Here is a 57,671-nt window from a genome sequence, read left to right on the forward strand (position 1 = left end):
ATGTTAAATACGAAAAATACTTTTGATACATTTGTTATTGGTTCTGGGAATCGATTTGCCCATGCTGCTTCACTCGCAGTAGCAGAAGCACCTGCTAAGGCCTATAATCCACTGTTTATTTATGGTGGTGTTGGTTTAGGGAAAACACATTTAATGCATGCAATTGGTCACTATGTATTGGATCATAATCCAAATGCGAAAGTTGTCTATTTATCTTCTGAGAAATTTACCAATGAATTTATTAACTCTATTAGAGATAATAAAACCATTGATTTCCGCAATAAATATAGAAAAGTAGACGTGCTATTAATAGATGATATTCAATTCCTTGCCGGAAAAGAATCAACCCAAGAGGAATTTTTCCATACGTTTAACACATTACATGAAGAATCAAAGCAGATTGTCATCTCGAGTGACCGACCTCCAAAAGAGATTCCGACACTTGAGGATCGCCTGCGTTCTCGTTTCGAATGGGGACTGATTACAGATATTACCCCACCAGATTTAGAAACAAGAATTGCGATTTTACGTAAAAAGGCAAAAGCTGAAGGGTTAGACATTCCTAATGAAGTCATGTTATATATTGCCAATCAAATTGATTCTAATATTCGTGAATTAGAAGGAGCACTTATTCGTGTTGTTGCCTATTCATCACTCATAAATAAAGATATTAATGCAGATTTAGCTGCAGAAGCATTAAAAGATATTATTCCGAGTTCAAAACCTAAAGTTATTACTATTCACGAGATTCAAAAGGTTGTCGGAGGCTATTATAACGTTAAATTAGAAGATTTTAGTGCGAAAAAACGGACAAAGTCTATTGCTTTTCCTAGGCAAATTGCTATGTACCTATCTAGAGAATTAACCGATTTCTCTCTACCGAAAATCGGTGAGGAATTCGGGGGCCGAGATCACACAACAGTGATTCATGCCCACGAAAAAATCTCTAAATTACTTCATGCAGACACACAATTTCAACAGCAATTAAAAGAAATTAATGAATTACTTAAAGTATAATTGTGAATAACTACCGAATGATTATGCACAGTCTGTCCACATGTGGATAGGCTGTGTTTCCATTCATTTTTCTAGTTATCCACATGTTAACAAGCCCTACTAATACTTCTATTATTTTAAAATAAAAAATATATGTATATACATTGGAGGTTAATCATGCGATTTACGATTCAGAGAGATCGCTTAGTTCAAAGCGTTCAAGATGTGATGAAGGCCGTTACTAGTAGAACAACAATTCCCATTTTAACTGGAATTAAAATTGTTGCATCTGACGAAGGTGTAGCTTTAACAGGTAGTGACTCTGATATTTCTATTGAGTCATTTATTCCTAAAACAGAAGAAGATGAGGTCATAGTTAACATTGAACAACCAGGTTCAATTGTGTTACAAGCAAAGTTCTTTAGTGAAATCGTAAAGAAATTGCCAACAGACCAAGTAGAAATTCATGTAGAAAATCATTTACAAACAGTTATTACTTCTGGTAAATCTCAATTCAATCTAAACGGTATTGATGCTGATGAATATCCTCATTTACCGCAAATTGAAGAAGATAATGTTTTTTCTATTCCGACTGACCTTCTAAAAGCAATGGTTAGGCAGACAGTTTTCGCAGTGTCCACCTCAGAAACACGCCCAATCTTGACAGGTGTAAACTGGCAGATTGAAGGAAGTGCTTTAACCTGTATTGCAACAGATAGCCACCGCTTAGCATTGAGAAAAGCAACGATCGAAACAGCATCAGAAGCATCTTATAATGTGGTTATTCCTGGGAAAAGTTTGAGTGAACTTAGCAAAATTCTCGACGATCACAACGATACAATTCAAATTGTTATTACAGAGAACCAAGTTTTATTTAAAGCGAAAAATTTATTATTCTTCTCTAGATTACTAGAAGGAAATTACCCAGATACATCACGATTGATTCCAAATGAAAGTAAGACGGATGTCGTTGTTACTACGAAAGCATTTTTACAAGCCATTGATCGTGCTTCTTTACTTGCACGAGAAGGTAAAAATAATGTCGTTAAACTTTCTACTGTTGATGATCAAGTCATTGAGATCTCATCTAATTCTCCAGAAATCGGTAAAGTTATCGAGGAGCTTCCGAGCATTTCGAAAGAAGGAGAAGACCTTAAAATTTCGTTTAGTGCGAAATTTATGATGGATGCTTTAAAAACATTAGAGGGTACAGAAATAAAAATAAGCTTTACGGGTGCGATGAGACCATTTATTATCACACCACTTAATGATGATTCAATCTTGCAATTGATTTTGCCAGTTAGAACATACTAAAGCTTTAGGTAAATAGAAATCCGAACAATCATTCAAGGAAGAGTGTGTTCGGATTTTTTTATTTAACTCATTCTGTTTTGAATTTGCTTCCAGAATTTTCGCAATAAATGACTTCAATACTTAATAAAAGATTTACTTTGTGTATCACACAATAATTTAGTAAAATAAACTATTAGATACTAAAAAATAGAGAAGTACGATGTCAAATAACTAGAAAGAGTGCAATGATGAACAAAATACAAATTGAAACGGAATATATTACTTTAGGGCAATTTCTCAAAGTAGCTGATTTAATTCAGTCAGGGGGAATGGCGAAATGGTTTTTAGGTGAATATGTTGTATTTGTTAATGGGGAACAAGATCAGCGTCGTGGGAGAAAGCTAAGAGCAGGCGATGTAATCGAAATACCTGATCATGGCACATTTACAATTTCGAACAATTAAGGATGTAACCGCCTATGTATATAGAGCAATTACAAATAAAGGATTATCGCAATTACAATGAACTGTCGGTACAGTTTGATAATAAGGTCAATGTCATATTAGGTGAGAATGCACAAGGTAAGACAAACGTGATGGAATCTATTTATGTTTTAGCCATGGCTAAGTCTCATCGCACCTCAAATGATAAAGATCTTATTCGTTGGGATCAGGAGTATGCTAAAATAGAAGGTAGAGTAGTAAATAAACATGGTTCTCTACCTATGCAGCTTGTGATATCTAAAAAGGGTAAAAAAGCAAAGTGTAACCATATTGAACAACAAAAGCTTAGCCAATATGTCGGTAATATGAATGTTGTGATGTTCGCGCCTGAAGATCTCCATTTAGTAAAAGGGAGCCCTCAAGTAAGGCGTCGTTTTATTGATATGGAAATTGGACAAGTATCCGCCGTTTATCTTCATGACATTAATCAGTTTCAGAAAATACTCCAACAACGAAATCATTATTTAAAGTTGCTACAGTCACGTAAACAGACTGATCAGGCTATGCTTGATATTTTAACTGAACAATTTATTGAGATGGCTGTTAAAATAATCGCTAAGAGATTCGAGTTCATCTATTTGCTAGAAAAGTGGGCAATGCCAATCCATGAAGGTATTTCTAGGGGACTTGAAACGTTAAAAATTCAGTATAAGCCTTCTGTTGATGTATCAGAAGAACAAGATTTGTCGAAAATGAAGAATATATACCTAGAAAAGTATGAAAAAACAAAAACAAGAGAAATTGAAAGAGGCGTTACATTGTTCGGCCCTCATAGAGATGATTTGTTATTTCAAGTGAATGGGCGAGATGTGCAAACTTTTGGTTCTCAAGGTCAACAAAGAACCACAGCATTATCAGTGAAACTTGCTGAGATCGAACTGATTCACGCTGAAATTGGAGAATACCCTATTCTTTTATTAGATGATGTACTATCGGAATTGGATGATTACCGGCAATCGCATTTGCTTAATACGATACAAGGAAAAGTACAAACATTTGTAACGACCACTAGTGTCGATGGAATAGATCATCAGACTTTAAAAGAAGCAGCTGCGTATGAAGTGAAGGCGGGCAGCCTTAAAAAAATTCAATGAGGTGAGGCCTTGTATATTCATATTGGCGAGGATGTATTAATACGTGCAAAAGATTTGGTAGCCATTATTGATAAAGAAAGTGTCGGCTCTTCTATAAATGCAGAAGAGTTTTTGCAGCGTGATGACGCTTCTTATACCAATTTGGCTAAAGGTGTGTACAAATCAGTTGTGATTACAACCGATCATATATATTACTCTCCTCTTGCTTCGTCTACTTTAAAAAAGAGGACGAGGAAATTGATTGTTTAATGTCGATGATGAGCTAATAGAGTGAAAAAGAATGATATGCAAAATGGAAAGTGTAGGTGATCGATGTGTCAATGGATCAGGAAGCAATGGGGCAACAATCCTATGATGAGAACCAGATACAAGTATTAGAAGGTCTTGAAGCAGTTAGAAAACGTCCAGGTATGTATATCGGATCAACGAGTGGAAAAGGATTACATCATTTAGTATGGGAAATTGTCGATAATAGTATTGACGAGGCACTTGCTGGATATTGTGATGAAATTAATATAAGTATTCTCGAGGATAATAGTATTAAGGTCGTTGATAATGGACGGGGGATTCCTGTTGGGATACAAGAAAAAATGGGAAGACCTGCTGTAGAAGTCATTATGACTGTTTTACATGCCGGAGGAAAATTTGGTGGCGGAGGCTACAAAGTTTCTGGTGGTCTTCATGGTGTTGGTGCATCTGTTGTTAATGCTCTTTCTACTCAGTTAGAAGTCTATGTTCATCGTGACGGGCAAATCTACTATCAGAAATATCAACGTGGTGTACCGAGCGCAGACTTAAAAGTAATCGGTGAATCAGAAGTAACTGGCACAACCACAATTTTTAAGCCGGATGGTGAGATTTTCACTGAAACATTAGAATATGATTTTGATACATTAGCAACGAGGGTCCGCGAATTAGCTTTTTTAAATAAAGGATTAAAGCTTACTCTTTCAGATGAACGTGAAGAGAATAAGACCAAAGAATTCCACTATGAAGGTGGTATTAGGTCTTATGTAGAGCATTTAAATAAAAATAAAGAAGTACTTCATGAAGAGCCGATTTATATTGAAGGCGAAAAAGATGGTATTTCTGTTGAAATATCAATGCAGTACAACGATAGCTATACAAGTAATATCTATTCTTTCGCCAATAATATTCATACGTATGAAGGTGGAACACATGAATCTGGATTTAAAACAGCGCTGACGAGGGTGATTAATGATTATGCTCGTAAGAATGGCGTGTTTAAAGATAATGATGCCAACCTTACAGGTGAAGACGTCAGGGAAGGTTTAACAGCGATTGTTTCAATTAAACATCCTGACCCTCAGTTTGAAGGACAAACGAAGACGAAATTAGGCAATTCAGAAGCAAGAGCGGCAACAGATACGGCTTTTTCGGAAGCCTTTGAAAAATTCTTATTGGAAAATCCATCTGTTGCAAGGAAAATCGTCGATAAAGGTATGATGGCTTCAAGAGCTCGAGCAGCAGCTAAAAAGGCGAGAGAGCTAACAAGAAGAAAGAGTGCTTTAGAAGTTTCTAGTCTTCCAGGTAAGCTTGCTGATTGTTCTTCAAAAGATGCGTCTATTTCGGAACTATATATCGTTGAGGGTGATTCAGCGGGTGGTTCAGCTAAGCAAGGACGAGACAGGCATTTCCAAGCAATTCTACCACTTCGAGGAAAAATCCTAAACGTAGAAAAAGCACGGTTAGATCGAATATTATCTAATAATGAAGTACGAGCAATGATTACTGCGTCTGGAACAGGAATCGGTGAAGACTTTGATATTACGAAAGCAAGATATCATAAAATCGTTATTATGACAGATGCCGATGTAGATGGGGCGCATATTCGAACACTATTACTCACATTCTTTTATCGTTATATGAGACAAATCTTAGATGCGGGCTATATATATATTGCGCAGCCACCTTTGTATAAAGTTCAACAAGGGAAGAAAATCTCATATGCTTATAACGATCGCCAATTAGACGAGATTATGAAAGAGCTTCCGGCTACGCCGAAACCAAATGTCCAACGTTACAAAGGTTTAGGTGAGATGAACCCAGATCAATTATGGGAAACGACAATGAATCCGGAAACGCGTACGCTCTTACAAGTAAGCTTAGAAGATGCGATTGAAGCAGATGAAACGTTTGAAATCCTTATGGGAGATAAAGTAGAACCACGCCGTAACTTTATCGAAGAAAATGCGCAGTATGTGAAGAATTTAGATATTTAATGAAAGTCAGGATAGAGTTGGTTCTATCCTGCTTTTACATAGATATTGTCAATAAAATGTAGCCTAAGCAATAAGCTTTGTGCGATAGGGAGGTACCTATAGATGGCTGATACGCCTAAGTCCCAAATTAAAGAAATTAATATAAGTGAGGAAATGAGAACGTCATTCTTGGATTATGCAATGAGTGTTATCGTTTCCCGAGCCCTACCTGATGTACGTGACGGGCTAAAGCCTGTGCACAGAAGAATACTTTATGCAATGCATGATCTTGGCATGCACTCAGATAAACCGTTTAAAAAGTCTGCCCGTATTGTTGGAGATGTTATCGGGAAATACCACCCACATGGTGATTCAGCAGTATATGAAACAATGGTAAGAATGGCACAAGACTTTAACTATAGATATATGCTTGTTGATGGACACGGTAACTTTGGATCAATTGATGGCGACTCTGCTGCTGCCATGCGTTATACAGAGGCCCGTATGTCAAAAATATCAATGGAATTGTTAAGAGATATTAATAAAGATACCATCGATTATCAAGACAACTATGATGGAGAGGAAAAGGAACCGGTCGTGCTTCCTGCTCGGTTCCCTAATCTGCTTGTAAATGGTACATCAGGTATTGCTGTAGGAATGGCTACCAATATCCCTCCTCATCAATTAGGCGAAGTCATTGATGGTGTACTTACATTAAGTAGAAATCCGGAAATTACGATTCCAGAGTTAATGGAAATCATTCCTGGACCAGATTTTCCGACTGCAGGACTTATTTTAGGCCGTAGTGGAATTCGGAAAGCTTATGAAACAGGAAGAGGCTCTATTACACTTAGAGCAAAGGTTGAAATCGAACAGAAATCAAATGGGAAAGAAGTTATCATTGTTAATGAAATCCCATACCAAGTGAATAAAGCAAGATTGATTGAAAAAATTGCTGACCTTGTACGTGATAAGAAGATTGATGGTATTACAGATTTACGTGACGAATCTGACAGAGATGGTTTACGAATTGTTATTGAAGTCCGTAAAGATGCCAATGCAAATGTGCTTTTAAATAATTTATATAAACATACGGCACTACAGACAAGCTTCGGTATTAATTTACTTGCTTTAGTGGATGGACAACCTAAAGTATTGAATTTAAAACAATGCTTAGAATATTATTTAGCCCATCAAGTTGTCGTTATAAGAAGAAGAACAGAATTCGAATTGCGGAAAGCGGAAGCAAGAGCGCATATTTTAGAAGGTTTACGAATTGCCTTAGATCATTTAGATGAAGTCATTAAATTAATCAGAGCGTCAAGAACTACAGATATTGCCAAAGAAGGTTTAATGACACAATTTGACCTTTCGGAGAAGCAAGCGCAAGCGATTTTGGATATGCGTCTACAGCGTTTAACTGGTTTAGAGCGTGAGAAAATCGAAGAAGAATATGCTAGTCTTATTCAATTAATTGCAGATTTAAAAGCAATCTTAGCAAGTGATGAAAAAGTATTAGACATTATTCGCGAAGAACTTACAGAACTAAAAGACCGTTTTAATGATGAACGCCGTACAGAAATTGTTTCCGGTGGTCTTGAGCATCTAGAAGATGAAGATTTGATTCCTCAAGAGAACATTGTTATTACACTTACACATAAAGGCTATATTAAGCGATTACCGGTATCTACTTATCGTGCCCAAAAACGAGGTGGAAAAGGGATACAAGGAATGGGAACAAATGAAGATGATTTTGTTGAACACCTATTGACTACCTCAACGCATGATCATCTCCTTTTCTTTACGAATAAAGGAAAAGTGTATCAAGCTAAAGGGTATGAAATTCCTGAATTTAGTAGAACAGCGAAGGGGATTCCTATCATTAACTTGTTAGGTATTGAAAAGGATGAATGGATTAATGCTGTTATTCCGATAGAGGATTTTGTGGATGATTGGTTCTTGTTCTTCACAACAAAACGAGGCATTTCTAAACGTTCACCGTTATCTTCATTTGCTCATATCCGTACAAACGGTTTAATTGCTTTAGGTTTAAAAGAAGAAGATGAATTAATCTCTGTACGTCTTACAAATGGAGATAAAGAAATTATCATCGGTACAAAAAATGGTCTCCTTATTCGTTTCCCTGAAGATGCGGTCCGTTCTATGGGACGTACAGCTACTGGTGTAAAAGGGATCACTCTGAGTGAAGAAGATGAAGTGGTTGGAATGGAAGTTCTAGAAGAAGGGGACAACATTCTAGTAGTTACGAAAAAAGGTTATGGTAAACAAACACCAGCTGATGATTATCGTATTCAGGGTCGTGGTGGTAAAGGAATTAAAACGGCCAATATTACTGAAAAAACTGGTGATCTCGTTACGATGAAAGCTGTACGTGGTGAGGAAGACATCATGTTGATTACTACTGGCGGTGTCATTATCCGTATGGGAGTAGAAGATATTTCAACTATGGGAAGAAACACGCAAGGTGTAAGACTTATTCGAATCGATGAAAGTGTGAATGAATTCGTCTCTACTGTAGCAAAGGTTGAAAAGGAAGAAGAAAAAGATGGAGAAGAGCGAGCAAAGCCACTTGAAACTGCAGAGGAATTGCCTGAAGGATCTATCGACAGTGAAGATGAAAGAGAATAAACAAATCGTTTAAATCAAATGAGTGCCGACACAATTCAAGTTTCAAAATTGAATTGTGTTCGGCTTTTTTATTAGGATGAGATAATTTTAATGACTACCTTTAGCACACTACTACAGACTATACTAATAGGGGTTTATAGATTCTTTTAGGAGTATCAATGGAAGTATTTTTTGGTGTTAACTATGAATGAAATGGTCAATAAATTATTTTATAAAAATAATTGATGAATAATGCTTGCAAATAGTGGTTACTGCTGATATACTTATTCAAGTCAGCAAGAGGAAGACATGAAAGATTGATTGACATCAAAAAAAGATGTTGACTCAGATGACACGATATGTTATATTAATAAAGTCGCTTCTGAAGCGAACGAGATTGTTCTTTGAAAACTGAACGAACATAAAACGTCAAGCGTAATTCTAAAAAAGCTGATTTATCAGCAACAAAGCACCATAGGTGCAAATGAGCTAATCAAACACTTTATTGGAGAGTTTGATCCTGGCTCAGGACGAACGCTGGCGGCGTGCCTAATACATGCAAGTCGAGCGAATCTGAGGGAGCTTGCTCCCAAAGATTAGCGGCGGACGGGTGAGTAACACGTGGGCAACCTGCCTGTAAGACTGGGATAACTCCGGGAAACCGGGGCTAATACCGGATAATATCTATTTATACATATAATTAGATTGAAAGATGGTTCTGCTATCACTTACAGATGGGCCCGCGGCGCATTAGCTAGTTGGTGAGGTAACGGCTCACCAAGGCGACGATGCGTAGCCGACCTGAGAGGGTGATCGGCCACACTGGGACTGAGACACGGCCCAGACTCCTACGGGAGGCAGCAGTAGGGAATCTTCCGCAATGGACGAAAGTCTGACGGAGCAACGCCGCGTGAGTGATGAAGGTTTTCGGATCGTAAAACTCTGTTGTTAGGGAAGAACAAGTATCGGAGTAACTGCCGGTACCTTGACGGTACCTAACCAGAAAGCCACGGCTAACTACGTGCCAGCAGCCGCGGTAATACGTAGGTGGCAAGCGTTGTCCGGAATTATTGGGCGTAAAGCGCGCGCAGGCGGTTCCTTAAGTCTGATGTGAAAGCCCACGGCTCAACCGTGGAGGGTCATTGGAAACTGGGGAACTTGAGTGCAGAAGAGGAAAGTGGAATTCCAAGTGTAGCGGTGAAATGCGTAGAGATTTGGAGGAACACCAGTGGCGAAGGCGACTTTCTGGTCTGTAACTGACGCTGAGGCGCGAAAGCGTGGGGAGCAAACAGGATTAGATACCCTGGTAGTCCACGCCGTAAACGATGAGTGCTAAGTGTTAGAGGGTTTCCGCCCTTTAGTGCTGCAGCAAACGCATTAAGCACTCCGCCTGGGGAGTACGACCGCAAGGTTGAAACTCAAAGGAATTGACGGGGGCCCGCACAAGCGGTGGAGCATGTGGTTTAATTCGAAGCAACGCGAAGAACCTTACCAGGTCTTGACATCCTCTGACAATCCTAGAGATAGGACTTTCCCCTTCGGGGGACAGAGTGACAGGTGGTGCATGGTTGTCGTCAGCTCGTGTCGTGAGATGTTGGGTTAAGTCCCGCAACGAGCGCAACCCTTGATCTTAGTTGCCAGCATTTAGTTGGGCACTCTAAGGTGACTGCCGGTGACAAACCGGAGGAAGGTGGGGATGACGTCAAATCATCATGCCCCTTATGACCTGGGCTACACACGTGCTACAATGGATGGTACAAAGGGCTGCAAGACCGCGAGGTTTAGCCAATCCCATAAAACCATTCTCAGTTCGGATTGTAGGCTGCAACTCGCCTACATGAAGCCGGAATCGCTAGTAATCGCGGATCAGCATGCCGCGGTGAATACGTTCCCGGGCCTTGTACACACCGCCCGTCACACCACGAGAGTTTGTAACACCCGAAGTCGGTGGGGTAACCTTTTGGAGCCAGCCGCCTAAGGTGGGACAGATGATTGGGGTGAAGTCGTAACAAGGTAGCCGTATCGGAAGGTGCGGCTGGATCACCTCCTTTCTAAGGAATATACGGAATTGACTTGATGTTAGACTGTTCGTTCAGTTTTGAGAGTGCAATCTCTTTGATATGATTAAATACTTTACCGTGAAGTTATGTGGGCCTATAGCTCAGCTGGTTAGAGCGCACGCCTGATAAGCGTGAGGTCGATGGTTCGAGTCCATTTAGGCCCACCATTTTAACTTTAATACGGGGCCTTAGCTCAGCTGGGAGAGCGCCTGCTTTGCACGCAGGAGGTCAGCGGTTCGATCCCGCTAGGCTCCACCAACAAATCGTTCTTTGAAAACTAGATAATGTAATGAAGAAGATTACCGAGTAATCGCCACCTTAGTTATTTTTTCTCTCTCTATATATTATAGATTGATTTAAGATACTAAACTTTTTTAATAAACACAACCGAGAGGGTTGTGAGAAGCAAGCAGTTCAAGGAAGCGAGCGAGGAAACACCGGAGTGTGCGTCTTGTGCACATGAGGATGTTGACGAGTGAGCTGACGCCGAAATGCGTAGCTTATCGCAAGCCGAACAATGGTTAAGTTAATAAGGGCGCACGGTGAATGCCTTGGCACTAGGAGCCGATGAAGGACGGGACTAACACCGATATGCTTCGGGGAGCTGTAAGTAAGCTTTGATCCGGAGATTTCCGAATGGGGAAACCCCCTATCCGTTATGGGATAGGATCCATACCTGAATACATAGGGTATGGAAGGCAGACCCGGGGAACTGAAACATCTAAGTACCCGGAGGAAGAGAAAGCAAACGCGATTCCCTGAGTAGCGGCGAGCGAAACGGGATTAGCCCAAACCAAGAGGCTTGCCTCTTGGGGTTGTAGGACATTCTATACGGAGTTACAAAGGAACGAGATAGACGAAGAGGTCTGGAAAGGCCCGCCATAGGAGGTAAAAGCCCTGTAGTTGAAACTTCGTTCCCTCCAGAGTGGATCCTGAGTACGGCGGGACACGAGAAATCCCGTCGGAAGCAGGGAGGACCATCTCCCAAGGCTAAATACTCCCTAGTGACCGATAGTGAACCAGTACCGTGAGGGAAAGGTGAAAAGCACCCCGGAAGGGGAGTGAAAGAGATCCTGAAACCGTGTGCCTACAAGTAGTTAGAGCCCGTTAATGGGTGATAGCGTGCCTTTTGTAGAATGAACCGGCGAGTTACGATTACATGCGAGGTTAAGTTGGACAGACGGAGCCGTAGCGAAAGCGAGTCTGAATAGGGCGAATGAGTATGTGGTCGTAGACCCGAAACCAGGTGATCTACCCATGTCCAGGGTGAAGTCCAGGTAACACTGGATGGAGGCCCGAACCCACGTACGTTGAAAAGTGCGGGGATGAGGTGTGGGTAGCGGAGAAATTCCAATCGAACTTGGAGATAGCTGGTTCTCTCCGAAATAGCTTTAGGGCTAGCCTCATGCGTAAGAATCTTGGAGGTAGAGCACTGTTTGGACTAGGGGCCCTCATCGGGTTACCGAATTCAGACAAACTCCGAATGCCAAAGATTTATCCATGGGAGTCAGACTGCGAGTGATAAGATCCGTAGTCAAGAGGGAAACAGCCCAGACCACCAGCTAAGGTCCCAAAGTATACGTTAAGTGGAAAAGGATGTGGAGTTGCTTAGACAACCAGGATGTTGGCTTAGAAGCAGCCACCATTTAAAGAGTGCGTAATAGCTCACTGGTCGAGTGACTCCGCGCCGAAAATGTACCGGGGCTAAACGTATCACCGAAGCTGTGGATTGAACATCGTTGATGTTCAGTGGTAGGAGAGCGTTCTAAGGGCGTTGAAGCTAGACCGTAAGGACTGGTGGAGCGCTTAGAAGTGAGAATGCCGGTATGAGTAGCGAAAGATGGGTGAGAATCCCATCCACCGAATGCCTAAGGTTTCCTGAGGAAGGCTCGTCCGCTCAGGGTTAGTCGGGACCTAAGCCGAGGCTGAAAAGCGTAGGCGATGGACAACAGGTTGATATTCCTGTACCACCGTATTCTGTTTGAGTGATGGGGGGACGCAGGAGGATAGGGTAAGCGCACTATTGGATGTGCGTCTAAGCAGTTAGAGGGACCATGAGGCAAATCCCATGGTCATATACCTTGAGCTGTGATAGCGAGGGAAATTTAGTACCGAAGTTCTTGATTCCACACTGCCAAGAAAAGCCTCTAGCGAGGAATAAGGTGCCCGTACCGCAAACCGACACAGGTAGGCGAGGAGAGAATCCTAAGGTGAGCGAGAGAACTCTCGTTAAGGAACTCGGCAAAATGACCCCGTAACTTCGGGAGAAGGGGTGCTCATTAGGGTGTTAAAGCCTTGATGAGCCGCAGTGAATAGGCCCAGGCGACTGTTTAGCAAAAACACAGGTCTCTGCGAAGCCGCAAGGCGAAGTATAGGGGCTGACGCCTGCCCGGTGCTGGAAGGTTAAGAGGAGAGGTTAGCTCACGCGAAGCTTTGAATCGAAGCCCCAGTAAACGGCGGCCGTAACTATAACGGTCCTAAGGTAGCGAAATTCCTTGTCGGGTAAGTTCCGACCCGCACGAAAGGCGTAACGATCTGGGCACTGTCTCAACGAGAGACTCGGTGAAATTATAGTACCTGTGAAGATGCAGGTTACCCGCGACAGGACGGAAAGACCCCGTGGAGCTTTACTGTAGCCTGATATTGAATTTTGGTACAGCTTGTACAGGATAGGTAGGAGCCTTAGAAGCCGGAGCGCTAGCTTCGGTGGAGGCGTCGGTGGGATACTACCCTGGCTGTATTGAAATTCTAACCCACATCCCTTATCGGGATGGGAGACAGTGTCAGGTGGGCAGTTTGACTGGGGCGGTCGCCTCCTAAAGAGTAACGGAGGCGCCCAAAGGTTCCCTCAGAATGGTTGGAAATCATTCGTAGAGTGTAAAGGCACAAGGGAGCTTGACTGCGAGACCTACAAGTCGAGCAGGGACGAAAGTCGGGCTTAGTGATCCGGTGGTTCCGCATGGAAGGGCCATCGCTCAACGGATAAAAGCTACCCCGGGGATAACAGGCTTATCTCCCCCAAGAGTCCACATCGACGGGGAGGTTTGGCACCTCGATGTCGGCTCATCGCATCCTGGGGCTGTAGTCGGTCCCAAGGGTTGGGCTGTTCGCCCATTAAAGCGGTACGCGAGCTGGGTTCAGAACGTCGTGAGACAGTTCGGTCCCTATCCGTCGTGGGCGCAGGAAATTTGAGAGGAGCTGTCCTTAGTACGAGAGGACCGGGATGGACGCACCGCTGGTGTACCAGTTGTCTTGCCAAAGGCATCGCTGGGTAGCTATGTGCGGAAGGGATAAGTGCTGAAAGCATCTAAGCATGAAGCCCCCCTCGAGATGAGATTTCCCATAGCGCAAGCTAGTAAGATCCCTGAAAGATGATCAGGTTGATAGGTTAGAGGTGGAAGTGTGGCGACACATGTAGCTGACTAATACTAATCGATCGAGGACTTAACCAATTCGAAATGCGGAGGCGCCTTGTTCAGGTGCGACAAGCATAAGACGGATTTGACAAGAGGTTGTTCTTTAACCTCATGACAAATTTGACTTATGACCTCGAGCACCTAGGCGCCGCAGCTGGACAGCACTACGTAAGTAGTATCCTACAGCACGCATTCAGGCGATTACTCAATAAATATCTTCTTCAACATTACCTAGTTTTGAGGGAACGATTCCCTTACAATTTCATAGTCCGGTGGCGATAGCGAGAAGGTCACACCCGTTCCCATACCGAACACGGAAGTTAAGCTTCTCAGCGCCGATGGTAGTTAGGGGCTGTCCCCTTGTGAGAGTAGGACGTTGCCGGGCAAGATAAAAGAGCACATTATTTGTATGTGCTCTTTTTTGTGATTTTTTATTTCCAATGTGAATCTTCTATCATCTCTTTTTATTTCCTTGGCAATGAAATTTTCTTGATTCAAGAAAATTATAAATGAGAAATGGGCTTTTTTGTTCCGTCAAATCGAGGAACTGGTGAATAAATGGATAATCATTATTTGTCATTAACTTAATGCATTCATTCCACCATTCTGTTTCATATCTTGCAATCATGCTTAAATTATAGAGTAATAAGTAATGGGAAAATAATTCTGGATAATCATTTAATGGACTTCTTTCGATAGGTAATGAATAATTTTTATTTACAGTATTATATTTGAAATATCGATTGATCTCTTTGTTTTGAGGAAATTTTATATGTTCCTTCGTATAGAGAATATCCTTTTTATCCACCTGTAGTTTTTCGGAAAGAAAAGTAGAAAATCTCGATTCAGTCATATGATAATGATTAAGAATGGTTATTGGGACAAAGAAGTTATCTTTTTCTTTTTTTATATCAATAAATGTTTGTTCTTTTTGGATAGACTGAAACATTATTTCCATCTCTGGGATTTGTCTCAATAAATCAACCATATAAAATTTATCACCTTCTAGATGTTTCATATGGAACATTTTTTCTGCCATATATGGAAATAAGCCACTCTTTTGTAGTTTCACTTCATCTTTTAAAAAGAGGTATTGCTGCTTTTTCTTTTTTCTTGTCGAAACACCATGAGCCAGTACGGAGGTCGTATCTGGATAAAGAGGGTCAATAGTTAAAATACAAGCTTTTATTAGATGAACTAGGCCGTAGAAATAAAGAATAGGTTTAATGATTAACGGGGCAGCGGCGGCTTGTTCATAGTAAACCTTACCGTGTTCAATGTAATATATAAACGGATAAGTATTTTCAAAACTCTTTTGTGATGCTTGTTCAATTCCTTCGTTTTGATAACTTTTTTCTAAAAATGCTTTGGTTGTTTCTGTTGAAAAAAAGGGTAAATATGATTGCCAATTGTTGTAAGAATGCTTCAAAATATACAACCTCCAAATAATCTGAAAAATCCAACTTATAGCAGTGTCCTTGACAGTATTTTGTCCAATTGATAACCTACTAATAATATTTTCATGTTCAGGAGGTCAAAAAAATGTGGGAAACTAAATTTGAAAAAGAAGGTTTAACTTTTGATGATGTACTACTTGTCCCTGCTAAATCTGAGGTATTGCCGAAAGATGTCGATTTGTCGGTGAGACTGTCTGAAAAGGTAAAATTGAATGTTCCAATTATCAGTGCTGGTATGGATACAGTAACTGAAGCTGAAATGGCTATTGCAATGGCACGCCAGGGTGGATTAGGTATTATTCACAAAAACATGTCCATTGAGCAACAGGCAGATTTAGTTGATAAAGTAAAACGCTCTGAGAGTGGCGTTATTTCTGATCCGTTTTTCCTTACTCCCGAACAACAAGTGTATGATGCTGAACATTTAATGGGCAAATATCGTATATCAGGTGTTCCAATTGTAAATAATCTTGACGAACAAAAACTTGTTGGTATTATTACAAACCGTGACCTTCGTTTCATTCAAGATTTCTCTATTAAGATCTCTGATGTAATGACGAAAGAAAACTTAGTAACTGCTTCAGTAGGTACAACGCTACAAGAAGCAGAAAAAATTCTGCAAAAGTATAAAATTGAGAAATTACCTCTTGTTGATGATAATGGTGTTTTAAAAGGACTTATTACTATTAAAGATATTGAAAAAGTCATTGAGTTCCCTAACTCAGCGAAAGATGCACAAGGTCGTTTACTTGCTGGTGCAGCAATCGGTATAACAAAAGATACAATGAAAAGATTAGAGTTACTTGTTAAAGCTCAAGTTGATGTAGTAGTAGTCGATACGGCTCACGGCCACTCAGCGGGCGTTATTAATACAGTAAAAGAAATTAAAGACAAATACCCTGACCTGACAGTTGTAGCAGGTAATGTAGCTACTGCTGAAGGTACACGTGCATTGTTTGAAGCTGGAGCTGATGTTGTAAAGGTAGGTATTGGACCTGGATCTATTTGTACAACTCGTGTGGTAGCAGGTGTTGGCGTGCCACAAATTACAGCGGTATATGATTGTGCAACAGAAGCACGTAAACATGGTAAAGCGATTATCGCTGATGGTGGGATTAAGTATTCAGGAGATATCGTGAAAGCATTAGCTTCTGGTGGACATGCAGTTATGCTAGGAAGTATGTTAGCTGGTGTCTCTGAAAGTCCAGGTGAAACTGAAATTTTCCAAGGACGTCAATTTAAAGTTTATCGTGGAATGGGATCCGTTACTTCTATGGAAAAAGGATCAAAGGATCGTTACTTCCAAGAAGATAATAAGAAATTCGTTCCAGAAGGCATTGAAGGACGTATTCCATTTAAAGGTTCATTAGCAGATACGATTTATCAGTTAGTTGGTGGCGTTCGCTCTGGTATGGGTTACTGCGGGGCAGCAAATTTAGAATTCTTAAGAGAAAATGCACAGTTTATCCGTATGACAGGTGCTGGTCTTAAAGAAAGTCACCCACATGATATCCAAATTACGAAAGAAGCACCAAATTATTCATTATAATTTTTTTTAAAAAGTAAGAGGGCTGGTCCTCTTACTTTTTTTTGCCTGGAAAGATATCAGACTTTCGTCATTGTTAGCAAAACGCACAATGTTTTCTCAGGCGGATTGACCTAAGGAATAGAGAAAGAAAAGGGATGTTCATGAAAACGCCAAGATTAGGAAAAGGTTGTTTGTATCCATGAAGGACATCTTATGATAAAATAACAAAAGCTGAAAAAAAAGTTGGAGGGCTTTGGAATTGAGAAGAAAAGGATATCGTAAAGTTGTTGCAAGTTTCTTGGTGTTGATTATGGTGTTAGGCATTCTTCCAAATGTACATAAAGCAAGTGCAAAAGAAGATATACTTAATATTAATGCAGATGCAGCTATTCTAGTAGATGCAGAAACAGGTAGAGTTTTATACGGGAAAAACATTGATAAGGTGCTTGGTATTGCAAGTATGTCAAAAATGATGACCGAGTATCTTTTATTAGAAGCTATTGATGAAGGTCGAGTATCATGGGATCAAGAGTATGCTGTAAGTGAGTACGTTTGGAAAGTGTCTCATGACACAGCGCTTTCGAATGTTCCTCTTAGAAGAGATGGGACATACAGCATTAAGGAATTATTTGAAGCAATGACTATTTATTCCGCAAATGGAGCAACAATTGCCATTGCTGAGACAATTGCTGGATCTGAAAAGAACTTTGTGCAAATGATGAATGAAAAAGCAGAGGAATTAGGGTTAGAAGATTATAAATTCGTCAATTCTTCTGGTTTAAATAACAAGGATTTAAAAGGTTACCATTCGACAGGTAATGAAGATGAAGAAAATGTGATGTCTGCTAGAGCAACAGCTAAACTAGCGACAACGCTCCTCACGGATTTTCCTCAAGTTTTAGAAACAGCAAGCATTCCTAGAAAAACATTTAGAGAAGGCACTGAAGATAAAATTGATATGGAAAATTGGAACTGGATGTTACCTGAACTGGTCTACGGCTATGAAGGTGTAGATGGGTTAAAGACAGGGACAACTGATTTTGCAGGTTCTTCTTTTACAGGAACAGCTGAACGTGATGGAAAAAGATATGTAACAGTTGTTATGAATGCTAAAGGTGGCGGCGATTCTGGTTATAATCAAGCTAGATTCGACGAAACAAAGAAAATGTTTGATTACGCGTTCTCTAATTTTGATAAAAAAGAGATCGTTCCTGCTGGCTATCAAGTGAAAGATAAAGAAAAACTTGCCGTTGAAAAAGGGAAAGAAAATGCAGTAGCGATTGAATCAAAAGAGGCCATTACATTAACTGTTAAAAATGGTGAAGAAGAGAATTATCAACCAAAGCTTGTGATTAATGAAGATTTATTAAATGATCAAGGTCAATTAACAGCTCCTGTAAAAAAAGGTGATGTTGTTGGTTATTTAACGGTTGAAGATAAAGATGGTAATGCGATTGAATTTTTAAATGCTAACCAAACAAGAGTTGATGTCATCGCTTCTGAATCGGTTGAAAAAGCGAACTGGTTCGTTTTATCTATGCGTGGTGTTGGTGGATTCTTTGGAGATGTTTGGGACAGTGTTGCATCTACTGTTAAAGGTTGGTTTTCTTGAATAATGTAGTTGCATTTGGCTTATAATTATAGTAAATTATGTATTACTAATAAGTTGAATAAAAGAAAGCATAAAGAAGGAAGTAGTATCAAGTACACTTTTGCCATAGAGAGCTGGTGGTTGGTGCAAACCAGACAAAAGCACTTGAGAATCCATCCTTTGCGTAGAGCTTGGAACACATTTTTTGTAAGTAAAAGCTCTCGGGTAAACCTCGTTAAAGATTTAAAGTGAAAAGTATGGACTATACTTTTAACTAGGGTGGCAACGCGGGTAACTCTCGTCCCTTTATAGGGGACGGGAGTTTTTTGTTTTCACAAATTGAATATGGAGGGAAAGGCTATGTTAGATATCAAATATTTAAGAGCTAATTTTGCTGAAGTAAAAGAAAAACTAGAAAAACACCGTGGGGAAGATATTTCTGATCTTGAGAAGTTTGAGGATTTGGATGTAAAACGCCGAGAATTACTTGTAAAAACGGAAGAGCTTAAAAGCAAAAGAAATGAAGTATCACAGCAAGTGGCTGTTTTAAAACGAGAGAAAAAAGATGCGGACCAATTAATTGCTGAAATGAGGCAAGTTGGCGACCAAATTAAGGATTTAGACCATGAGTTACGTGAAGTAGAAGCTGAATTAGAGCTTATCTTACTCAGTATTCCAAACATCCCACATGAAAGTGTACCCGTTGGGGAGACAGAGGATGACAATGTCTTAGCTTGGCAATGGGGAGAAGTAAAGGGATTTGATTTTGAATTTAAACCGCATTGGGATATAGCGACTGAGCTTGGAATATTAGATTTTGAACGAGCAGGAAAAGTAACTGGCAGTCGTTTTGTATTTTATAAAGGGTTAGGTGCTAGATTAGAGCGCGCATTGTATAACTTTATGTTGGACCTCCATACAGAAGAACATGGATACGAAGAAGTGCTACCACCATATATGGTTAATCGTGCAAGTATGACAGGTACAGGACAATTACCAAAATTTGAAGAGGATGCATTTTTAATTGAGAGTGAGGATTATTTCCTTATTCCAACGGCAGAGGTACCAATCACGAATATGCATCGCGATGAAATTTTAAGTGCTGATCAATTACCAATTAATTACGCCGCATTTAGTGCGTGCTTCCGTTCTGAAGCTGGATCAGCTGGCCGTGATACGAGAGGTCTTATTCGTCAGCATCAGTTTAATAAGGTTGAGCTTGTGAAGTTTGTTAAACCAGAAGACTCTTATAACGAGTTGGAGAAATTAACAAAAAATGCAGAGAAGGTATTACAACTGCTTGGTTTACCTTATCGCGTCATGAGTATGTGCACTGCTGATTTAGGATTCACAGCTGCGAAGAAGTACGATATTGAAGTATGGATGCCTAGCTACGATAATTATCGAGAAATTTCTTCTTGTAGTAACTTTGAAGCTTTCCAAGCGAGACGTGCAAATATCCGCTTCCGTCGTGATGCTAAAGGTAAGCCGGAGAATGTTCATACATTAAATGGCTCTGGGTTAGCAGTGGGACGTACAGTCGCTGCGATATTAGAAAATTATCAACAAGCTGATGGTAGTGTGGTTATTCCAGAAGTACTTCGCCCTTATATGGGGAATAAAGAAGTGATAAATCCAGCAAAATAAGTAAGATGATAGGGTCTGTTTCTTAGGACAGATCCTATTTTTAAAGTTCTAACATGCATGTTTGTGAATTTATGCAAAAAATCTATTGACTTCTATTTCAATAGATGATATATTATTTCTTGTCGAAACGGAGGAATACCCAAGTCCGGCTGAAGGGATCGGTCTTGAAAACCGACAGGGGTGTTAAAGCCCGCGGGGGTTCGAATCCCTCTTCCTCCGCCATTATAACTTTTAACATGCGCATAATTAATTGGAGATATGGAGTCGCTACTTTATAGTAGCGGCTTTTTTTATTTTTAAGCAAAAATCAGCCTGTACCATTTAAGTACAGGCAAATATTTTATATTGTTTGTTTTAATGTGTGGCCGACTTTTTCGAGTACTTGATCGATGTCTGATGGATTAGAGACAAGGTCATATTCATTAATATTTAATCGTAAAATAGGACATGCACTAAATTGATCAATCCAGGTTTCGTAGCGCTCGTGCATCTCTTTCCAATAATCAATGGAGGTTTGTTGTTCCATTGGACGCCCACGTTCTTTAATGCGCGCCAGTATATCTTCTAGGGAGCCCTCCAAATAAATTAAAATATCAGGGTGTGGGAAATAGGGTGTCATAACCATCGCCTCGAAAAGGCTTGTATAGGTTTCATAATCAACTGGTGACATTGTTCCTTTTTCATAATGCATTTTAGCAAAAATGCCGGTATCTTCATAAATAGATCGATCTTGAATGAATCCTCCACCATATTCGAACATCCGTTTTTGTTCTTTAAATCTTTCAGCAAGAAAATAAATCTGTAAATGAAAGCTCCATCTTTCAAAGTCGGCATAAAACTTGTCTAAATAAGGATTTGTGTCCACTTTTTCAAAAGAAGTGCGGAAGTTAAGTGCTTCTGCTAAATAATTGGTCATTGTTGATTTTCCGACACCAACCGTTCCTGCTACAGTGATGATTGCGTTATTTGGTATGCCGTAGTTATTTCTATTCATGCTTTTGTGCTCCTTGTTTGTATACTCGTTGTTACCATATCAATAATGTATTGCAGGTCATTCTTATTATGAACAAAGTCCAATTGATCACCATCAAGGTGAAGGATAGGGATATCTGGATGTTGTTTTTCAAATGCCTGCATTTTAAGATCGTAATCAATGGATAATTGTTCAAGATAGAGAGGACTTATATTTTTTTCTATTTCGCGTCCACGCTTTTCAATTCTTTTTAGTAAAGTATCTAAGCTTGCCCGCAAATAAATAATGATATTTGGTCTCGGCATATCATCCGTTAAAATATGATAGATTTGCTCATATTTTTCATATTCAGGTGCTTCAAGAGATTTACTAGCAAAAATCAAGTTTTTAAAAATATGATAATCAGCTACGACAGGCATATCATTCAAAATATAACGGTCTTTTATATCCTTCAGCTGTTTATATCGATTACATAAGAAAAACATTTCAGTTTGAAAACTCCACTCATCGATATTCTCATAAAACTTTCCGAGAAATGGATTTTCATCGACGATTTCCTTTAATAGATGGTAGTTAAAATGGGTGGAAAGGGCTGTAGCTAGCGTGGTCTTGCCTACGCCAATCGGCCCTTCCACTGTAATAAAAGGTACTTGATTCATCTATTTGTCTCCCCCTAAGCTAACATAACTTCCATTTTAACACAGGTCAGACCTCTATGAAGAATGAAAAAATAGACAGGAGATTAAAATAGATTTAACGTTTTACGACATTAAAATTTTCATCAATGAGGAGCCAGTTTTGTGGAAAGTCTAGACCGAGTTTCCAGTAGCTTACTCCTCTTAGCTTTAACTCTTTCAATAAATCAAATTTCGCTTGAATGGAACGGGCATCTTCAAACCAAACCTCATGTCTTTTTCCTTCGTTGTCTGTGTATAAAAAGAAGGGTGCTTGTGCTTCTTGGTCGTATTGAATGGCCACATTATTTTCTAGGGCAATCTGTATAGCTTGTTGTGGACTAATAGCACGTGCGATCGTTCCTTGAACAAAAGGAAGCGTCCAATCATAGCCGTATAAATTTTGCCCCATCATAATTTTTTCAGGCGGGATTTCTGTTATTGCATATTCAAGGACATCTCTCACGGGTCCAATAGGTGAAACGGCCATAGCAGGTCCTCCACTATATCCCCATTCATATGTCATGATGATGACAAAGTCGACAATTTCGCCATGTGCTTTATAATCGTGGCCTTCATACCATTTCCCTTTTTGATCTGCGCTAGTTTTAGGGGCAAGGGCAGTTGATATGAGCCAGCCTTCTTGGTGGAAGCGATCGCGTGCTTTTATTAGGAATTGGTTATAAGCTTCTTTATCTTCAGGTCGAATGAATTCAAAATCAAAATGGATATCTTTAAAGTTGTATTTTTTTGCTGTTGCAACAATATTGTCGAGGAATGTGTTTTGAATGTCTTGATCGTTGAGAAGTATGCTTGCTAGCTCATCACTAAATTGTGCGTTTTCTTGATTAGATATGACCATCATGAGGACATTTTGATTTTGTTCAGCGATAGCAGGTAATTCATTTAAAGGCGGCTCTTGCAATGAACCATCTCTAAGCGCTTGAAAGTTAAATGGTGCTAAATAAGTAAGATGGGGTGCTGCGCCTCTTGAAGCTTCTATTAAGTTTTCCGAGACGGTGTCCCCTCTAGGCTCAACATAGGCATTTATTTCGGCAGATGTTTTTGGACGCTCGGGAATGTATAAACGTAGACCAACCCTTAATGGGTTTGTTTGCGAGATTTGATTGATATTTACAAGCTCTTCCACCGTGAGGCCGTATCGTTGTGCAATTAAATAGAGTGTATCGCCAGGCTGTACCCAATAAAAGCTACCAATGATTGGAATAACAAGCGTTTGACCGACCACAAGTTGATTAGGATTCTGTAATTCATTCGCATCGATTAAATCTTGTATGGTTGTGCTATAGGCCATCGCTATACCACTTAACGAATCATTCTGTCTTACCACATGTATTTGCAAGTAAAACCCTCCCTAAATGTTTCAGTATAGATCAAATACAGGCATTCAAAATTTAATGATTTAATTACACTATAAATAACTTATGAAGGGAGTGGCCAATACATGATACATTCATGGCAAAGGGTCAATATTTGCTTTCAACACATCTTTCATCATAATCAAGGCGTTCTCGTTATCGTGGTCATCATTAGAAGCAATGCAGTTAGCGGGTATATGTAGTTTATACTCTCTCATATAAGCATCGTTTGCAGAGAAAAGCACACAAATGTTTCCTGCCAAACCAACCATTATTAATTTATCGATGGCTAATTGATTTAAGAGTGTATTAAGTGCAGTACCGTAGAATGCAGAATGTTTCGGTTTGATTAGAAAGTAATCGTCACTTGATGGTCTTATTGTTTGGATAATTGGTGAACTTATGGGATTGTTGCAGTAGGCCATTATCTTTTCAATATCAGCTTTCCAGAGCTGATAATGGTCATTGATATAAATTACCGGTAACTTGTGTTGGTGAAATTGGTTTCTAATAAGATTAATGCTTGTGGTCATTTTTAAAGCTTTTTTAGCCAGTACTTCGCCATGTTTAAATTGAAAATCATTAATCATGTCAATAATAATTAATGCCGTTTGCTTCTCGGTTATTAAATTCAATCAAAATCAACCCCTTTTAATTAGAAAAGATATAAGGATTTGAAACGTTACCTGTTGAGATAAAAGGTGAGCTTTTACGTTTTTTTATTGTTTGTAAAAGCAAAGAGAATTACACTGAAAGAAACGCTATGGTATTTAAAGGAATGAAGTAAATGAGTATAGATGAACAATTTATGTTAGAAGCGATAAAAGAGGCAGAAAAAGCAAGAGAGATTAATGAAGTTCCAATTGGTGCTGTCATTGTATTAGATGGACAAATAATTGCTCGTGGGTATAATTTACGGGAGACGGCACAAAAAGCGACTGCGCATGCAGAATTACTTGCGATAGAAGAAGCATGTGGGAAGCTCGGTACATGGCGATTAGAGGACACAACCCTTTATGTTACACTCGAGCCTTGTCCGATGTGCGCGGGTTCTATTGTTCTTTCACGAGTGAAACGGGTGGTTTACGGAGCGACTGATCCAAAAGGTGGATGTTGCGGGACATTAATGAATTTGTTAGATGACTCAAGGTTTAATCATCAATGTGAGGTGGTTGCTGGAGTAATGGGTGATGCATGTGGGGAACTGTTATCCACGTTTTTTTCACAATTACGAGCTAGAAAAAAGGCTGAAAAGAAGCTTTTAAAAGAACAAAAGAAGCAAGAGGAATGTTAGGCATTGCAATTTTAATTTAAAAACAGTATACTGAATATGCGTCGAAATGACGCAACTTAAATATTGGTATCAATTTTGCCGTGCTAGGTGGGAAGGTAGCGGTGTCCTGTACTCGCAATCCGCTCTAGCGAGACTGAATTCCTATTCTGAGGCTGATGTCCTGTAGGGTCTGCCTTTAGTAAGTGGTGTTGACGCTTGGGTCCTGCGCAATGGGAACCCATGAACCATGTCAGGTCCGGAAGGAAGCAGCATTAAGTGGACTCTCTCATGTGCCGCAGGGTTGCCTGAGCTGAGCTAACTGCTAAAGTAACGCTTATGGGCGTCAGTCGAAGATAGGTGCACGGCAGTTATATACATATAATTATAAAACTCATTCTTCATGAATGAGTTTTTTGTTTTTTTCCTATCCTTTTTTGTAAAATAGAAAATAGATACGTTATAATAAATACGACACTAAAAGAAGGGGGCGTGCCAATTGAGTTATCAAGCATTGTATCGTGTATGGCGCCCACAAACATTTCTTGATGTAGTAGGGCAAGAGCATGTAACAAAAACATTGCAAAACGCCCTGCTTCAGGAAAAAATTTCGCATGCTTATCTTTTTACTGGACCAAGAGGAACCGGTAAAACGAGTGCGGCGAAAATTTTAGCAAAGGCCGTAAACTGTGAAAGAGCACCAATTAATGAACCATGTAATGAATGTGATGCGTGCAAAGGGATTACTGATGGGTCCATACCTGATGTCATTGAGATTGATGCCGCATCTAATAATGGTGTAGAAGAGATTAGAGATATAAGAGATAAAGTGAAATATGCACCAAGTGCGGTTAAGTATAAAGTTTATATTGTTGATGAGGTGCATATGTTGTCAATGGGAGCATTCAATGCGCTCCTAAAAACATTAGAAGAACCACCCCAGCATGTTATTTTTATATTAGCAACAACAGAGCCGCATAAGATTCCACTGACAATCATTTCTAGATGTCAACGCTTTGATTTTAAAAGAATTACTGCGACTTCGATTGTGAATCGTATGCAAATGATTATAGATGAAAGTAGTGTTCATTGTGATACCCAAGCACTACAAATTATTGCCAGAGCTGCTGAAGGTGGTATGCGTGATGCCTTGAGTTTATTGGATCAAGCAATTTCATTTAGTGATGAGAGTGTAACAGTTGATGATGCTCTAGCTGTTACAGGTGCTGTTTCCCAAGGTTTCCTTAATCAGTTAGCAACAGCTATCGTTGATCATGATGCAGCTAACGGCTTAGAAATATTAGGCGAACTTCTTTTTCAAGGGAAAGATCCTACACGATTTGTAGAAGATTTTATTCTTTATTATAGAGATATGCTATTATATAAAGCAGCACCTAATCTTGAAGAATCGATGGAAAGAGTTCTTTTAGAAGAAACATTCATTGAGTTAGCAGAAAAGGTGTCACAAGAACAAATTTATCACTTGATCGAACAATTAAATAAAACACAGCAAGAGATGCGCTGGACGAATCATCCAAGAATTTTTTTAGAAGTAGCAATTGTGAAACTTTGTCAGCAAGAACAAATTAAAGGGCAAAGTGCTGAAGATGTTCAACCATTAATTACACGGATTGATCAATTAGAAAAAGAGTTATCACAAATAAAAGCGCAAGGTGTTAAAGTATCAGAAGAATCAGTAGCACCTCAAGCGAAAAAGCCACAGCGTGTATCTAAAAAAGGATATCAAGCGCCTGTAGGTCGAATAAATGAGGTGTTGAAGCAGGCAACAAAACAGGACTTAATGATGGTCAAAAGTCATTGGGGTGAAATGTTAGAACGCCTCGTACACAATCAAATGCGCTCACAAGCAGCATTACTAAACGAAGCAGAGCCTGTTGCTGCATCTGATCAAGTTTTTATTATAAAATTCAAATATGAAATTCATTGTCAAATGGCGATGGAGAATCATAAATTTATTGAAACCCTAACGCAATCTTTGTTTGAACTAAGCGGAAAGAGGTTTCAGGTCTTAGGTTTACCAGATGAACAATGGCAGTCCATTCGCCAATCATTTCTTCAGTATCAAAAGGCGAATGGAGATGATACAGCAGAGGATATGGGAAATGAGGAAGAAGATCCTGTTGTATCTGAGGCAATGAAATTATTTGGTGAAGATCTTATTGAAATTAAAGATTAAATAAATATTAGGAGGTAAGGAACTATGCGTGGTATGGGTAATATGCAAAATATGATGAAGCAAATGCAAAAAATGCAAAAGAAAATGGCGCAAGCGCAAGAAGAATTAGGAGAAGAAAGAATTGAAGGAACAGCTGGCGGTGGCATGGTAACTGTCATTGTTTCTGGTCATAAAGAAGTTTTAGAAGTAAATATTAAAGAGGAAGTTGTTGATCCTGAAGATATCGAAATGCTTCAAGATTTAGTGTTAGCAGCAACAAATGACGCGATTAAAAAATGTGATGAATTAACAAATAATACAATGGGGCAATTCACAAAAGGTATGAACTTGCCAGGGATGTTTTAATACGGATAAACGAAAAGAAGCGCCGCTGGTTTTCCTGAGCGGCGTTTTTTAAAGCATTCACTATCAGACTAGGAGTCAAAGAGAAGAGTTATATGAGAAAGAGTTTGTTGTTAAACGTCTCTCGGTCAAATGCTCTCGTCTTTGATGAAAGAGGGGGAGACAGATATGCATTATCCTGAACCGATATCAAAACTGATTGATAGTTTTATGAAGCTTCCAGGAATCGGACCGAAAACAGCCGCTCGGTTGGCCTTTTTTGTATTAAGTATGAAAGAAGACACTGTACTAGATTTTGCTAAGGCATTAGTGAATGCGAAGAGAAATCTATCTTATTGTTCTGTGTGTGGCCATATAACAGATCAGGATCCTTGTTATATATGTGAAGACCAAAGGAGAGATCGATCAGTCATATGTGTTGTGCAAGACCCTAAAGACGTTATCGCCATGGAAAAAATGAAGGAGTTTAATGGTTTGTACCATGTTTTGCATGGTGCTATTTCGCCAATGGATGGTATCGGCCCAGAAGATATTAATATTCCCGATTTGTTAAAACGATTACAGGATGAAACCGTCCAAGAAGTCATCTTGGCTACCAATCCTAATATTGAGGGCGAGGCAACAGCAATGTATATTTCTCGTCTCATTAAACCTTCTGGTATTAAGGCGAGCCGCATAGCTCACGGATTACCAGTAGGAGGAGACCTTGAATATGCTGATGAAGTAACACTTTCAAAAGCTTTAGAGGGAAGAAGAGAAGTATAGTGAGAGGTGTATGCGATGTTCTTTCGTAAAAAAGGATGGCTTCGTAAGGAATATGATGAGAAGTTATTAGATCAGTTAAAAGAATTAAAGGATGAATGGAAGAATCAAAAATCTCTAATTGAAAAAAGTTTTGATCCTTCAGCAGAAGCAATTAGTGAAGCTAAGCTTGCTGAGGCAAAATATTTTTATCTGTTCAAGGAAGCAAAAAAAAGAAACGTTAGTGTTCGATATTAATTTTTATACCTCCTCAAGGTCTTTTTTTAGGTGCTTGTTCATACATTGGTTGTACAAGTTTCCTTAAATAGAGGGGGTTTTTTATTTGGAGCCAGTTTGGATTATCTCAGGGTTAGGTATTCTCATTCTCTTTCTATTAGTAGCAGGTGCCTCGTTTCGACCAATTAAGTGGATTGGACAAGGCCTTATAAAAGTAATCATTGGTGCACTCTTATTATTTGTACTAAATACAGTAGGAAATCAATTTGGTATTCATTTGCCTATTAATATAGCTACTGTAGCCATTAGTGGGATATTAGGTGTGCCGGGTATATGCGCGCTAGTGGCAATCGAAATGTATGTCATATAAGTGTCAAAGTATAATGGAATAGGTAATCAGTTACGTATTTCTAGTAACTGATTTTTTCTTTTAAAATATTGTTGACATATTAATATAATGCTGATAATATATTAAGAGTCGTCACAACGACACAACATCCTTTAAAACTTTAAAGAAAAAACTTTTTTAAAAAAGCATTGACATATAATGCGTAGGATGATATATTAGTAAAGTCGCTTCTGAAGCGAATGAGATTGTTCTTTGAAAACTGAACGAACGTAAAACGTCAAGCGTAATTCTAAAAAAGCTGATTTATCAGCAACAAAGCACCATAGGTGCAAATGAGCTAATCAAACACTTTATTGGAGAGTTTGATCCTGGCTCAGGACGAACGCTGGCGGCGTGCCTAATACATGCAAGTCGAGCGAATCTGAGGGAGCTTGCTCCCAAAGATTAGCGGCGGACGGGTGAGTAACACGTGGGCAACCTGCCTGTAAGACTGGGATAACTCCGGGAAACCGGGGCTAATACCGGATAATATCTATTTATACATATAATTAGATTGAAAGATGGTTCTGCTATCACTTACAGATGGGCCCGCGGCGCATTAGCTAGTTGGTGAGGTAACGGCTCACCAAGGCGACGATGCGTAGCCGACCTGAGAGGGTGATCGGCCACACTGGGACTGAGACACGGCCCAGACTCCTACGGGAGGCAGCAGTAGGGAATCTTCCGCAATGGACGAAAGTCTGACGGAGCAACGCCGCGTGAGTGATGAAGGTTTTCGGATCGTAAAACTCTGTTGTTAGGGAAGAACAAGTACCGGAGTAACTGCCGGTACCTTGACGGTACCTAACCAGAAAGCCACGGCTAACTACGTGCCAGCAGCCGCGGTAATACGTAGGTGGCAAGCGTTGTCCGGAATTATTGGGCGTAAAGCGCGCGCAGGCGGTTCCTTAAGTCTGATGTGAAAGCCCACGGCTCAACCGTGGAGGGTCATTGGAAACTGGGGAACTTGAGTGCAGAAGAGGAAAGTGGAATTCCAAGTGTAGCGGTGAAATGCGTAGAGATTTGGAGGAACACCAGTGGCGAAGGCGACTTTCTGGTCTGTAACTGACGCTGAGGCGCGAAAGCGTGGGGAGCAAACAGGATTAGATACCCTGGTAGTCCACGCCGTAAACGATGAGTGCTAAGTGTTAGAGGGTTTCCGCCCTTTAGTGCTGCAGCAAACGCATTAAGCACTCCGCCTGGGGAGTACGACCGCAAGGTTGAAACTCAAAGGAATTGACGGGGGCCCGCACAAGCGGTGGAGCATGTGGTTTAATTCGAAGCAACGCGAAGAACCTTACCAGGTCTTGACATCCTCTGACAATCCTAGAGATAGGACTTTCCCCTTCGGGGGACAGAGTGACAGGTGGTGCATGGTTGTCGTCAGCTCGTGTCGTGAGATGTTGGGTTAAGTCCCGCAACGAGCGCAACCCTTGATCTTAGTTGCCAGCATTTAGTTGGGCACTCTAAGGTGACTGCCGGTGACAAACCGGAGGAAGGTGGGGATGACGTCAAATCATCATGCCCCTTATGACCTGGGCTACACACGTGCTACAATGGATGGTACAAAGGGCTGCAAGACCGCGAGGTTTAGCCAATCCCATAAAACCATTCTCAGTTCGGATTGTAGGCTGCAACTCGCCTACATGAAGCCGGAATCGCTAGTAATCGCGGATCAGCATGCCGCGGTGAATACGTTCCCGGGCCTTGTACACACCGCCCGTCACACCACGAGAGTTTGTAACACCCGAAGTCGGTGGGGTAACCTTTTGGAGCCAGCCGCCTAAGGTGGGACAGATGATTGGGGTGAAGTCGTAACAAGGTAGCCGTATCGGAAGGTGCGGCTGGATCACCTCCTTTCTAAGGAATATACGGAATTAACTTGATGTTAGACTGTTCGTTCAGTTTTGAGAGTATAATCTCTCAATTCAATTGTTCTTTGAAAACTAGATAATGTAATGAAGAAGATTACCGAGTAATCGCCACCTTAGTTATTTTTTCTCTCTATATATTATAGATTGATTTAAAATACTAAACTTTTTTAATAAACACAACCGAGAGGCTTGTGAGAAGCAAGCAGTTCAAGGAAGCGAGCGAGGAAACACCGGAGTGTGCGTCTTGTGCACATGAGGATGTTGACGAGTGAGCTGACGCCGAAATGCGTAGCTTATCGCAAGCCGAACAATGGTTAAGTTAATAAGGGCGCACGGTGAATGCCTTGGCACTAGGAGCCGATGAAGGACGGGACTAACACCGATATGCTTCGGGGAGCTGTAAGTAAGCTTTGATCCGGAGATTTCCGAATGGGGAAACCCCCTATCCGTTATGGGATAGGATCCATACCTGAATACATAGGGTATGGAAGGCAGACCCGGGGAACTGAAACATCTAAGTACCCGGAGGAAGAGAAAGCAAACGCGATTCCCTGAGTAGCGGCGAGCGAAACGGGATTAGCCCAAACCAAGAGGCTTGCCTCTTGGGGTTGTAGGACATTCTATACGGAGTTACAAAGGAACGAGATAGACGAAGAGGTCTGGAAAGGCCCGCCATAGGAGGTAAAAGCCCTGTAGTTGAAACTTCGTTCCCTCCAGAGTGGATCCTGAGTACGGCGGGACACGAGAAATCCCGTCGGAAGCAGGGAGGACCATCTCCCAAGGCTAAATACTCCCTAGTGACCGATAGTGAACCAGTACCGTGAGGGAAAGGTGAAAAGCACCCCGGAAGGGGAGTGAAAGAGATCCTGAAACCGTGTGCCTACAAGTAGTTAGAGCCCGTTAATGGGTGATAGCGTGCCTTTTGTAGAATGAACCGGCGAGTTACGATTACATGCGAGGTTAAGTTGGACAGACGGAGCCGTAGCGAAAGCGAGTCTGAATAGGGCGAATGAGTATGTGGTCGTAGACCCGAAACCAGGTGATCTACCCATGTCCAGGGTGAAGTCCAGGTAACACTGGATGGAGGCCCGAACCCACGTACGTTGAAAAGTGCGGGGATGAGGTGTGGGTAGCGGAGAAATTCCAATCGAACTTGGAGATAGCTGGTTCTCTCCGAAATAGCTTTAGGGCTAGCCTCATGCGTAAGAATCTTGGAGGTAGAGCACTGTTTGGACTAGGGGCCCTCATCGGGTTACCGAATTCAGACAAACTCCGAATGCCAAAGATTTATCCATGGGAGTCAGACTGCGAGTGATAAGATCCGTAGTCAAGAGGGAAACAGCCCAGACCACCAGCTAAGGTCCCAAAGTATACGTTAAGTGGAAAAGGATGTGGAGTTGCTTAGACAACCAGGATGTTGGCTTAGAAGCAGCCACCATTTAAAGAGTGCGTAATAGCTCACTGGTCGAGTGACTCCGCGCCGAAAATGTACCGGGGCTAAACGTATCACCGAAGCTGTGGATTGAACATCGTTGATGTTCAGTGGTAGGAGAGCGTTCTAAGGGCGTTGAAGCTAGACCGTAAGGACTGGTGGAGCGCTTAGAAGTGAGAATGCCGGTATGAGTAGCGAAAGATGGGTGAGAATCCCATCCACCGAATGCCTAAGGTTTCCTGAGGAAGGCTCGTCCGCTCAGGGTTAGTCGGGACCTAAGCCGAGGCTGAAAAGCGTAGGCGATGGACAACAGGTTGATATTCCTGTACCACCGTATTCTGTTTGAGTGATGGGGGGACGCAGGAGGATAGGGTAAGCGCACTATTGGATGTGCGTCTAAGCAGTTAGAGGGACCATGAGGCAAATCCCATGGTCACATACCTTGAGCTGTGATAGCGAGGGAAATTTAGTACCGAAGTTCTTGATTCCACACTGCCAAGAAAAGCCTCTAGCGAGGAATAAGGTGCCCGTACCGCAAACCGACACAGGTAGGCGAGGAGAGAATCCTAAGGTGAGCGAGAGAACTCTCGTTAAGGAACTCGGCAAAATGACCCCGTAACTTCGGGAGAAGGGGTGCTCATTAGGGTGTTAAAGCCTTGATGAGCCGCAGTGAATAGGCCCAGGCGACTGTTTAGCAAAAACACAGGTCTCTGCGAAGCCGCAAGGCGAAGTATAGGGGCTGACGCCTGCCCGGTGCTGGAAGGTTAAGAGGAGAGGTTAGCTCACGCGAAGCTTTGAATCGAAGCCCCAGTAAACGGCGGCCGTAACTATAACGGTCCTAAGGTAGCGAAATTCCTTGTCGGGTAAGTTCCGACCCGCACGAAAGGCGTAACGATCTGGGCACTGTCTCAACGAGAGACTCGGTGAAATTATAGTACCTGTGAAGATGCAGGTTACCCGCGACAGGACGGAAAGACCCCGTGGAGCTTTACTGTAGCCTGATATTGAATTTTGGTACAGCTTGTACAGGATAGGTAGGAGCCTTAGAAGCCGGAGCGCTAGCTTCGGTGGAGGCGTCGGTGGGATACTACCCTGGCTGTATTGAAATTCTAACCCACATCCCTTATCGGGATGGGAGACAGTGTCAGGTGGGCAGTTTGACTGGGGCGGTCGCCTCCTAAAGAGTAACGGAGGCGCCCAAAGGTTCCCTCAGAATGGTTGGAAATCATTCGTAGAGTGTAAAGGCACAAGGGAGCTTGACTGCGAGACCTACAAGTCGAGCAGGGACGAAAGTCGGGCTTAGTGATCCGGTGGTTCCGCATGGAAGGGCCATCGCTCAACGGATAAAAGCTACCCCGGGGATAACAGGCTTATCTCCCCCAAGAGTCCACATCGACGGGGAGGTTTGGCACCTCGATGTCGGCTCATCGCATCCTGGGGCTGTAGTCGGTCCCAAGGGTTGGGCTGTTCGCCCATTAAAGCGGTACGCGAGCTGGGTTCAGAACGTCGTGAGACAGTTCGGTCCCTATCCGTCGTGGGCGCAGGAAATTTGAGAGGAGCTGTCCTTAGTACGAGAGGACCGGGATGGACGCACCGCTGGTGTACCAGTTGTCTTGCCAAAGGCATCGCTGGGTAGCTATGTGCGGAAGGGATAAGTGCTGAAAGCATCTAAGCATGAAGCCCCCCTCGAGATGAGATTTCCCATAGCGCAAGCTAGTAAGATCCCTGAAAGATGATCAGGTTGATAGGTTAGAGGTGGAAGTGTGGCGACACATGCAGCTGACTAATACTAATCGATCGAGGACTTAACCAATTCGAAATGCGGAGGCGCCTTGTTCAGGTGCGACAAGCATAAGACGGATTTGACAAGAGGTTGTTCTTTAACCTCATGACAAATTTGACTTATGACCTCGAGCACCTAGGCGCCGCAGCTGGACAGCACTACGTAAGTAGTATCCTACAGCACGCATTCAGGCGATTACTCAATAAATATCTTCTTCAACATTACCTAGTTTTGAGGGAACGATTCCCTTACAATTTCATAGTCCGGTGGCGATAGCGAGAAGGTCACACCCGTTCCCATACCGAACACGGAAGTTAAGCTTCTCAGCGCCGATGGTAGTTAGGGGCTGTCCCCTTGTGAGAGTAGGACGTTGCCGGGCAAGATAAAAGAGCACATCATTTGTATGTGCTCTTTTTTGTGTATATGAGTTAGTAAATATATGCTCCTAAAAAATAACAGTAAGAAAATAATAATATTAAGTATAAATTGTTGAGTTTGAGGGTTTAATAGAAAATCAAAAAATGAATGGTTGATTGGAACCTCATTTGGTTATAACCCAATGAGGTAATGTTTTAGATACTAATAGTGGTAAATATGGCTTTCAAGTGATATACAAATGATTATGGTGGTTTGTATCAATACCACGATGATAATTGTTCCTTGTAGTAAGACAAAGTGATATAAAAGATTTGGAAAATCAGCAATGATAGCAATGATTAGGAAACCTTATCTTAGTCAGAAAACTGTTGGCTTGTTTAGAGAGTCATTAAATGAACTTTCGTTAGTTCATCACATGTGAGTAAAGAAAAGAGCAAGAAGGTAATTCGGACTTTTACGATCTCTTTATCTTTCAACAATTGTAGCTACAGATTCTTGAAGAAGTTGATTTATGCATAGTGCTCCGTATAATGAAAGCAACACTGTAGATAGTTTTCCAAAATAAAAAAACTCCCTAATATTTGTTAAAATAATAGAGAAGATCATAAGATAAGTATAGAAGCAAATGGGAAATTAAGATAAAATTTCAGGTGTAGTGACTCTTTTTAATTGTTGGACATAATAATTATAATGAGGATCATCTGTTTCGGTATTCACGATTTGTTCCTCACACTGTATACAAATAAAAGAAGTATATAAGTGGATACCAGTAGATTGTGATTGTTCACAGATTACACATGTTTTTTCATTAAACGTTTTCACAATGTCACCTCCGTACATTCAATCATAGCCAATGATGATAAAATATATACAATATTTAGAATTTTACTCTCATAAGTGAGTTGTTAACAGTTTATGTTTGTAATCACCAATAGGTGTATGTCTATACAGTAAATTTATTTAAACTAATAAAAAGGATTTGCGTTCAATGGATCAGAAACAAATGCCGTTAGTTGAAAAATTAATACAGCATATAAAAAGAAAGCCTGAGAATTATCATGTACCCGGTCATAAAGGGGGTAGTCTGCTCTCTGGATTGAATGAGGTTGATGATTATTTTCGACAACTTTTACAATTGGATTTGACAGAAATCAGCGGGCTTGATGATCTTCATTCTGCTGAAGATGTAATCAAAGAAGCTCAATCCTTGCTTGCTACTTTATACGGGGCTAAAAGAAGTTTTTTTCTTATAAATGGTTCTACTGTAGGTAATTTAGCGATGATTTGTGGCACATTAAAAAGGGGAGACCGTGTGCTTGTTCAACGGAATAGTCATAAGTCTATTTTAAATGGCCTTAGGCTTATTGGAGCTGAACCCATTTTTATTCTGCCTGAATTTAACCAGGAATGGGGCATTAGTGAAGGTGTTTCCTATACTCATATTGAAGAAGCATTAAGTAAGTATGAAGACATTAAAGCTGTTATTCTTACATATCCGAGTTATTATGGTACAGTGTATCCATTAGAAGATATTATTGCATTATGCCGTGAAAAAAAAGTATTAGTTTTAGTTGATGAAGCACACGGTGCTCATTTTATAGCGAGTACAAGATTTTTCCCACCCTCAAGTTTACAATTAGGAGCAGATGTAGTTATACAATCTGCCCATAAAACATTGCCAGCTTTGACAATGGGGGCCTTTCTTCATATTCAAGGTGATCGGGTGGATGAAGACAGCATACAGGAATATTTAAGTATGTTGCAATCCAGTAGCCCATCTTATGTTATTATGGCTTCATTAGATATGGCTAGATTTTTTGTCAGTCAATATACAGAAGAAGACGGTAAACATTTAGTCCAACGGATAAAAGAATTGAAGAAGAAATTAAGTTGTATTTCTGGACTAGCTATTATGCGAACAGATGATCCATTAAAACTGGCATTACAGTTTAAACATATGAGTGGTTATCAACTACAAGAGCTGCTAGAGAAACGAGGTATTTATACAGAGCTAGCTGATCCGTTAAATGTTTTATTTGTACTTCCATTATTAAGGTGTGACGATGAGGATCGTTTTAATAAAATTATCGATGCATTGCAAGAAGTTAGTACTTACATTCCCAATGCAGAAAAAGAGGTGAAGGTGAATCCCATTCCATCGCATTCAGAATTAGTAGAGGTACCAGAGGGAGCAATGATTGTTACCGTTCCTTTTGCAAGTGCGATTGGTGAAATTAGCGCACGAATGGTGACACCATACCCGCCTGGTATTCCTTTAATATATAAAGGTGAAAGAATTACAAAAGAGCATATCACTAGTTTGGAAGGTTATTTAAATAAAGGTGCACGAATTCAAAACAAGAAAAACTTAGAACAATCATACATAGAAATATATAAGACAGCGAGGGACAAGGATGACTAAAGGTTACTTTATATCAATTGAAGGTCCAGACGGGGCAGGAAAAACGACGATTACAGAAATGGTTAAGAAACAATTAGAAGCAGAAGGATATAACGTAGTACATACGAGAGAGCCTGGTGGAATTGCTATTGCTGAACAGGTCCGGGCTGTTATACTGGATCCGAAGAATACAAAAATGGATGCAAGAACAGAGGCGTTACTTTATGCCGCGGCAAGAAGACAACATTTAGTTGAAAAGGTCTTACCAGCCCTTGAAATGGGTAAGATTGTACTATGTGATCGATTTGTTGATAGCTCTATTGCATATCAAGGATTTGCAAGAGGGATTGGCATTGAGGAAGTTTGGTCCATCAATCAGTTTGCCATTGAAAATGCCATGCCTCAATTGACTTTGTACTTCGATATCGCACCAGAACGAGGGTTACAGAGAATTAATCAAAATAAGGGCAGGGAAGTAAATCGTTTAGATTTAGAAGATTTACAGTTTCATCAAAAGGTATATGAAGGGTATGAAATTGTTCGGAAGCAATCTTCTAATCGCATTCAAACTGTAAATGCCGATGCCTCTGTCGAAAAAGTATTTGAGCAAACGATGGACATTGTTAGAAAAGCACTTCAAAATAAGGATTAAGCTACTTGGCGAAAAATTCGGTCAGTATATCTCTGTTTGTGCATAGAATAACTGATATAATAGAAGAAAGTAAAGATATAGGAGGGTGGTATGATGAAGCTCGTATTAGCAGTCATACAAGATCAAGATAGTAATAAGTTATCTAAAGCATTAGTAGATCATAATTTTCGTGCAACCAAATTAGCCAGTACAGGGGGATTTTTAAAGTCGGGTAATACAACCTTTTTAATTGGTACGGAAGATATTCGAGTAGACAAATGCTTACAGGTCATTAAGGATAATTGCCAATCGAGAGAGCAACTTGTTGCGCCGGTTTCACCAATGGGTGGTAATGCCGATTCATATATTCCTTACCCTGTTGAAGTAGAAGTAGGTGGAGCGACTGTATTTGTTCTTCCAGTAGAACAATTCCATCACTTCTAAACCTATTTGGAGGCATAAATGAAGATTAATCAAGATTTACGTCTTAATATAGATAATAGAAGGCAAGACAGTAAGCATCCCATTGGATCGCAAGTGCGTTTTAACGATCTTGTGCAAAAAAGTGGTCAAAAAATGCAGATGACACAAATGCAAATGCTTTTAGGTGATATAGAATCAGCTGGACAGAGGGTAGCTAAGTCCAGGAGCTTTAAAGATTTAGCAAAATACAAAATGCTTGTTAAGCGTTTTGTGAAAGAGACTGTTGAGCATGGGTTGGATATTAAGCAATCCCATAGTTGGAATCAACTAGGACAAAGTAGGTCGTTGAAAATTGTAGAAACGATTGATGAAAAGCTTGCTCAACTAGCCGATGACCTACTTTTACAAGAGAAAAGTGCCATTGATATTCTTAGTAAAATCGGAGAAATCAAAGGATTATTAATAAATTTATATACGTAAGTGAGTGATCAGCATGACAAAAACATGGGATCAAATAGAAGAATTACAGCCAGTCGTGTTGAAGATGCTTAAAAATAGTTTAAGTAAGGAACGCCTTGCCCACGCTTACCTTTTTGAAGGACTGAAAGGAACAGGAAAAAAAGATACGGGTATGCTTCTAGCAAAGAGTCTTTTTTGCAATGCTCCAATTAATGACTATGTTCCATGTGAAACATGTAATAACTGCAAAAGGATTAATCACTTTAACCATCCGGATGTACATCTTGTTGAGCCGGATGGTCAATCGATAAAGAAGCAGCAGATTCGGTCATTACAAGAAGAGTTTTCAAAACGGGGCGTCGAATCCAGTAGAAAAGTATATATTATCGTTCATGCTGATCGAATGACAACAAACGCAGCTAATAGTTTGCTGAAATTTCTCGAAGAACCGCATATGGATACAACAGCAATTCTATTGACTGAACAATCTCAACGAATGTTACCTACCATATTATCAAGGTGTCAAACGATCTCATTTCAGCCAATCGCTGCAAAATTTTTAGTACAACAATTCGTAGATTATGGTGTGAAAGAAAAGTATGCACCATTACTCGCGCAAATTACCCATAATTTGGATGGGGCTTTAGCATATAGTAATGATGATTGGTTTGTACAAGCGCAAAAAATAGTGTTAAAATTATACGAAGTACTTAAAAAAAATCCGTTACAAGCGATGGTCACTCTCCAAGAAGAGTGGTTTCCACATTTTAAGGAGAAAGAACATCAGGATTTAGGTTTAGACTTATTACTTCTTTTATTAAAAGATTTGTTATATATACAGCTTGATAAGAGTGATAGGCTCGCCTATACGCATGAGCTAAGCTGGCTAGAACAACACGCGCTTCATACATCTAATAGAAAGTTAACAGAGCAAATGTCTGCAGTTTTAGATGCAAAAAGGAAGCTGCAAGCAAACATGAATGCGCAGCTGTTAATGGAACAGTTAGTGTTAAAGATGCAGGAGGGATCTTCATTTGTATGATGTAGTAGGTGTTCGCTTTAAAAAAGCGGGCAAAATATATTATTTTGATCCCGGTGATCTTCAAATACAAAAGGATGACTTTGTCATTGTCGAGACTGTAAGAGGAGTAGAATACGGTAAAGTTGTCATTGCTCCTAAAAAGGTTGGAGAACATGATGTAGTCCTACCTTTAAAAAAAGTTCTACGTATTGCTGATCAAAAGGATCGTATGATTGTAGAAGAGAATAGACAAGCGGCTAAAGAAGCTTATCAAGTTTGTTTAGAGAAAGTAACTACGCATCAATTAGATATGAAATTGGTGGATGTTGAATATACTTTTGACCGCAATAAGGTCATCTTTTACTTTACTGCTGATGGTAGAGTGGATTTCCGTGAATTAGTAAAGGATTTAGCGGCCATTTTTCGGACAAGAATCGAACTTCGTCAAATTGGCGTTCGTGATGAGGCAAAGATGCTTGGTGGCATAGGTCCTTGTGGCAGAATGCTTTGTTGTTCCACTTTTTTAGGTGATTTTGACCCAGTTTCGATCAAAATGGCTAAGGATCAAAATTTATCTTTGAACCCAACGAAGATATCTGGACTATGTGGTCGCTTAATGTGCTGTTTGAAATATGAAAATGACGAGTATGAAGCAGCTAAAAAAGAGCTCCCAGATGTAGGGGAATGGGTAAAGACACCGGAAGGTTCTGGAAGGGTAGTAGGGTTAAATATACTTGAAAGAATTCTACAAGTTAACCTAAAGGAACAGGAAAGAGTGCTAGAATTTACATTAGACGAAATTAATGAGAATGCCGTGTCAGTTCAATCCACAGATTAATGAGGTGGAATGCTTGGATAAAAAAGAAATCTTTGACTCTGTAGATAATATGGAATCGCAAATCGGTCAATTATATATACAGCTTGGTGAGTTGAAACAGCATCTTGCTGAGGTATTAGAAGAGAATAATGCATTGAAGTTGGAAAATGAACATTTACGTAGAAGATTAAAGATTACATCTGACCGAGAAAAGAAAAATGAGCAGCAGAAGGAAGAAACAGAGAAAGAAAAACTCTTTGATATAGGGGAAGGCTATGACAACCTTGCTAGACTATATCAAGAAGGTTTCCATATTTGTAATCTTCATTTTGGTAGTCCTAGAAAAGATGGGGATTGCTTGTTCTGTTTATCATTTTTAAATAAAAAATAATCGATACCTTCCTTCTAAACAAGGAAGGTTTTTTTAAAGATATAAATTTCGTTTTCTACTTGCAGAGGAGTCTTCGGTTTTAGAGGCTTCAACCGATAAATAGATACGAAGTGTGCTTTTTTAGTAATGGAGGAAGAGAAATGGTTATGTTAAAGGGTGATGAAAGGTTAGATCATTTGTTAGCAGAGGGATTGAGAATTATTCAAAGTCCTTCCGTATTTTCATTTTCGGTTGATGCCGTTTTATTGGCTCGATTCACTTACTTACCGATACAAAAAGGAAATATCATAGATTTATGTAGTGGTAATGGTGTGATACCTTTGTTTTTAAGTGCAAGAACAAAAGGAATGATTACAGGGGTGGAAATACAAGATCGTCTTGTTGATATGGCGAATAGAAGTATTCAATATAATCAACTAGAGAATCAAGTTAAGGTGGTAAAGGGAGATGTTAAAGGCATTGCTCGGCAATTAGGGTATGCTAAGTATGATGTGGTGACATGCAATCCACCTTATTTTCCAGTCGATACCAATAAACACAAAAATGAAAATGAACATTATGCGATTGCTCGACATGAGATTCTCTGTACATTAGAAGATACAATTCAGTCAGCTAGTCAACTAGTTAAGCACGGAGGGAAAGTTTCTTTTGTTCATCGCCCAGGTAGGTTGTTAGATCTTGTGACATTAATGAGAAAGTATGAGATAGAACCAAAAAGAATACAAATCGTTTATCCTGAGCAAGGGAAAGAAGCGAATGTGCTTCTAGTGGAAGGCATTAAAAAAGGAAAACCTGACTTAAAAATATTGTCGCCATTGTATATCTATGAGACGTCGGGTGAGTATACAAAGGAAATGAGGTTGATGTTGTATGGAGACTGAAACCCATTACTTTTACGTACTCGAATGCAAAGACGGCACCTTCTATGCTGGGTATACAAATAATCTTATGCAAAGGATAGAAAAGCATAATGCTGGAAAAGGCGCTAAATATACCAGGGGAAGAGCACCGCTAACGCTTATATTTCATCAAATATTTTCTAGTAAGTCAGAGGCACAGAAAATGGAATATCGTTTTAAGCGATTGAGTAGACAGAAAAAAATTGAATGGATGAATACCCAAAGAGAAGAAGGTCGGTGAGTAATATGCAACAACAGAAGAGTTTCCATATGGAGAATGAAAAAGGCATTCTCTACTTAGTGCCAACACCCATAGGTAATCTAGAGGATATTAGCTATCGCAGCTTGAGAATATTAAAGGAAGCCGATTGGATTGCTGCGGAGGATACTAGGAATACAAAAAAACTATGCAACTACTTTGAGATAGAGACACCCATTATTAGTTACCATGAGCATAATAAAGAGAGTAGCGGCTTTAAATTAATTGCGAAGTTGAAAGATGGAGAGAAAATTGCGCTTGTGAGTGATGCAGGTATGCCAACCATTTCTGATCCAGGATATGAGCTGGTTACTAGTGCCATTGAAGAGAAGCTCACTGTTGTCCCATTACCTGGTGCGAATGCTGCACTTACAGCATTGATTGCTTCGGGGCTACCGACACAGCCATTTTTCTTTTATGGCTTTTTAAATCGGCAAAAGAAGCAGAAAAAGGCAGAGTTAGAGACGCTTTCAAAAGTATCTTCTACAATCATTTTATATGAATCTCCTCATAGGTTGAAGGAAAGCTTACAGCTCATGTTAGATATCTTAGGCGATCGCTCAATTGTTTTGAGTAGGGAGCTGACAAAGAAGTATGAAGAGTTTATTAGAGGATCGATAAGAGAAGCAGTAGAATGGGCAGGCCAATCAGAAATTCGCGGGGAATTTTGTTTAATTATTGAGGGTTGCAAAGAGCCAGTAGAAGAAAGTAAGTGGTGGGAAGGGTTATCTATTGAAGAGCAAATTACTTATTATATAGAAGAAAAAGGTTTGAAAAGTAAGGATGCCATTAAACAAACAGCCCTAGACCGTGATATGAGTAAACGAGAGGTATACAAGATTTATCATATTGATGAAGCGTAAAAAAATAGAGACTCGCAAATAGGAGTCTCTTTGTTGTTTATTTAGTTAGTTCAAAATTGCTTTGGATTTCTTTAATTAATTGCTCCGCGCCATCTTTGCTAAGGATTAATTTTCCACCAGCTAGTGAGATGTTATCATCGGATACTTCACCAGTTACTTGGCAAGTCATGTTTGGCTTATATTTTTTTAAGATGATTTTTTCATCATCCACATAGATTTCTAATGCGTCTTTCTCTGCAATACCAAGAGTACGTCTAAGTTCAATTGGAATAACTACACGACCTAATTCATCAACTTTACGAACAATACCAGTAGATTTCATATTAATTGCTCCTCCCAGTCATCTATCTAATTATTTATCTTTTTCGTCATTATTCGACAAAAATCATTGTTGATATTATAATACCAACCATTGCCATAATCGTCAATTACTTTATTTTATTTTTGTGTGGAAATTATTAACATGGACAGGATTATTGATTTATCAAGGTTTATGATGGAAAAGTCATGGATAAAAACTCACCCAATTTCCAGTAGACGTACATACCTCGTTTCGACAAAACGACATAATTCGACAAAATTCACCTATTTGTCTATTTTTTGTCGAAGGATTAATTTGATTAAGGCTTTAGAAAAAACACGGAGGTTGTAATAAAACCATGGCTTCTCCCTTCGGAAATGTTGCACAAATTCAAGTTTTTAGGTATATTTTGAGGAAGATAGAGGCTAAGATGACTCATATATATTCTTTTTTTATATAAAGAAGAAACAATAAATATATGGTCAGATATGAGAGATTAGACTCGTCATAAGGGCGGGTTTTTTAAGATGAGGAGGAAATAAACATGGAGGAAAAATTAAAGACTTTTTATTTAACCACTCCAATTTACTATCCGAGCGGAAATTTACATATTGGACATGCTTATACGACTGTTGCTGGTGATGCGATGGCACGTTATAAGCGTCTAAGAGGTTATGATGTAATGTATTTGACGGGTACTGATGAGCATGGCCAAAAAATTCAAGAAAAAGCGGAAGAAAAAGGCGTGTCTCCCCAAAGTTATGTGGATGAAATCGTTAGCGGTATCCAAGACTTATGGAAAAAGTTAGATATTTCTTATGATGACTTCATTCGTACAACAGAAACAAGACATAAAGAAGTAGTTGAGAAGATTTTTGCTCAATTATTAGAGCAAGGTGATATTTATCTTGGGGAATATGAAGGTTGGTATTGTACACCTTGTGAATCGTATTTTACTGAAACACAATTAGTTGAAGGTAACTGTCCAGATTGTGGGAGACCGGTTCATCGTGTGAAAGAGGAGTCATATTTCTTTAAAGTTAGTAAATATGCTGATCGGTTACTACAATATTACGAAGACAACCCTTCTTTTATTCAACCAGAGTCTAGGAAAAATGAAATGATTAATAACTTCATTAAACCTGGGTTAGAGGATTTAGCTGTATCTCGTACAACATTCGATTGGGGTGTTCCAGTTCCTGGTAATCCTAAGCATGTCATTTATGTATGGATTGACGCCTTATCAAACTATATTACTGCACTAGGATATGGCTCAGATAATGATAGTAAGTATTTGAAGTACTGGCCTGCAGATGTTCATTTAGTCGGAAAAGAAATTGTGCGTTTCCATACTATTTACTGGCCAATTATGTTAATGGCACTAGACTTACCATTACCTAAGAAAGTATTCGCTCATGGTTGGTTATTAATGAAGGATGGAAAAATGTCTAAATCTAAAGGTAATGTAGTAGACCCAGTCACATTAATTGATCGTTATGGTTTAGATGCGTTACGTTACTACTTATTGCGCGAAGTGCCGTTTGGCGCTGATGGTGTATTTACACCTGAAGGTTTCATCGAGCGTATTAATTTTGATTTAGCCAATGATTTAGGAAATCTCTTGAATCGTACAGTGGCTATGATTAATAAGTACTTTGATGGCGTAATTCCAACTTATCGTGGTTCAAACGGTGAATTTGATCAAGCGCTTGTACAAATGAATAAAGAGACAGTTGGAAAATATGAAGAAGCAATGGAAAACATGGAGTTTTCAGTTGCGTTGTCTGCTGTATGGCAATTGGTCAGTCGTACGAATAAGTATATTGATGAAACAAAGCCATGGATGCTTGCGAAAGAGGAGAGTACACAAGAGGAATTAGCAACGACGATGTACCACTTAGCAGAATCGTTAAGAAGAATCGCCGTTCTATTACAACCGTTCTTAACTAGAACACCAGAGAAAATCTTTACACAGTTAAATGTAAACAAAGAAGAGCTCATCTCTTGGGAGAGCATTGAGACATTTGGTAAAATTGGCGAAGGTATAAAAGTACAAAAGGGCGACCCTATTTTCCCTCGTCTTGAAATTAGTGAAGAGGTTGAGTATATTAAGCAAAAAATGCAGGGTAGTGCACCTCAAGGTGAAAAAGAAGAGAAGCAAGTACAAGCGAAACCAGATAGTGAGGAAATCACGATTGATGACTTCATGAAAGTGGATTTACGTGTTGCTCAAGTTATAGAGGCTGAACCAGTCAAAAAAGCGGATAAGTTATTAAAATTACAATTGGATTTAGGTTATGAAAAACGTCAAGTTGTTTCAGGTATCGCAAAGTTTTACAAACCAGAAGATTTAGTTGGCCGTAAAGTTATTTGTGTAACCAATCTTAAACCTGTTAAATTGCGTGGAGAATTATCTGAGGGAATGATTCTTGCTGGAAGTGAAGATGGCGCATTATCATTAGCTACAATTGCAGAGTCATTACCAGTAGGCGCGAGAGTCAAATAATATCCGATTAATGGAAGCAGAAGGTTTTTAGAACATAGAAATGTGATCCGTTACAAAGACGATGATGCATTTCTATGTTTTTTATTTTTATATAATATATCTAAATAAAGTTATTAAGGTTATCTATATATATAGAAGGAAGATGTTCATTTAATATTATAGTTGTTAGTTTTCTAAAATAATAATAAAAAAGGAGAAATGAGGATGCTATTTGATACACATGTTCATTTAAATGCGGAACAATATGACGAGGATTTGGAAGAAGTGATTAAGCGAGCAAGAGAAGCTGGGGTTGAAAAAATGGTCGTTGTTGGTTTTGATAGACCTACAATTGAAAGAGCAATGGAACTGATTGAACAATATGATTTCCTTTATGCGAGCATTGGTTGGCATCCGGTTGATGCGATTGATATGACTGAAGGAGATTTAATTTGGATAGAAGAATTATCGAAGCATCCAAAAGTAGTCGCAATCGGAGAAATGGGATTAGATTACCATTGGGATAAGTCACCAAAAGATGTGCAAAAAGATGTGTTTAGACAACAAATTCAATTGGCAAAAAAGGTAAAATTACCGATTATTATTCATAACCGTGAAGCAACAGCTGATATCGTAGAAATATTAAAAGAAGAAAATGCTGCTGAAGTAGGTGGGATTATGCATTGTTTTAGTGGAAGCCCTGAAACAGCTAAAGAATGCATTGATATGAATTTTTATATTTCATTAGGTGGCCCTGTTACTTTTAAAAATGCAAGAAAACCAAAGGAAGTGGCAGCAGAGATTCCATTAGAAAAATTGTTGATCGAAACAGATTGCCCATATTTAGCTCCGCACCCATTCCGTGGCAAACGTAATGAACCAAGCTATGTGAAGTTGGTCTGTGAACAAATTGCAGAAATTAAAAACATTCCAGTAGAAGAAGTTGCAGCAATTACAACCGAAAACGCAAAAAAATTATTCGCTATAAATTGACAGCAAATATTGTCAAAAATAATAGAAGCTTGTCCAAATGTTTTCTTATACCAAAAAGTTCTACACAGGAATCTGTCCTCATAGGATAACCATGTCGATATCTCTCACTTTGCAAAAAAATGCTTTTTCTGCATAATAGAGCGTACGTGCAGAAAAAAATTTTTTCTTGTATGGAAAGAGGGAAAAAAGAGTGTTTCGGAGAATAGAAGGTATATCAGTTTGCCTGACTTCTGAAATGCTCGATTGATTCAGTATTTTTAGGGGGTGTGGATGATAAGGTGAACGTTCTTTTCTTGAACTCTTTATAAGGGGAAGAGGAATACTTGGGGATGTTCCGTTTTATCTTTCCCTCCAAAAAATCAGATAGTGAGTGTTGACAGTCAGCAAGATAGTCTATATAATCACTCCGAGAGAAAAGGAGGCAATTTTCATCGTGATAAATTACATGAAAAACCTGTTATCCAAGTCTTTGAGCAAGAAAAAATGGGCAGTTATCTTTGCTAGTCTAATCGTTACGATTACAGCTAGCGGTTTTTTAATCTTTGAAATGACAAAGAAAACCGTTGCTCTAACATTAGATGGTGAGGAACAAACAATAAATACACACGCAAAAACCATTCAAGAGATATTTGACGAAATGGATATAGGATTACGCTCAGAAGACTATGTGTACCCCTCGGTAGATAAAGCCGTTAAGGACAATATGGAAGTGGTTTGGAACCCTGCAGTGCAGGTGAAGATTACCGACAAAAAAGATTCCGAGGTCATATGGACAACAGCTGATACTGTGCAAGAGCTGATAGATGAAGAGAATATTGAATTAAGTAAACATGATGCCATAAAGCCTAAATTAGGTGATAAAATTACAGGTAAGATGGACATCAAGATTGATCGCGCGTTCAAAATTGAATTAGCAGACGGTGCGAATGATAAAACCGAAGAAGTGTGGTCAACTTCGACTACGGTCGCTGACTTTTTATCGCAACAAGATATTAAGCTAGGAAAATTAGATCGTGTTGAACCAAAGTTGGATGAGACAGTCAAAGAAAATGACGTAATAAAAGTCATCAGAGTTGAAAAGGTCACCGATGTAGTGGAAGAACCAATTGAATATGCGGTCGTAACTAAAAAAGACGATAGCTTGAAAAAGGGTAGTGAAAAGGTTCTTGAAAAAGGTCAAGAGGGTCTTTTGAAAAAAGAATTTGAAATTACTCGTGAAAATGGAAAAGAAATCTCTCGTAAATTACTTAGTGAAGAAAAAGTAAAAGAATCAAAAAATCATATAGTTGCTGTTGGAACAAAAGTATCTCAACCAGTTACAAAAGTGGCATCTCGCGGCGAGACTAATGAATCTAGTGGCAAAGAAATGTATGTTAGCTCTACTGCCTATACTGCAGGTTGTAATGGTTGTTCAGGTGTCACAGCGACGGGATTAGATTTAAAAGCTAATCCGGGAGCAAAGGTGATAGCGGTAGATCCGAGCGTTATTCCTTTAGGGACAAAAGTATATGTGGAAGGTTATGGTTACGCTGTAGCTTCCGATACGGGATCTGCTATTAAAGGGAATAAGATTGACGTATTTTTCTCCAGTAAATCTGATGCTTATCGTTGGGGACGTAAGCAAGTGAAAATACGTGTGCTTAATTAGATGGTGTTTGTAAGCAGGGGAATTCATCCTCTGCTCTTTTTCTGTTATTTGCATTTTCTTTCGAAGGATGTTTCATATATAATAAAATGCATGCTATCTTGCTGTACTATCATTATATATATTTAGACGATTAACATTACAGAAATGTTTCACTTTTTTTGCAAATAATTCATTATTTTTAAAATAAGTTTGCTGAATAAGTATAAATTGGAAGTTTTTAGTGAACGGATAGGTGTTAAAATGAAAATAAAAGAGATTATCGTGGTAGAGGGTAAGGACGATACTGTCGCGATTAGAAAGGCATTAGATGCCGATACAATTGAAACAAATGGCTCAGCCATAAATTTTGAGACATTAGAAAAAATAAAACTGGCGCAAAAAACGAGAGGTGTTATTGTTTTAACAGATCCTGATTTTCCTGGTGAGAAAATTAGACATACGATTACAAAGCATGTCCCACAATGCAAGCACGCCTTTATTGATAAACAATTTGCCATAGCTAAGCATGGTAAAGGTGTAGGTGTAGAGCATGCTTCTGTTGAGGTGATACGAGAGGCGCTCTCCCATGCCTATGTCATGACAGAGGAGGCTGTGTCTGAAGTGACGCAGGCTGATCTAATGGACGCAGGCTTAATTGGTGGCAGTGACGCAAAGAAGCGCCGTGAAGAGCTAGGCAAGATTTTAAAGATAGGTTATGCCAATGGCAAGCAACTTTATAAACGTTTAACAATGTTTCAAATTACAAAGAAAGACTTTTTGGCAGCGGTAGCTAAAATGGACAAGGAGCTTGATTATGAATAAGGATATTGCCACACCGATAAGAACGAAAGCAATTTTAGAGAAGCATGGCTTTTCGTTTAAAAAGAGTTTAGGTCAAAACTTCTTAATAGACACGAATATATTAAATCGAATTGTGGATCATGCTGAATTAACACCCAAGTCTGGTGCCATTGAAATTGGCCCTGGTATTGGTGCATTAACTGAGCAATTAGCTAAGAGAAGTGAGAAGGTTTTAGCTTTTGAAATCGATCACCGACTATTACCAATATTGGCAGATACACTTGGGCCATATCCGAATGTAAAAGTTATTAATGAAGATGTACTAAAGGCTGATATCGTTTCGGCGATACAACAAGAATTTGCAAACATCGATGATTTAATGGTAGTTGCGAATTTACCTTACTATGTCACTACGCCAATCATTATGAAGTTATTAGAGGATCAGCTCCCGATTAGAGGTATTGTATGTATGTTGCAAAAGGAGGTCGCAGAACGTATCTCTGCGAGTCCTGGCTCTAAAAGCTATGGCTCCCTTTCGATTGCAATTCAATATTATACAAAAGCAGAGACTGTTATGATTGTTCCTAAGTCTGTCTTCATTCCTCAACCGAATGTCGATTCTGCTGTTATCCGCTTAACAAAATTAGATCAACCAGCAGTGAAAGTTCAAGATGAAGCCTTCTTCTTTACAGTAACAAGAGCAAGCTTTGCACAAAGGAGAAAAACCATCCTCAATAATTTAACGAGTCAGTTAGAGAAGGGGAAAGAAAGAAAAGAGTTCATTTTACAGGCACTAAATCAAGCTGGGGTTGAACCAACGAGAAGAGGAGAAACGTTAGGGTTAGAAGAATTCGCTCGTTTGGCTGACGCATTACTACCTCACTTCAGTTCATAGCATCTACTAGGTATTAGCACATATGAACCGGACTAATGACTTTATTAAAAGTGTTTAGTCCGGTTTTTAATTTGGTTTTTGGGATTTGCAATTTTTCCTTGTACGGTGAAGAGGCGCTATAGAGAAGCACAGGTCCAAGCATTGGCGCATAATTTAACTAAAGAAACAGACTCAGGGAAATGGCCCAAAATGGAGTGACGACAGTGACTATAAAATTAATGGATATCGTTGGGAGGGTTTCCTATCATTGTGATATTATGTTCCGCGTTATTGACATAAGAGAGCATGATGGGAAAAAGATGGCGGTATTATATGGAGAAGATATAAGGCTCATTGCAGATGCTCCTTATGAGGATCTTATCATCATGAGTCAGTCTGATCAGCGAAGGATTATGCAGGAATTCCGCACACTTGAAGAGCAATCTCTTGAATTATTCCGTCAAGATGTTCATCTATTGCAAGAGAAAAGGGAATATACAGTAACAGAGGGATATAGTAAAGCAGCTAATTATTTTCAATTGCCGGGGAAGGTATTACATCTTGATGGTGATCCAGGGTATCTAAAGAAATGTTTAACGGTATATGAGAAAATCGGTATTCCAGTTACAGGTCTACACTTAAGTGAAAAGGATATGCCTCGTGTTATTGGGGAGTTAGTAGATTATTATCGACCGGATATTTTAGTTATTACTGGCCATGACGCATATACAAAGGCAAAGGGTAGTAAAGCAGATATAGAGGCTTACCGCCATTCTAAGCATTTTGTGCAAACGGTGAAAGAAGCCAGGAAGAAGGTTCCTCATTTAGATCAACTTGTCATCTTTGCTGGAGCTTGTCAATCTCACTTTGAATCCCTGATTCATGCTGGAGCTAATTTTGCTAGTTCTCCATCAAGAGTAAATATTCATGCGCTAGATCCGGTATATATTGTAAGTAAGATTAGTTTTACACCTTATAATGAGCATATTCGTGTTTGGGACGTGTTAAGAAATACATTATCTGGTGAAAGAGGCTTAGGTGGGGTGGAAACAAAAGGTGTGCTTAGGACGGGTATGCCGTTCCATTATGAGGAAGAGGAAGAACAATCTATTGATCCGTTTGGGTCATTTTAAAAGAGAGTTTACCTATTGGGAAAATGATAAAATAAGGGTATGTTAGAGGGGCTTGCCAATGTCGGTTGGGCTTCTTTTTTATGTGGAAAAATAAGATTCTCAATAATTTTACATAATTTCCTAAAAGATGGGGAATGTTAGGAATGTAGAAAATTAGCAAAAAAAGTAGAACGAAATGTGTTGCAACTGTTTTTGTTTATTGATATAATTAATAATTTTACTTGACTTAATTGTGGTAAAGTGGTATACTTTCTATAGTGAGGTGGACCGAATGGGAAAAACATTATTGGATATCAAAAAGGCACTTGATTCAAATCTTGGTAAAAGGCTAATGCTCAAGGCTAATGGCGGACGCAGAAAGACAATTGAACGGTCTGGCGTTTTAGCTGAAACGTATCCATCTGTATTTGTCATCGAGTTAGATCAAGATGAAAATGCATTTGAACGCGTATCTTACAGCTATGCGGATGTTTTAACAGAAACGGTTCAAATTACTTTCTATGAAGACACATCAGGACAAGTTGCTTTAAGCTAACCTTATATAACATCAACAAAAGCGGCAAGCCAATTTGCTGCTTTTTTGTGTTTTAGAAAGGTTCAAACAACTACTAGTAATTACCTTCATGAAAGAATTACTTCTGAGGAAAGCTATGAGTAGCAATGAATAAGGAGTGATTCCAAGATGAGCAGAAGAAGGCGAATCATGTCAGAAGGAATGAAAGAAGAACTCGCTAAAGAATTAGGCTTTTATGACACCGTTCAACAAGAAGGTTGGGGCGGTATTACTTCTAAAGATGCTGGCAATATGGTGAAAAGAGCAATAGAAAAAGCCTTAGCATCCTATCAGACAAAATAATTCATTGTGTTTTAAAAGAAACAAATACGAAAACAGGCTAATGCTCCCCTATAAGTAGACAAATATCTGGCTACCTATGGAGGAGTATTTTTTATGTTTAAACTCTCTGGAATGAAAGTATTTAATCTCAAACGCGTAGGCGAACGAGAGACAGGAATCTGGAAGATGAACGAAGAAGAGGTGAGTTAGGTGATATCGAGTTAGATTAGGGCAAAAGAAACCCATTCGAAAAATACAAACTTCAGAAGTTGGTCCGGGTGCGGATAAAATCGATTCAGGAATCTATACCTCTGATGGTTTCAAAAATGATTCCCCGGAAACGCAAAATCTCATTTGCAAGACGAGCACCTTTTTAATCTGTTTCTTACAATCTTTATACAAAGCCTGTACATTAACTAAGACCGCTCGGACAAAAGTACTTATTTAGTTTATTTCGTTTTGCGATTGCTTATTTTTCATCGTGAATATGCTGACTGTTCCCAGGCTAATGTCAAAAAATTAATCTTAATATTGAATAATATTATTGCATACGTCTTACTTTTCTTGTTTTGTGGTAAAATAGGACAAAAAATGGAGTCGTCCTGAAATTTGTAAAGTAGGTGGAGAGTTTGAAACTTTTAGTAAAGGCTCCTGCTAAAATCAATTTATCATTAGATGTCCTCGGTAAACGAGAGGATGGTTATCATGAAGTAGAAATGATTATGACAACCATTGATTTGGCAGATCGTCTTGAATTAACGTTATTGGATAAAGATGAGATAAAAATTGTTTCACATAATCGCTTTGTTCCAGATGACCATAGGAACTTAGCTTATCAGGCAGCACATTTACTAAAGAACAGGTTTAATGTGAAGCAAGGGGTTAGTATTGCAATTGAAAAAGTGATTCCTGTTGCTGCGGGATTAGCTGGGGGAAGCAGTGACGCAGCAGCAGCGTTAAGAGGCTTAAACAAGCTGTGGCAATTAGGATTAACGATTGATGAGTTAGCGGAAATCGGTGCAGAAATCGGCTCAGATGTATCTTTTTGCGTTTATGGAGGGACAGCCCTTGCTACAGGTAGAGGAGAGCTTATTCAAGCTTTACCAGCTCCACCAACATGTTGGGTGATTTTAGCTAAACCTTTTATCGGTGTTTCGACTGCTGAGGTGTATCGCCGCTTAAATAAACAGGGACTTAAACATCCGCAAACCTTAGCAATGATTAAGGCCATTGAAGATCAGTCTTATAGCGATGTTTGCGCACATTTGTCTAATGTCCTTGAAAGTGTGACGTTAAAAATGCATCCAGAGGTTAACCAAATTAAAGAACAGATGCAGAGATTTGGTGCTGATGCAGTGCTAATGAGTGGTAGTGGCCCTACTGTATTTGGTTTAGCACAGCATGATTCTCGTATGCACCGTATTTATAATGGTCTAAGAGGGTTTTGTGACCAAGTTTTTGCGGTTAGACTCCTTGGAGAACAGCATAAACTTGATTAAAGACGTATGATAATGTTATATTATCGTTATAATATTCGGTTTTTAATTAAAAGGAGGGCCAATCATGAAATTTCGTCGGAGTGAACGTCTAATTGATATGACACATTATCTTTTAGAGCATCCAAGACAATTGGTATCCTTAACCTTTTTCTCAGAAAGATATGGTTCAGCTAAATCATCAATTAGCGAAGATTTAGCGATAATAAAAGACACTTTTGAGCTTCGCGGAATAGGCACATTAGAAACAGTTCCAGGGGCAGCGGGTGGCGTGAGATATCAGGTGAAGGTACGAGATGAAGAAGCGAAACCGATCATTGCTGAACTATGTGAGTTAATTGCAAGTCCTGATCGTCTCTTGCCGGGCGGTTACCTTTATATGACTGATATTTTAGGCGACCCTATGATTGTACAAAAATGCGGTAAGTTAATTGCATCGGCTTATATTAATAAAAATATTGATATGGTCATGACAGTTGCGACAAAAGGAATTGCGCTTGCCTATGCAGTCGCTAATTATCTTAATGTGCCTGTTGTCATTGCCAGAAGAGATAGTAGAGTGACAGAGGGATCTACAGTCAGCATTAACTATGTATCAGGGTCTGCGAAAAGGATTCAGACGATGGTTCTTTCTAAAAGAAGTTTAGAAGAAGGTTCGAAAGTACTTATTGTTGATGATTTTATGAAGGCCGGCGGCACAATTAATGGCATGATTAGTATGCTGGATGAATTTAAAGCTACACTAGCTGGAATTGCAGTCTTAGTAGAATCAGAAAATGCAGATGAACGTTTAGTTGATGAGTATGTATCTCTCGTCCAGTTAGCAGATGTAGATGTAAGAGAAAAACGTATTAATGTAACTGAAGGAAACTACTTCAAAAGGAATTAAGTAGGGAGAGGGAGGAAGATTGTTATGAAGATCGTTCAAACGAATGAAGCTCCAGCGGCTATTGGACCGTATTCTCAAGGTATTGTTGTAAATAATATGTTTTATAGCTCGGGACAAATACCATTAACTACAGAAGGTGTTATGGTAGATGGTGATGTGAAGGCTCAAACACATCAAGTATTTAAAAATTTACAAGCAGTATTACAAGAAGCAGGTGCATCACTTGAAACAGTCATCAAGACAACTGTCTTCATCCAAGATATGAACGATTTTGCAACTGTGAATGAAGTTTATGGAGAGTATTTCAATAACCACCAACCCGCTCGCTCTTGTGTAGAGGTAGCAAAATTGCCAAAAGAAGCAAAAATTGAAATAGAAGTTATCGCACTTGTGAAGTAAATCTCGTGTGGGAGATACACCATTCTGAAAGGATGGTGTATTTTTTTATGAGACAAAAGTGAATTTCATGAAATCGAAATAGTCAAAGGAGAATGGTATTTGGAAGAATTTTAATGGAAATCATCCATTTGTCCTAAAATTACGAAATATTTTTTCTAATTAAGAAGGAGTTTGCAATTATATGTGGAATTGTAAGTAAAGGATTTTATCTACTGGGAAAAGGTGGTGAACAGAATGGAAGTAACTGACGTAAGATTACGCCGCGTTAATACGGATGGCCGCATGAGGGCGATTGCATCTATTACTTTGGATCAGGAATTTGTCGTTCATGATATTCGTGTCATTGATGGTAATAACGGCTTATTTGTAGCGATGCCAAGTAAACGTACTCCGGATGGAGAGTTTAGAGATATTGCTCATCCGATTAATTCCGGGACTCGCGGTAAAATCCAAGAAGCAGTATTAGCAGAGTACCATCGTTTAGGTGAATTAGAGGAAGTAGAATTTGAAGAAGCGGGTGCTTCGTAGAAAAATAGACACGCAGTTAGGAGTCCATACATCTTAGGTATGGGCTCTTTTTTTGTGTATAAATTATTTCAAATGGATGGGTGTGTGTAGACGTGTGAAAAAGTCATTCTAATTGACAAAAATATGTACTTTCCTTTCATTCCTTGAAATCATATGCTATTTAGGATATATTTTTTAATGGATAAAAAGGTTAATTGGAGGACTTTAAATGTCTAATCGATATGCGGTCATTTTAGCTGCTGGTCAGGGTACACGGATGAAATCTAAGCTATATAAAGTGCTACACCCTGTTTGTGGAAAACCGATGGTTCAGCACGTCTTTGATCAAGTATCTACACTTGATATAAAAGATATTGTAACTGTCATTGGTCATGGAGCAGATCTAGTTCAATCACAGCTGGGAGAAGCGAGTGAGTACCGTTTGCAGGAAGAACAGCTTGGTACGGCCCATGCCGTTATTCAAGCGAAAGATTTGTTGCAGGATAAAGAAGGTGTCACGCTAGTTATATGTGGAGATACACCATTAATCAAAGCAGAAACAATGGAAGCGTTATTTAAACATCATGAAGAACAATCTGCGAAAGCAACTATTTTAACAGCGCATACTGGTCAACCGACAGGTTATGGTCGTGTAGTGAGGAATACTGATGGTCATGTAGAGAAAATTGTCGAGCATAAGGATGCGTCAGAAGAAGAGAAATTGATAGAAGAAATCAACACTGGAACTTATTGTTTTGATAACAAAGCTTTATTCCAAGCGCTATCACAAGTATCTAATGATAATGCCCAAGGTGAATATTATTTACCTGATGTCATTGAAATCTTAAAAGCCCAAGGTGAAATCGTTACTGCGTATCAAACACCTGACTTCGAGGAAACCTTAGGAGTAAATGATCGGGTGGCGTTATCACAAGCAGAGATGTATTTAAAGAAACGTATCAACGAACATCATATGAGAAATGGTGTAACAATTGTTGACCCATTAAATACTTATATCGGTGTGGATGTCGAAATTGGTTCAGATACAATTATTTACCCTGGTACTATGTTGATGGGGCATACCATTATTGGTGAGGATTGTGAGATTGGCCCTTCTACTCAGATTGAAAACTGTCAAGTTGGCAGTGAAACGGTCATAAGGCAATCAGTGGCACATGATAGTGAAATTGGTGCGGCAGTAAAGATTGGTCCATTTGCCCATATTCGACCGCAATCGCAAATTGATGATGAAGTTAAAATTGGCAACTTTGTAGAAATAAAGAAAGCGAAGTTTGGCAAGGGTAGTAAAGCTTCACATTTAAGTTATATTGGTGATGCTGAGGTCGGAAAAGACGTTAATTTAGGCTGTGGTTCCATAACAGTTAACTACGATGGAAAGAATAAATATTTAACAAAGATAGAAGACGGTGTATTTGTCGGTTGTAACTCAAACTTGGTTGCACCAGTTACAATTGGTGAAGGTGCTTATATTGCAGCTGGATCTACGATTACTGATGATGTACCAGGCAATGCCTTATCTATTGCACGTGCTCGTCAAGTAAACAAAGAGAATTATGTAGATCAATTAAATCAAAAGAAATAAAAATTTATGGAGGCGCATCATGTCAAACCAGTATTTAGATCCCAATTTAAAAGTATTCACTTTAAATTCAAATAAAGGACTTGCCAGTGAAATTGCTAAATTTATCGGTGTAGAATTAGGTAAATGTTCGGTTACGCGCTTTAGCGATGGTGAAATCCAAATTAATATCGAAGAAAGTATTCGTGGCTGTGATGTGTATGTAATCCAATCAACTAGTAATCCAGTAAATGAGCATTTAATGGAATTATTAATTATGATTGATGCCCTAAAACGAGCATCTGCTAAAACAATCAATATTGTTATGCCTTATTATGGATATGCTCGCCAAGACCGTAAAGCGCGTGCACGTGAGGCGATTACTGCGAAACTTGCTGCAAATTTATTAGAAACAGCGGGCGCAACACGTGTGATTACGCTCGACTTACACGCTCCACAAATTCAAGGATTCTTTGATATTCCAATCGATCACTTAATGGGTGTACCAATCCTATCTGAATACTTTAAGAACAAGGTAGAAGGAGATATTGTTGTCGTTTCTCCAGACCATGGTGGTGTAACAAGAGCACGTAAGATGGCAGATCAATTAAAAGCGCCAATTGCCATCATTGATAAGCGCCGTCCAAGACCAAATGTGGCAGAAGTGATGAATATTGTTGGTAATATTGAGGGGAAAATAGCTATTCTTATTGATGATATTATCGATACGGCTGGCACAATCACTTTAGCTGCAAATGCACTTGTGGAAAATGGAGCTGCAGAAGTGTATGCTTGCTGTACGCACCCTGTTCTATCGGGACCGGCTATTGACCGTATTGAAAACTCACAAATTAAGGAGCTAGTAGTGACGAACTCTATTGTTCTTGATGAAGAGAAGAAAACAGGGAAAATCGTCGAGCTATCTGTGGCATCTCTTATCGGAGAAGCAATTATTCGTGTCCACGAAGAGCAATCTGTAAGCGTGTTGTTCGATTAATCAATTCTGACACATCATGCCATCTATCGGATCATTACGTTTAGTTTAAAAATGGACATTTTGCTTACAAACGTCGAGCGATGTTTATCTTTCAGTTAATTAGGGAATCTTTAAATAATAAGCCTTAAATTATGAAAGGGGACGTTAGAATGACTGTTTTAGAAGCGAAGGAAAGAAAAGAGTTTCGTCACTCATTTTTAACTAAAATCCGTGCAGATGGTAATGTTCCAGCAATTGTTTATGGCACGAAGATGGAGAGTAAGCCAATATTCTTTAATGAGGCTGATTTTATTAAGACGATTAGAGAAGTTGGTAGAAATGGTGTCTTCTCAGTCGATATTGATGGTAAGAAAGTCGATGTCGTCTTAACAGAATACCAAGCCGATCCATTAAAGAATACAGTGGTACATGCTGATTTATTATCTGTAGACAAATCTACACAAATTACAGCAGAAGTTACTGTCAATACGGTCGGTGACTCACCAGGT

The 57,671-nt window shown here is 39.4% G+C and carries 48 protein-coding genes, 3 tRNA genes, 6 rRNA genes, 1 other RNA gene and 1 other annotated feature (1 of these 59 running past the window's edge); of the genes, 51 read left to right on the forward strand and 7 right to left on the reverse strand.

Annotation, left to right across the window (positions count from 1 at the left end; all coding sequences use genetic code 11):
- The 12 genes from dnaA to rrf (MKX83_RS00060) form a co-directional block, all read left to right on the forward strand.
- The coding region (gene dnaA / locus MKX83_RS00005; protein WP_289432540.1) for a chromosomal replication initiator protein DnaA at positions 1–1,017 on the forward strand (1,017 nt) is incomplete at its 5' end.
- 156 nt (positions 1,018–1,173) lie between these two features.
- A complete protein-coding gene (gene dnaN / locus MKX83_RS00010) occupies positions 1,174–2,310 on the forward strand; it encodes a DNA polymerase III subunit beta (RefSeq protein ID WP_095371328.1) in 1,137 nt (378 codons plus the stop codon).
- Positions 2,311–2,534: 224 nt separating this feature from the next.
- Complete coding sequence (gene yaaA, locus MKX83_RS00015; RefSeq protein ID WP_095371327.1) at positions 2,535–2,753, forward strand: S4 domain-containing protein YaaA; 219 nt, start codon at positions 2,535–2,537, stop codon at positions 2,751–2,753.
- Positions 2,754–2,767: 14 nt separating this feature from the next.
- Positions 2,768–3,886 (forward strand): DNA replication/repair protein RecF, encoded by a 1,119-nt coding sequence (gene recF, locus MKX83_RS00020; protein WP_095371326.1) that lies wholly within the window; start codon positions 2,768–2,770, stop codon positions 3,884–3,886.
- Between the two features lie 9 nt (positions 3,887–3,895).
- Positions 3,896–4,135 carry an extracellular matrix regulator RemB gene (remB, locus tag MKX83_RS00025; RefSeq protein WP_095371325.1) on the forward strand — a complete coding sequence of 80 codons (240 nt, stop codon included), beginning with the start codon at positions 3,896–3,898 and terminating at the stop codon, positions 4,133–4,135.
- A 71-nt stretch (positions 4,136–4,206) separates the two neighbouring features.
- Positions 4,207–6,129 carry a DNA topoisomerase (ATP-hydrolyzing) subunit B gene (gyrB, locus tag MKX83_RS00030; protein ID WP_281203007.1) on the forward strand — a complete coding sequence of 641 codons (1,923 nt, stop codon included), beginning with the start codon at positions 4,207–4,209 and terminating at the stop codon, positions 6,127–6,129.
- 102 nt (positions 6,130–6,231) lie between these two features.
- Entirely contained in the window at positions 6,232–8,757 is a 2,526-nt protein-coding gene (gene gyrA, locus MKX83_RS00035; RefSeq protein WP_095371323.1) for a DNA gyrase subunit A, read from the forward strand.
- A 481-nt stretch (positions 8,758–9,238) separates the two neighbouring features.
- Positions 9,239–10,787, forward strand: a 16S ribosomal RNA gene (locus tag MKX83_RS00040).
- 99 nt (positions 10,788–10,886) lie between these two features.
- Positions 10,887–10,963, forward strand: a tRNA-Ile gene (locus MKX83_RS00045).
- A gap of 15 nt (positions 10,964–10,978) precedes the next feature.
- Positions 10,979–11,054: transfer RNA gene (locus MKX83_RS00050), tRNA-Ala, on the forward strand.
- Positions 11,055–11,315: 261 nt separating this feature from the next.
- Positions 11,316–14,248, forward strand: a 23S ribosomal RNA gene (locus MKX83_RS00055).
- Between the two features lie 232 nt (positions 14,249–14,480).
- Positions 14,481–14,597, forward strand: a 5S ribosomal RNA gene (gene rrf / locus MKX83_RS00060).
- Together the 16S, 23S and 5S rRNA genes with 2 tRNA genes alongside form the textbook arrangement of a ribosomal RNA operon.
- Positions 14,598–14,666: 69 nt before the next feature.
- On the opposite strand, the gene MKX83_RS00065 is transcribed toward rrf (MKX83_RS00060), so the two are convergent.
- Positions 14,667–15,641 (reverse strand): YaaC family protein, encoded by a 975-nt coding sequence (locus MKX83_RS00065; protein ID WP_095371322.1) that lies wholly within the window; start codon positions 15,639–15,641, stop codon positions 14,667–14,669.
- Positions 15,642–15,754: 113 nt separating this feature from the next.
- Between MKX83_RS00065 and guaB the strand changes: the two genes are divergently transcribed.
- The 4 genes from guaB (at position 15,755) to MKX83_RS00085 (ending at position 20,657) form a co-directional block, all read left to right on the forward strand.
- Positions 15,755–17,218 (forward strand): IMP dehydrogenase, encoded by a 1,464-nt coding sequence (guaB, locus tag MKX83_RS00070; protein WP_095371321.1) that lies wholly within the window; start codon positions 15,755–15,757, stop codon positions 17,216–17,218.
- Positions 17,219–17,507: 289 nt separating this feature from the next.
- Positions 17,508–18,809 (forward strand): D-alanyl-D-alanine carboxypeptidase family protein, encoded by a 1,302-nt coding sequence (locus MKX83_RS00075; protein WP_307319499.1) that lies wholly within the window; start codon positions 17,508–17,510, stop codon positions 18,807–18,809.
- A gap of 62 nt (positions 18,810–18,871) precedes the next feature.
- Positions 18,872–19,097, forward strand: a binding site (T-box leader).
- Between the two features lie 51 nt (positions 19,098–19,148).
- On the forward strand, positions 19,149–20,435 hold the full coding sequence (serS, locus tag MKX83_RS00080; RefSeq protein ID WP_307319491.1) for a serine--tRNA ligase: 1,287 nt from the start codon (positions 19,149–19,151) through the stop codon (positions 20,433–20,435).
- 129 nt (positions 20,436–20,564) lie between these two features.
- A tRNA-Ser gene (locus tag MKX83_RS00085) sits at positions 20,565–20,657 on the forward strand.
- 118 nt (positions 20,658–20,775) lie between these two features.
- Here the strand turns inward: MKX83_RS00085 and MKX83_RS00090 are convergent.
- The 4 genes from MKX83_RS00090 to MKX83_RS00105 all read right to left on the reverse strand — a co-directional run bounded on the left by MKX83_RS00090 (position 20,776) and on the right by MKX83_RS00105 (position 24,087).
- Entirely contained in the window at positions 20,776–21,429 is a 654-nt protein-coding gene (locus MKX83_RS00090) for a deoxynucleoside kinase (protein WP_095371318.1), read from the reverse strand.
- On the reverse strand, positions 21,426–22,067 hold the full coding sequence (locus MKX83_RS00095) for a deoxynucleoside kinase (protein ID WP_251163652.1): 642 nt from the start codon (positions 22,065–22,067) through the stop codon (positions 21,426–21,428). Before MKX83_RS00095 ends, MKX83_RS00090 begins: the two co-directional genes overlap by 4 nt.
- Positions 22,068–22,161: 94 nt before the next feature.
- Positions 22,162–23,445 (reverse strand): glycoside hydrolase family 18 protein, encoded by a 1,284-nt coding sequence (locus MKX83_RS00100; protein ID WP_328200361.1) that lies wholly within the window; start codon positions 23,443–23,445, stop codon positions 22,162–22,164.
- A 111-nt stretch (positions 23,446–23,556) separates the two neighbouring features.
- Positions 23,557–24,087: an isochorismatase family cysteine hydrolase gene (locus tag MKX83_RS00105; protein ID WP_095373566.1), complete on the reverse strand. Its 531-nt coding sequence runs from the start codon at positions 24,085–24,087 to the stop codon at positions 23,557–23,559.
- 161 nt (positions 24,088–24,248) lie between these two features.
- Here MKX83_RS00105 and tadA point away from each other — a divergent pair, with 161 nt between their 5' ends.
- The 10 genes from tadA (at position 24,249) to rrf (MKX83_RS00155) (ending at position 34,104) form a co-directional block, all read left to right on the forward strand.
- A complete protein-coding gene (gene tadA, locus MKX83_RS00110; RefSeq protein WP_307319482.1) occupies positions 24,249–24,755 on the forward strand; it encodes a tRNA adenosine(34) deaminase TadA in 507 nt (168 codons plus the stop codon).
- A 78-nt stretch (positions 24,756–24,833) separates the two neighbouring features.
- An RNA gene (ffs, locus tag MKX83_RS00115) (signal recognition particle sRNA large type) lies at positions 24,834–25,099 on the forward strand.
- A 131-nt stretch (positions 25,100–25,230) separates the two neighbouring features.
- Positions 25,231–26,928, forward strand: coding sequence for a DNA polymerase III subunit gamma/tau (gene dnaX / locus MKX83_RS00120; protein ID WP_307319479.1), 1,698 nt, complete (start codon positions 25,231–25,233; stop codon positions 26,926–26,928).
- A gap of 24 nt (positions 26,929–26,952) precedes the next feature.
- Positions 26,953–27,273 carry a YbaB/EbfC family nucleoid-associated protein gene (locus MKX83_RS00125; RefSeq protein ID WP_095371313.1) on the forward strand — a complete coding sequence of 107 codons (321 nt, stop codon included), beginning with the start codon at positions 26,953–26,955 and terminating at the stop codon, positions 27,271–27,273.
- A gap of 165 nt (positions 27,274–27,438) precedes the next feature.
- Positions 27,439–28,035 carry a recombination mediator RecR gene (recR, locus tag MKX83_RS00130; protein WP_224939297.1) on the forward strand — a complete coding sequence of 199 codons (597 nt, stop codon included), beginning with the start codon at positions 27,439–27,441 and terminating at the stop codon, positions 28,033–28,035.
- A gap of 15 nt (positions 28,036–28,050) precedes the next feature.
- Positions 28,051–28,269, forward strand: a complete 219-nt coding sequence (locus MKX83_RS00135) for a YaaL family protein (RefSeq protein WP_095371311.1) — start codon at positions 28,051–28,053, stop codon at positions 28,267–28,269.
- A gap of 85 nt (positions 28,270–28,354) precedes the next feature.
- On the forward strand, positions 28,355–28,618 hold the full coding sequence (locus MKX83_RS00140) for a pro-sigmaK processing inhibitor BofA family protein (protein WP_095371310.1): 264 nt from the start codon (positions 28,355–28,357) through the stop codon (positions 28,616–28,618).
- Between the two features lie 329 nt (positions 28,619–28,947).
- A 16S ribosomal RNA gene (locus MKX83_RS00145) occupies positions 28,948–30,496 on the forward strand.
- 326 nt (positions 30,497–30,822) lie between these two features.
- Positions 30,823–33,755, forward strand: a 23S ribosomal RNA gene (locus MKX83_RS00150).
- Between the two features lie 232 nt (positions 33,756–33,987).
- Positions 33,988–34,104 (forward strand): 5S ribosomal RNA (gene rrf, locus MKX83_RS00155).
- A 632-nt stretch (positions 34,105–34,736) separates the two neighbouring features.
- Here rrf (MKX83_RS00155) and MKX83_RS00160 read toward each other — a convergent pair.
- Positions 34,737–34,925 (reverse strand): sigma factor G inhibitor Gin, encoded by a 189-nt coding sequence (locus MKX83_RS00160; protein WP_224939111.1) that lies wholly within the window; start codon positions 34,923–34,925, stop codon positions 34,737–34,739.
- A gap of 166 nt (positions 34,926–35,091) precedes the next feature.
- Here MKX83_RS00160 and MKX83_RS00165 point away from each other — a divergent pair, with 166 nt between their 5' ends.
- From MKX83_RS00165 to rsmI, 10 genes are all read left to right on the forward strand, one after another.
- Positions 35,092–36,525, forward strand: a complete 1,434-nt coding sequence (locus MKX83_RS00165; RefSeq protein WP_341053489.1) for an aminotransferase class I/II-fold pyridoxal phosphate-dependent enzyme — start codon at positions 35,092–35,094, stop codon at positions 36,523–36,525.
- Positions 36,518–37,156: a dTMP kinase gene (gene tmk / locus MKX83_RS00170; protein WP_224939113.1), complete on the forward strand. Its 639-nt coding sequence runs from the start codon at positions 36,518–36,520 to the stop codon at positions 37,154–37,156. Before MKX83_RS00165 ends, tmk begins: the two co-directional genes overlap by 8 nt.
- Positions 37,157–37,249: 93 nt before the next feature.
- Complete coding sequence (locus MKX83_RS00175) at positions 37,250–37,579, forward strand: cyclic-di-AMP receptor (protein WP_095371306.1); 330 nt, start codon at positions 37,250–37,252, stop codon at positions 37,577–37,579.
- 18 nt (positions 37,580–37,597) lie between these two features.
- Complete coding sequence (locus MKX83_RS00180; protein ID WP_224939114.1) at positions 37,598–38,038, forward strand: YaaR family protein; 441 nt, start codon at positions 37,598–37,600, stop codon at positions 38,036–38,038.
- A 13-nt stretch (positions 38,039–38,051) separates the two neighbouring features.
- A complete protein-coding gene (gene holB, locus MKX83_RS00185; RefSeq protein ID WP_251163593.1) occupies positions 38,052–39,059 on the forward strand; it encodes a DNA polymerase III subunit delta' in 1,008 nt (335 codons plus the stop codon).
- On the forward strand, positions 39,052–39,876 hold the full coding sequence (locus MKX83_RS00190) for a PSP1 domain-containing protein (RefSeq protein WP_095371303.1): 825 nt from the start codon (positions 39,052–39,054) through the stop codon (positions 39,874–39,876). Before holB ends, MKX83_RS00190 begins: the two co-directional genes overlap by 8 nt.
- Positions 39,877–39,889: 13 nt before the next feature.
- Positions 39,890–40,246, forward strand: a complete 357-nt coding sequence (yabA, locus tag MKX83_RS00195) for a DNA replication initiation control protein YabA (protein ID WP_095371302.1) — start codon at positions 39,890–39,892, stop codon at positions 40,244–40,246.
- A gap of 140 nt (positions 40,247–40,386) precedes the next feature.
- Positions 40,387–41,127, forward strand: a complete 741-nt coding sequence (locus MKX83_RS00200) for a tRNA1(Val) (adenine(37)-N6)-methyltransferase (protein WP_341053494.1) — start codon at positions 40,387–40,389, stop codon at positions 41,125–41,127.
- Entirely contained in the window at positions 41,117–41,386 is a 270-nt protein-coding gene (locus MKX83_RS00205; protein ID WP_251163594.1) for a GIY-YIG nuclease family protein, read from the forward strand. Before MKX83_RS00200 ends, MKX83_RS00205 begins: the two co-directional genes overlap by 11 nt.
- Before the next feature lie 5 nt (positions 41,387–41,391).
- On the forward strand, positions 41,392–42,267 hold the full coding sequence (rsmI, locus tag MKX83_RS00210) for a 16S rRNA (cytidine(1402)-2'-O)-methyltransferase (RefSeq protein ID WP_251163615.1): 876 nt from the start codon (positions 41,392–41,394) through the stop codon (positions 42,265–42,267).
- Between the two features lie 37 nt (positions 42,268–42,304).
- On the opposite strand, the gene MKX83_RS00215 is transcribed toward rsmI, so the two are convergent.
- Positions 42,305–42,595, reverse strand: coding sequence for an AbrB/MazE/SpoVT family DNA-binding domain-containing protein (locus MKX83_RS00215; protein WP_180317054.1), 291 nt, complete (start codon positions 42,593–42,595; stop codon positions 42,305–42,307).
- A gap of 517 nt (positions 42,596–43,112) precedes the next feature.
- Between MKX83_RS00215 and metG the strand changes: the two genes are divergently transcribed.
- The 15 genes from metG to MKX83_RS00290 all read left to right on the forward strand — a co-directional run.
- Entirely contained in the window at positions 43,113–45,074 is a 1,962-nt protein-coding gene (gene metG / locus MKX83_RS00220; protein WP_341053497.1) for a methionine--tRNA ligase, read from the forward strand.
- Between the two features lie 204 nt (positions 45,075–45,278).
- Positions 45,279–46,046 (forward strand): TatD family hydrolase, encoded by a 768-nt coding sequence (locus tag MKX83_RS00225; protein WP_328200216.1) that lies wholly within the window; start codon positions 45,279–45,281, stop codon positions 46,044–46,046.
- A 445-nt stretch (positions 46,047–46,491) separates the two neighbouring features.
- Positions 46,492–47,694 (forward strand): G5 and 3D domain-containing protein, encoded by a 1,203-nt coding sequence (locus MKX83_RS00230; protein ID WP_307319253.1) that lies wholly within the window; start codon positions 46,492–46,494, stop codon positions 47,692–47,694.
- 240 nt (positions 47,695–47,934) lie between these two features.
- Positions 47,935–48,495: a ribonuclease M5 gene (gene rnmV, locus MKX83_RS00235; RefSeq protein WP_341053498.1), complete on the forward strand. Its 561-nt coding sequence runs from the start codon at positions 47,935–47,937 to the stop codon at positions 48,493–48,495.
- On the forward strand, positions 48,488–49,369 hold the full coding sequence (gene rsmA, locus MKX83_RS00240; RefSeq protein WP_341053502.1) for a 16S rRNA (adenine(1518)-N(6)/adenine(1519)-N(6))-dimethyltransferase RsmA: 882 nt from the start codon (positions 48,488–48,490) through the stop codon (positions 49,367–49,369). Before rnmV ends, rsmA begins: the two co-directional genes overlap by 8 nt.
- Before the next feature lie 203 nt (positions 49,370–49,572).
- On the forward strand, positions 49,573–50,481 hold the full coding sequence (gene yabG, locus MKX83_RS00245) for a sporulation peptidase YabG (RefSeq protein WP_251163597.1): 909 nt from the start codon (positions 49,573–49,575) through the stop codon (positions 50,479–50,481).
- A gap of 271 nt (positions 50,482–50,752) precedes the next feature.
- On the forward strand, positions 50,753–51,016 hold the full coding sequence (veg, locus tag MKX83_RS00250) for a biofilm formation stimulator Veg (protein ID WP_095371290.1): 264 nt from the start codon (positions 50,753–50,755) through the stop codon (positions 51,014–51,016).
- A 147-nt stretch (positions 51,017–51,163) separates the two neighbouring features.
- On the forward strand, positions 51,164–51,337 hold the full coding sequence (locus MKX83_RS00255) for a small, acid-soluble spore protein, alpha/beta type (protein WP_251163598.1): 174 nt from the start codon (positions 51,164–51,166) through the stop codon (positions 51,335–51,337).
- Between the two features lie 599 nt (positions 51,338–51,936).
- On the forward strand, positions 51,937–52,815 hold the full coding sequence (gene ispE / locus MKX83_RS00260; protein ID WP_440214451.1) for a 4-(cytidine 5'-diphospho)-2-C-methyl-D-erythritol kinase: 879 nt from the start codon (positions 51,937–51,939) through the stop codon (positions 52,813–52,815).
- Between the two features lie 64 nt (positions 52,816–52,879).
- Positions 52,880–53,701 (forward strand): pur operon repressor, encoded by an 822-nt coding sequence (gene purR, locus MKX83_RS00265; RefSeq protein WP_095371287.1) that lies wholly within the window; start codon positions 52,880–52,882, stop codon positions 53,699–53,701.
- A 24-nt stretch (positions 53,702–53,725) separates the two neighbouring features.
- On the forward strand, positions 53,726–54,100 hold the full coding sequence (locus MKX83_RS00270) for a RidA family protein (RefSeq protein WP_224939124.1): 375 nt from the start codon (positions 53,726–53,728) through the stop codon (positions 54,098–54,100).
- A 234-nt stretch (positions 54,101–54,334) separates the two neighbouring features.
- Positions 54,335–54,628, forward strand: a complete 294-nt coding sequence (spoVG, locus tag MKX83_RS00275; RefSeq protein WP_095371285.1) for a septation regulator SpoVG — start codon at positions 54,335–54,337, stop codon at positions 54,626–54,628.
- A 208-nt stretch (positions 54,629–54,836) separates the two neighbouring features.
- Positions 54,837–56,210: a bifunctional UDP-N-acetylglucosamine diphosphorylase/glucosamine-1-phosphate N-acetyltransferase GlmU gene (gene glmU, locus MKX83_RS00280; RefSeq protein ID WP_341053511.1), complete on the forward strand. Its 1,374-nt coding sequence runs from the start codon at positions 54,837–54,839 to the stop codon at positions 56,208–56,210.
- Between the two features lie 19 nt (positions 56,211–56,229).
- Positions 56,230–57,183 (forward strand): ribose-phosphate diphosphokinase, encoded by a 954-nt coding sequence (locus MKX83_RS00285; RefSeq protein WP_341053513.1) that lies wholly within the window; start codon positions 56,230–56,232, stop codon positions 57,181–57,183.
- 149 nt (positions 57,184–57,332) lie between these two features.
- Positions 57,333–57,671, forward strand: the 5' portion of a protein-coding gene (locus tag MKX83_RS00290) for a 50S ribosomal protein L25/general stress protein Ctc (RefSeq protein ID WP_224939126.1). The gene runs 270 nt beyond the window's last position; the window shows 339 of its 609 coding nt (coding positions 1–339); its start codon is at positions 57,333–57,335; the stop codon falls past the right edge of the window.

Origin of the sequence: Cytobacillus sp. FSL M8-0252, from assembly GCF_038007345.1 — a bacterium.
GTDB classification, from domain to species: Bacteria; Bacillota; Bacilli; order Bacillales; family Cytobacillaceae; genus Cytobacillus; species Cytobacillus kochii.

What these genes read in the sequence shown, in the direction of transcription:
- yaaA (WP_095371327.1), top strand. Translation starts at nt 2,535, where the DNA reads ATGATGAACAAAATACAAATTGAAACGGAATATATTACTTTAGGGCAA.
- tadA (WP_307319482.1), top strand. Translation starts at nt 24,249, where the DNA reads ATGAGTATAGATGAACAATTTATGTTAGAAGCGATAAAAGAGGCAGAA.
- MKX83_RS00075 (WP_307319499.1), top strand. Translation starts at nt 17,508, where the DNA reads ATGGTGTTAGGCATTCTTCCAAATGTACATAAAGCAAGTGCAAAAGAA.
- MKX83_RS00200 (WP_341053494.1), top strand. Translation starts at nt 40,387, where the DNA reads ATGGTTATGTTAAAGGGTGATGAAAGGTTAGATCATTTGTTAGCAGAG.
- dnaN (WP_095371328.1), top strand. Translation starts at nt 1,174, where the DNA reads ATGCGATTTACGATTCAGAGAGATCGCTTAGTTCAAAGCGTTCAAGAT.
- serS (WP_307319491.1), top strand. Translation starts at nt 19,149, where the DNA reads ATGTTAGATATCAAATATTTAAGAGCTAATTTTGCTGAAGTAAAAGAA.
- MKX83_RS00285 (WP_341053513.1), top strand. Translation starts at nt 56,230, where the DNA reads ATGTCAAACCAGTATTTAGATCCCAATTTAAAAGTATTCACTTTAAAT.
- gyrB (WP_281203007.1), top strand. Translation starts at nt 4,207, where the DNA reads ATGGATCAGGAAGCAATGGGGCAACAATCCTATGATGAGAACCAGATA.
- MKX83_RS00175 (WP_095371306.1), top strand. Translation starts at nt 37,250, where the DNA reads ATGAAGCTCGTATTAGCAGTCATACAAGATCAAGATAGTAATAAGTTA.
- spoVG (WP_095371285.1), top strand. Translation starts at nt 54,335, where the DNA reads ATGGAAGTAACTGACGTAAGATTACGCCGCGTTAATACGGATGGCCGC.
- MKX83_RS00205 (WP_251163594.1), top strand. Translation starts at nt 41,117, where the DNA reads ATGGAGACTGAAACCCATTACTTTTACGTACTCGAATGCAAAGACGGC.
- recF (WP_095371326.1), top strand. Translation starts at nt 2,768, where the DNA reads ATGTATATAGAGCAATTACAAATAAAGGATTATCGCAATTACAATGAA.
- rsmI (WP_251163615.1), top strand. Translation starts at nt 41,392, where the DNA reads ATGCAACAACAGAAGAGTTTCCATATGGAGAATGAAAAAGGCATTCTC.
- MKX83_RS00125 (WP_095371313.1), top strand. Translation starts at nt 26,953, where the DNA reads ATGCGTGGTATGGGTAATATGCAAAATATGATGAAGCAAATGCAAAAA.
- gyrA (WP_095371323.1), top strand. Translation starts at nt 6,232, where the DNA reads ATGGCTGATACGCCTAAGTCCCAAATTAAAGAAATTAATATAAGTGAG.
- MKX83_RS00165 (WP_341053489.1), top strand. Translation starts at nt 35,092, where the DNA reads ATGGATCAGAAACAAATGCCGTTAGTTGAAAAATTAATACAGCATATA.
- guaB (WP_095371321.1), top strand. Translation starts at nt 15,755, where the DNA reads ATGTGGGAAACTAAATTTGAAAAAGAAGGTTTAACTTTTGATGATGTA.
- MKX83_RS00270 (WP_224939124.1), top strand. Translation starts at nt 53,726, where the DNA reads ATGAAGATCGTTCAAACGAATGAAGCTCCAGCGGCTATTGGACCGTAT.
- tmk (WP_224939113.1), top strand. Translation starts at nt 36,518, where the DNA reads ATGACTAAAGGTTACTTTATATCAATTGAAGGTCCAGACGGGGCAGGA.
- holB (WP_251163593.1), top strand. Translation starts at nt 38,052, where the DNA reads ATGACAAAAACATGGGATCAAATAGAAGAATTACAGCCAGTCGTGTTG.
- rsmA (WP_341053502.1), top strand. Translation starts at nt 48,488, where the DNA reads ATGAATAAGGATATTGCCACACCGATAAGAACGAAAGCAATTTTAGAG.
- MKX83_RS00095 (WP_251163652.1), bottom strand. Translation starts at nt 22,067, where the DNA reads ATGAATCAAGTACCTTTTATTACAGTGGAAGGGCCGATTGGCGTAGGC.
- MKX83_RS00180 (WP_224939114.1), top strand. Translation starts at nt 37,598, where the DNA reads ATGAAGATTAATCAAGATTTACGTCTTAATATAGATAATAGAAGGCAA.
- MKX83_RS00090 (WP_095371318.1), bottom strand. Translation starts at nt 21,429, where the DNA reads ATGAATAGAAATAACTACGGCATACCAAATAACGCAATCATCACTGTA.
- metG (WP_341053497.1), top strand. Translation starts at nt 43,113, where the DNA reads ATGGAGGAAAAATTAAAGACTTTTTATTTAACCACTCCAATTTACTAT.
- rnmV (WP_341053498.1), top strand. Translation starts at nt 47,935, where the DNA reads ATGAAAATAAAAGAGATTATCGTGGTAGAGGGTAAGGACGATACTGTC.
- MKX83_RS00135 (WP_095371311.1), top strand. Translation starts at nt 28,051, where the DNA reads ATGTTCTTTCGTAAAAAAGGATGGCTTCGTAAGGAATATGATGAGAAG.
- MKX83_RS00230 (WP_307319253.1), top strand. Translation starts at nt 46,492, where the DNA reads ATGAAAAACCTGTTATCCAAGTCTTTGAGCAAGAAAAAATGGGCAGTT.
- veg (WP_095371290.1), top strand. Translation starts at nt 50,753, where the DNA reads ATGGGAAAAACATTATTGGATATCAAAAAGGCACTTGATTCAAATCTT.
- MKX83_RS00255 (WP_251163598.1), top strand. Translation starts at nt 51,164, where the DNA reads ATGAGCAGAAGAAGGCGAATCATGTCAGAAGGAATGAAAGAAGAACTC.
- MKX83_RS00225 (WP_328200216.1), top strand. Translation starts at nt 45,279, where the DNA reads ATGCTATTTGATACACATGTTCATTTAAATGCGGAACAATATGACGAG.
- purR (WP_095371287.1), top strand. Translation starts at nt 52,880, where the DNA reads ATGAAATTTCGTCGGAGTGAACGTCTAATTGATATGACACATTATCTT.
- recR (WP_224939297.1), top strand. Translation starts at nt 27,439, where the DNA reads ATGCATTATCCTGAACCGATATCAAAACTGATTGATAGTTTTATGAAG.
- glmU (WP_341053511.1), top strand. Translation starts at nt 54,837, where the DNA reads ATGTCTAATCGATATGCGGTCATTTTAGCTGCTGGTCAGGGTACACGG.